This window comes from Collinsella aerofaciens, from assembly GCF_009876115.1.
GTDB classification, from domain to species: domain Bacteria; phylum Actinomycetota; class Coriobacteriia; order Coriobacteriales; family Coriobacteriaceae; genus Collinsella; species Collinsella aerofaciens_N.
This window is the reverse complement of the sequence record NZ_WWSY01000013.1, coordinates 1-51,825: the sequence shown is the minus strand read 5'-3', so window position 1 is coordinate 51,825 and position 51,825 is coordinate 1. Positions and strand designations below refer to the sequence as shown.

The window sequence follows — 51,825 nt, the reverse complement described above, 5'->3', positions numbered from 1 at the left end:
GAGGTCGCCGCGGACGGGTTGATATAGGGAGAGGGCCTGACCCCATATCGTTGGGGCCAGGCCCGATTTTGCCTCTTGACAATGTCCTGCTCATATTAAAAGGAACGTCCCCAAGTGCCGGCACGAGATAAAGAAAGACAGTGCTGCGGGAAAACGATCCGCAGCACTGTCTTTCTTTATGCAAAGACGATTAGATTGTCCCTGTGGATCGCGGGCTTTTCGGCCAGGTCTGCCAGCAGGCGGTTGCTGGCGATTTGGTCCTGGCGGCGGCCGGCAGCAAGCTCCAACACGTCCGAATCGGCCTCGGCGATACCACGGGCGACGACCATACCGCTCGGGTCGCACACATCGAGCACGTCACCCTCGGCAAACTCGCCATCGACCTCACGAATACCCACCGCAAGCAGGGACGACCCGTGGCCGACCAGCGCTTTCGCGGCACCGTCATCAACCGTCACCGAGCCGTGGGCCTTGTCGCCCAGCGCGATCCACAGCTTGCGGGGCGCAATGTCCAGACGCTCAGCCGGCGGATCGAACAGCGTGCCCACGCTCTCGCCGCGGGCGAGGCGCACGAGCGCATCGGGCTCCTCGCCCGAGCAAATCACGCTCTGAATGCCAGCCGTCATCAAAATGCGGCTCGCGCGAATCTTGGTGATCATGCCGCCCGTACCCACCGAGGTCGAAGAATCGCCCGCCGAGGCGATGATCTTGGCATCGATCTTATGCACGACCGGGACAAACTCGGCCGTCGGGTCCTCGTGCGGATTGGCGGTGTAGAGGCCGTCGATGTCGGACAGCGTCACGCACAGGTCGGCGGAAACCAGGCAGCTCACAAGCGCCGCCAGCGTGTCGTTGTCGCCGAACTTGATCTCGTCGACGGTAACGGTGTCGTTCTCGTTGACGACCGGCACCACGCCCAGCTCCACCAGACGCAGCAGGGCGTCGCGCGCGTGCAGATAGGACGTGCGACGCGCCGTGTCGTGACGTGTGAGCAGCACGAGCGAGGTGAGCAGATCACGTGCATGGAACTCCTCGTCGTAGGCCGACGAGATGATGCACTGACCGGCCGAGGCGCAGGCCTGCAGGCTCGGCAGGTCACCAACCGGCTTGCGGTCGAAGCCCAGCACGGGATAGCCACAGGCGATGGCGCCCGAACTCACCACGACCAGACGCCAGCCGAGCTTGCGCAGGACAGCAGCCTGATCGGCAAGCCCGCCGATAAAGGCGCGGTTGACCTTGCCATCGGCGCCCACCACCGTGGACGAACCGATCTTAACCACCATCGTCTTATAAGAAGTCGTCATACGTCAAACCAATCGAATGCTGAGCGAGCGAACGGGTGAGCGAGAATATAATCCGCTTTCCTCCGTCGCATGCAGATCATTTTGCCCAGGGGAAAGCCGATGCCGCGGCCATGTTCTTGCGCACGAGCTCGTCGCGCACCTGGGCCAGGCCCTGTTCCATACCCACCACGTAGGTCTGCGGATACAGGAAGCGCTTAAAAGCCGCGTCCAGATGGTCGAGTGCCCAAGCACAGCGCTCGCGCGCATCCTCGATGCTCTCACGCGGAGTCACCGCACTGCCATCGCGCACGATCGGCACCAGCAGCTCGCGATACTCAAGCTCCGACACATCGGTTACCAGGGCAGCATCGTTCACGGCCACGAGGGTATTGCCACGCGCGGCGCCCTCCCCCGCCAGATGGTCCTCGTCATAGATCATGTCACAGACCGGGCCGCCAAAGCCATCGTAATAGCGGCGCACACGCTGCACGCCCGGAATCGTGCGCTTGTAGGGCTGCTCGGAGAGCTTCACCACCGGCGTCCACGGGTCCGCATCGCTCGCACGACGGGCGGAAAGCTTGTACACGCCGCCCAGCGCCGGCTGATCGTAGCAGGTCGCGAGCTTGGTGCCCACGCCAAAGCTGTCGATGGGTGCGCCCTGGTCGAGCAGCGACTGAATCGTGTACTCGTCCAGGTCGTTGGACACCGAGATCCCCACATAAGGCAGGCCCTCGGCATCGAAACGACCGCGGACATACTTGGAGAGCTTGGCCAGGTCGCCCGAGTCAATGCGAATAGCCGACAAGCGCTCGCCCGCCGCCTCCATCTCCTTGGCAACCGTAATGGCGTGCTCGCAGCCCTCGCGCACATCATAGGTGTCGATGAGCAGCGTGCAATTCTTGGGGCTCGACTTGGCAAAGGCGCGGAAGGCCTCGAGCTCGGAGTCAAAGCTCATCACCCAGCTGTGCGCGTGCGTGCCAAAGACGGGGATGCCGTAACGGCGCCCGGCAAGTACGTTAGACGTGGACGAGCAGCCGGCCACATAGCTTGCGCGGGCGACGGCCAGACCACCATCGGGACCCTGGGCGCGGCGCAGGCCAAACTCGGCGACGGGACGGCCGTCCGCCGCCAACACCACGCGCGCCGTCTTGGTGGCGACGAGCGTCTGGAAGCCGACGATGTTGAGCAGCGCCGTCTCGAGCAGCTGGCACTCCAGCGCTGGACCGGTGACGCGCACCATGGGCTCGCGCGGAAAAACAAGCTCGCCCTCGGGCACGGCGTCAATGTTCACGTGCGCGCGGAAGTTGCGCAGGTAGTCGAGGAATGCGGGCTTAAACATCGCACCGCCGGCGGGAGCCTGAAGCGAGGCTAGGTACTCGATGTCCTCGGACGTAAAGCGCAGATTCTCGACAAGCTCGGGAAGCTCGGCGGTGCCACACATGACGGCGTACGCGCTGCCAAACGGATGGTCACGGTAAAACGCCGTAAAACAACCTTGCTCATTGGCTTTGCCGCTCTCCCACAGGCCCTGGGCCATAGTGAGCTCGTACAGATCGGTGAGCATTGCGATGTCGGTGGGATGCGAGATGTCGGTCAAAGCCATGGGGCGACCTTTCGGATGCGTTGTACAGAGGTTGAGGGTTGGACAGGGCGGAATACGCGAGCGGGGCGCCGGGTGCGGTTCGGTTAGTGCAGCCCCATGCTGCCCGTGATCGTGTAGCCCATAAAGACGATAAACCCAATCAGGGCGAGCGCGATGATGAGCTTTTGAGCCGGCGGCATGCCGGGGATATCGTCCTCGTCCACAGGCTCTTTAGAGGTGACCATGCGCTGGGCAAACGTCATCTCGTCACGGCTCGGCTTGGAGGCGGCGGGCTTGGGACGAGCGGCTTTTTTAGGCTGAGATTTGGGCGCGGTCGGCGCCGGCTCGGATGCGGCCTTGGCAGCGGCCTCCTCGGCCTTCGCACGCTCGGCGCGCAGGGCGGCCAGCTCCTCACGCTCGCGACGAGCCTTTTCCTGCTCCTCGCGGCGGGCCTTCTCGGCGCGGAGCTTTTCCAACTCGGCGCGCTCCTCGTCAGACAATGGTTGGGACTCAAGCTCGGCCATAGTACAGCCCTTTCTTTTTAAAAAAAGCCGCCGACACAATGTCAGCGGCTTATCAAATCCAAGGGTGGAGACGAAGGGAGTCGAACCCTCGGCCTCTGCCATGCGACGGCAGCGCTCTCCCAACTGAGCTACGTCCCCAGGACAAGTTGATATTTTACCTACGGCTCGCCAACTGTCAACGCCCAATACCCAGTCTTTTTGGGACGGGGCCATTTTGACTAATTTTCGAGCAGGCAATCCTCTCGATGATTTTTTAATCCCCGTCCCAGAAAAATCATCCGCGTGCGTACTACTTTGCGCTGGTGAGGACACCGGTGGTGTCAAACGCCGGGGTGAAGCTCTCGTCTACCGCACCGCCCTCTTGCCAGAACATCGTCGTAAAGCCCAGGTCGTCGGCATGGTCGAGCACCCGCTCGTACTCCTCGCGCGTCACGGCACGCGCCAGGTCGCCGCCCTGCTCGCGCATGAGCGCATTGGGCGTGTACTGGTTCATGACCGAGATCGGCACATCGCCCACCGTCTGCCACACCAGGTCCAGCACGCGACACGAATCGTCCGCATGCCCCGGCAGCACCAGGTGACGCACGATCATGCCGCGCTTCATGAGCCCGTCCTCGTCCACCAGCTCTCCCCCGCGGCGCTCGATCTCGCGTGCCATTTGCGCTAAGCCCGACACGGCCACGCGCGGGTAGTCCTTAATGTGGGAAAGCGACTGCGCAAGCCCCGCATCGGCATATTTAAAGTCGGTAAGCCACACATCGACCAGATCGCCGAGCGCAGCCACGGCACTCGCGCGCTCATAACCGCTCGTGTTGTAGACGATTGGGATGACCAGCCCGCGCGCCCGTGCCGCGGCAATCGCGGCCGGCAACAGGTGCGCGTAGTGTGTCGCCGTCACCAAGTTAATATTGTTCGCACCCTGGTCCTGCAGCTCCAACATAATCTCGACCAAGCGCTCGGGCGAAATCTCAAGTCCAAAATTGCCCGTCGAGATCTCGTGGTTCTGGCAATAGACGCATTTGAGCGAGCAGCCACTAAAGAAGATCGTGCCCGAGCCGGCCTCGCCCGAGATAGGCGGCTCCTCCCACATATGAAGCGCCGCGCGGGCCACCTTAAGTGTGTCGTTAGCACCGCATACGCCGGACGCACCCTCACCGCGCGCCGCACCGCAACGGCGCGGACACAAATGGCAGGCGGGCGAAAAAAGTTCGGTCAACGACGTCGGCATAAAAAACATGCTCCAAAACAACGATTCAGCAGCTCAAGCGCAAAAGGACCAACCGCACAGACGGCTCGAGCCCAAGGCGCCGTAATCGTCCGACACGATTTTTGTAATGTCAAGACTGGAATCCACAAAGTGCCGCTTTATGATGTAGGTATTCCGCCCCCCGCGGAGCAACTGGGTGAACCGTCGCGTTTATTTAGGGAGCCCACACAGTCGTACCTAGTACAGGTATCCTTCGTTGTTAAGGACGCTGGAACAGTCGATGAGGGCACCCACCTGTTTTAGGTGGGTTCATTTTCGTAACGTGGGGGGTGGTTTTCTTTTGCCGAAACTCGCCATTGCAAATCCCGCCCAGATCCCCAAAAGGCACCAGGCAGAGCCCCACTATCACTCGAATATCTGGTAAGCGCGTGATTATCGCCCCGTGCAATTCTTCACACCCTCCTTGGTCGAGTATCATGGGTCAGCTATACCCTTTGCGGCATGGCATCCTTTGACCTTTTCCTTCGACGCTTGGCGGTTTATCGATCCATGGCTTCCTCCACGAGCTTCATACCGTACCTTTGCGTGGCGGTCGCGGCTTTTATCACGACCTTCCTTGCGGTGCCCCTGGTCAAGCGCCTGGCAATCAAGCTCGACGCCGTCGACTATCCTTCCAAGCGCCGTATCAACACTAAGCCCATCCCGCGCATGGGCGGCACGGCGGTCTTTTTGGGCCTCGTCGTCGCCTGCACCGTGCAGATCCTAGGCACCTGGTACCTGGGTTGGCCGCCCGTTTTGGTGCCCCACCCCCGTCTGCACATCAGCTACCCCATACTTGCGCTTTCTTTTACCGTCATCTTTGCGACCGGCGCGATCGACGACGTCTTCCAGCTCAAGCCCAAGCAAAAGCTGGCCGGCCAGGTCCTCGCCGCGCTCATCGCCTGCGTGGGCGGCCTAAAAATCGGCGTCATCGTCAACCCGTTTGCCCCCGGCGAGATTATGCTCGGCTGGCTCGCCTACCCCATCACCGTAGTCTACCTGGTGGCGTTCACCAATATCATCAACCTCATCGACGGCCTTGACGGCCTGGCGACGGGTATCTGCGGCATCGCATCGTTCACGATGTTCTCGATGGCCGTTCTCTCGGGCCGCATCGATGCCGCCGCGCTCTCCATCGCGTTGTTTGGCGCCTGCTTGGCCTTTTTGCGCTACAACTTCAACCCCGCGAGTATCTTCTTGGGCGACTCGGGTTCACTGCTGCTGGGCTTTGCGCTGGGCTCCATCTCGCTGCTCAACGTGAGCCGCACCGCCGCGCTCACCTCGCTCATCATCCCGCTCATCGTGGCCGGCGTGCCCATCATCGACACGTTTAGCGCCATCGTGCGCCGCAAGCGCGCCCACATTAGCATTGGGCAGGCCGACAAGGGCCACATCCACCACCGCCTCATTCAAGAGGGCTACAACCAAAAGCAGGCCGTACTGCTCATCTACGCGTGGTGCATTATGCTTTCGGCCGGCGCCGCCGCCATCAATCAAGTCGAGGTCCCCATGCGCGTGCTCATCTTTACCGTGCTCGCCATTGGCTCCGCGGCCTTTGCCAAGCACCTGCACCTGTTTGAGCCCGTACTGCGCCACCATTACAACAAGCGCACGCACGAGGACGAGCTGGTAACCCCCGACGACCCCGCTTTTAAGCAAGAGGAGCAGGCAGCCGAGGAACGTAAGGAAGAGCGCCACCGCAAGCTCTAGGGTAAGCTGCCGAGGATGTGCCCAGGCACCGTTGGCCAAGCGCAGCCGCGCCGCACCCAGCGCGCAAGCCGCCCCTCTCCCGCCCCTCGCGTACTTACGCCCTGGCCCTCCAATAAACGCGTTATCATCTTGACCCATGAACATACGTTAGGAGCAATCATGCCAAACGAGAACAGCTACGAAGTCGCACTGCAAAAGAGCAACGCCATTCGCGAGGGCCTGGCCAAGACGCCCGAGAAGTTCACCATGCTTACCGGCGACCGCCCCACCGGCCGTCTGCACCTGGGCCACTACTTTGGCACCCTCAAGGGCCGCGTTGAGTTGCAGAACATGGGCGCCAAGACCAACGTGCTCATCGCCGACTACCAGGTCATCACCGACCGCGACACCACCGAGCACATCCAGGACAACGTGTACAACATGGTCATGGATTACCTTGCCTGCGGTATCGACCCCGACAAGACCATGATCTACGCGCACTCCGCCGTGCCCGCCGCCAACCAGCTCATGCTGCCGTTCCTGTCGCTGGTGTCCGAGGCCGAGCTAGCGCGCAACCCCACCGTTAAGGCCGAGATGGAGGCCTCGGGTCACGAGCTCACCGGCCTTCTGCTCACCTACCCGGTGCACCAGGCCTGCGACATCCTGTTCTGCAAGGGCAACGTGGTGCCCGTCGGTCGCGACCAGCTGCCGCACATCGAGCTCACCCGCACCATCGCCCGCCGCTTTAACAACCGCTACGGCAAGGTATTCCCCGAGGTCGACGCACTGCTGTCCGAGACCCCGCTGCTGCCCGGCCTGGACGGCCGCAAGATGAGCAAGAGCTACGGCAACGCCATCAACATCTCGATGACCGCCGAGGAGACGGCCAAGCGCATCAAGAAGAGCCAGACCGACTCCGAGCGCATGATCACGTTCGACCCCGAGAACCGCCCCGGCGTGTCCGGCCTGCTTTCGACGGCCGCCATCTGCACCGGCCGTTCCGAGGTCGAGATTGCCGAGGAGATTGGCATGGGCGGCTCCGGCCAGCTCAAGAAGTACGTGACCGAGGCCGTCAACGAGTACTTCGCGCCGATCCGAGAGCGTCGCCAGCGCTATGAGAACGATCTGGACTATGTGAAGGACGTGCTGCACGAGGGCAACCGTCGTGCCAACGAGATTGCCGAGCAGACCCTGGCTGAGGTTCGGGACGCCATGGGCATGGTGTACTAGACCGATCTGCTGGCTAGAACTTTCGATTGCTTTAGGGCGGGCGCTACGGCGTCCGCCTTTTTTGTTGCCTGACCGGTTCGGCTCTGCCCATTGCACTCTCCCGACAAACAGGAACGGGCCCGCTGGCAGTCAGTTGCCAGCGGGCCCGTTCCCGAAGTACACCGTTGAATCGCACAGAGGGGAGGAATGCGAATCAAACTCAACAGGGCAGGCTTTTTCATCGCCTATTGCCTGCTCCGTTGCTGAATACAATATAGTTCACCGTGGTTTACTTTCTAACGGCAACATACGCCGCCACACCTTCTCCATAAGTTAGCCCCGGTAAACCTACCAAATAGGGACAGCGTTCCACCACGATGGGGACAGGCACCTTTGTGGTGGTTTTGGCCACGGCAGAGCTGTTAGAGTCCGGCAGGCCAGCGACAGGCGCTCAGATCGACGTGCATGGGATCGGTAAACGTCACGCCCTCCCCCATTAAGAGTTCACGCTGAGCATCGGGGCCGCCAAAGGCAAAGCCCTCACAGATACGGCCGTCGGCAAACACCACACGATGACAGGGAATTTGGCCAGGACGCGGGTTGCTATGCAGCGCATAGCCCACATAGCGCGCGCTTCGTGGGCGACCGGCGAGCAGAGCCACCTGACCGTAGGTGGCGACCATCCCCTCGGGAATCTGCTCGACTACCTCGTACACCCGCTCAAAAAAGCCCTCAGACGCCATCGCTCGCTCCCTTCCACCCGGAAAAGCATAAACCACCACAAAGGTTCACAGGCACCTTTGTGGTGGTTTTGATCGGAAAGCTAGTTGGCTGGCTGGAAGAAGGCTACGGCCACGGCACCGGGGCCTACGTGGGTGCCGATGGTGGCGCCGATGGTGTGGACGGGCAGCTCGCCCTCGGTGTGGCCAGCCCACAGTGCCGCGCTGTCCTCGATATACTTCTTGAGCACCGCATCCGAGAGGCCCGTATAGCCCAGCGCCAGCGGCATGGAAAAGTCGATGCCGCCTGCCTTTTCGACCTTTTGGTTCAGCAGGTTGCGGCCGTTCTTGGAACCGCGCGCCTTGCCCAACTGCACGATCAGTCCGTCCTCGGCAGCCACAACGGGCTTTACGTTGAGCAGCGTACCCACGGCGCCGGCCGCAGCAGACAGACGACCGCCGCGCACCAGGTACTCAAGCGTCTCGAGTAGGCCGATGACGACCACACGGTCGCGGACTGCCTCGACGGCCGCCGCGATCTGGGCCGCACTACGGCCCTCGTCCACCAAGCGCAGGGCATACTCGACCAGCACGCGCTCGCCAAGCGTCACGTTATTGCTGTCTACCACGAACACGTCGCCGCCCGGCGCCTCGGCAAGTGCGGTACGGGCACTCTGATTGGTGCCCGAAAGCTTGGCGCCCACGGTAATAATCACTGCCTCGTCGCCGGCCTCACGCGCCTCGGCAATCGCCTGCGAAAACGCGTACGGGTTAACCTGGCCGGTCTTGGGCAGCTCATCGCGCTCCACGAGCATCTCGTAAAAGCGCTGGTGATCGATGTCGACGCCATCCATATACACATCGGTGCCAAAGGTGACGGACAGCGGCAGAACACGCAGAGCGGGGTGCTCCGCCGGCGACATATCGCTTGCGGAATCGGTAATAATACGGACGGACATAACAAATCCTTTCTTGCGCAGGTCTCGTGCAGGGAATTTAGACAGCAATGCCCCGGCACGGCATGCGCGCTCAAACGGGACGATGCAGTTGTTAATGGGAAGCAAATGCCTTGGCGGCCTTAGATCTCGCGCAGAGTGTTGAGAATCGTACGCAGCGACGCATACATCTGCTCGCGCTGCTCCACGCCCATGGCCTTGCCGGTGGTGTCGAGCACTTCGTGGATGATGCGGTCGGCCTCGTTCATGCTCTCGCCACCCAGCGTGGTCAGGCGAACCGGGGCGCGGTACTTGACGGCAGCGTCGCCCGAGTCATCAACCTCGACAAAGCCGCCCTCTTCCAGGTGTGCCAACGTGCGCGAAACGGCAGCGCGCGTCACGCCGGCCACGCGAGCCAGGTCGGCGCCGGTCATGCCGTCCTTGCTGCGCTCCAGGTAGTACAGGCACATAACGTCGGAGCCCTTGAGGCCCAGCCTTGCGCCCTCGGACGTCTTGATACGCTGAATCTCCTTGTAGAGCCCGCTAATCAGTCCGACAAAATCCTCAAAACGTGTCTCGTCGTTCTGCTGCATGGGAGACGACCGCCTTTCGCTTGCATGATGCTAACGGGTAAACATCTTAGCCGCACTCAGCGACTGCCGCCTCCACGCGACCCATTTGTTAACCCATCAACATAAAAACCACCACAAAGGGGACAGGCACCTTTGTGGTGGTTTGGGGCATCAATAGGTTCTAGGCGCCGCTACAGTTCCACGCAAGGATTGTCGCGGGTCACAAGCGTCTTAATGACAACCGTCGCTCCCAGATAGCGCTCAAGCAGCTCGGCTAAGCGATCGATCGCAGCCTGGCAATCCCCCATCCGCTCGGGCTCCACGCACTCAATCGCCAGGAACGCGTCGGCCGAATCATCGGACAGCGCCGTGCGAACGCCGTCGCGCCAGTTCCAGCAGCGGCACACGGCGCCTGCATCGTCGATGTAGGCGAGCTCGCCGGGCAGCGTCGGATCGTCCGCCTCCTCGCCAAGCGGCAAGAACGCATCGCCACCGTCGGTCACCTTCAGGCGAAGGTCCCCCTCGATCGCATGCAGATCCTCGCCTCCCACGGGCAGCGCGTAGGTCAGCGACACCGTGTTGTAAATATCCACCGCGGGCGTAATGTGGCCCACCGGCTTGCCTTTGAGCACGCGTTTGAGCAAGTTCTCGATCGAGCAGCGCGCGCCTTTCTTGGTCTTGAACAGACGATAGGCCTCGCGCCATGCCTTGACCGGTGCGTTCTCGCTGATAGTGTCGCTGGTCAGATGACGCTCCGCATCGATATTGGCGCGGTCGAGCAACGCCGCAATCGCATCCACGTCCTCTTGAGGAATCTGAGCCGTGGGCTTCATGCCCTCCACGACCACAACACCGACCGCTGCCTGCGGAAACAGCTCCCAGAATGAATCCTCGGCAATAAAGCTCTTCATACGCTCTCCCTTCATTGTGCGCGCCCGAGTGAGGGCGCCTAAACAAAAAGCGCCCTTACAACGGCCACCTTCAAAGTCCTACGGTGCCGTCACAAGAACGCTTGCGCTGTCCCCATCCGGAGAAGGGGACGATATGTCAGGCGTATTGTAACCCGAGTCATCCACGCGAGCAAAACCACCACAAAGGTGCCTGTCCCCTTTGTGGTGGATATGGACTCACGGCGAAGCTAGTGGCGGAGTCCCAGCAGGCCGCGGCCGCGATGACGGGCGTCGGCGTGTACTTGAGCGTGCGGACCGGCGGCTTTGACGGACTCGGGCAGGTGCGAGTACTTCTTCTCGAAGTTCTCCTCGAACATCACCGCCAGGTTGTGCGCGGCCTCGTCATAGCGCGCGGTGCTCTGCCAGTATTGGCGCGGCACCAGGATGCCATCGGGCACGCCGTGGCACGTCGTGGGAATGTCGACGTTAAAGATGTCGTCGTGCACGAACTCGCTGTCCTCGATGGTGCCGTCGAGGGCGCGCGCGACCAGCGAGCGCGTGTAGGCCAGCTCGATGCGATGGCCCACGCCGTAGCCGCCGCCAATCCAGCCGGTGTTGACCAGGTACACGCGCGTGCGGCCGTCGGCAATGCGCTCGCCAAGCATCTTGGCGTAAACCATGGGGTCGAGCGGCATAAACGGCTCGCCGAACAGCGAAGAGAACGTGGGCGTGGGCTCGGTGACGCCGACCTCGGTGCCAGGGATCTTGGCGGTGAAGCCCGTCACAAAGTGATACATGGCGGCGTCGGCCGTCAGGCGCGAGATGGGCGGCAGCACGCCAAAGGCATCGCAGGTCAAAAACAGCACGACGCTCGGGGTAGTGCCCATGCCCTTGGTCCACGCGTTGGGGATATGCTCGACGGGATATGCCACACGCGTGTTGTGCGTGATCGAAATATCATCGTAATTAGGCTTGCGGCCCTCGTCGAGCACCACGTTTTCGCAGATGGCGCCAAAGCGAACGGCATTGAAGATCTCGGGCTCGTGGAACGCATCCAAGCCCTCGCACTTGGCGTAGCAGCCGCCCTCGATGTTGAAGATACCCATGTCGGACCAGCCGTGCTCGTCGTCGCCGATCAGCAGGCGCGTGGGGTTGGCCGAAAGCGTGGTCTTGCCGGTGCCCGACAGGCCAAAGAACACCGCGGTCTCGTGCGTGACGGGGTCCATACTGGCCGAGCAATGCATGGGCAGCACGTCGTCCTCGACGGGCAGCAGGTAATTCATGACGCTGAAGATGGACTTTTTGATCTCGCCGGAGTAGCCGGTACCCGCGACCAAAATCACGCGCTCCTGGAAGTTGATGACCACGGCGGCGCTGGAGTTGAGGCCCTTGATGGCGGGATCGCACTGGTAGCCCGGCGCGGCGAGCACGCAGAAGTCCGGCTCGCCGGTGCGCGCGATTTCGCGGGCGAGCGGGCGGGCGAGCATCTGCTTAATGAAGAGTGCCTGGCTGGCGCGCTCGCAGGCGACGAGCAGTCGGCGCGTGTGGTTGCGGTCGGCGCCGGCCATGCCGCGGGTGACGAACACGTCGCGCTCGTTGAGGTAGTCGACGATGCCGGCCTTGATGGTCTCGTAGCTCTCGATCGAAAGCGGGCGGTTGACGGCGCCCCAGGCGATCTTGCCGTGCACGTCGGGCGTGTCGGCGATAAAGCGGTCGTTGGGCGAACGTCCGGTACGCTCCCCCGTCTCGATCACCAGCGCGCCGTTGGAGGCCATGCGGCCTTCGTTGCGGCGGATGGCATGCTCGACGAGCTCGGCTGCCGGCAGGTCAACCAGCAGGCGGGGCTGATTCTCGGCGGGGTCTTCGACCAGCGTAATGCCAAAGTTGGACAGAACTTCTGCAGGGGTAACACCAGGCATGGGGCCTCCTTTAAAAACGCGGCACGTGGACGCAGCGCGCACTTTACTCACGTAAAGCCCGTTGTACCCGATATGCAAAAACGTTTTTGCGGCAAGGGCGAAGCGCCCGCCCAACGGTCAAAAATCGCACGCAAGCGGCCTAGTCGTTAGGGACACTCTTGAACAGGCAACAACCAAGGAGCGACCCCGGATGCCGGCACTTAGGGACGTTCCCAAAGTGCCGGCACATAAGGAACGTCCCCAAATGCCGTCTACTGAATGGCGCCGCCGAAATTATCGAACAACCTGTTCAAAAACACGAACGAACACCGTCGCGTCTATACTAGAGCGTAGCAATAGAAAGGACTCCGCTTTGAGCATCACGCCCATCGATAGCATTCGCCGCGCCATCGCCCGCCGCAATGGCGTCGCCGACCCCACCGTATCGGACGGGGCGCACGGGCAGGGCGGACGCATCGAGAACGGCCTGTTCCCCGCATCGCACACCGCCGAGGAGCTCGCACGAATCCAAGAGCTAAGCCAGCGTAACGCCGGCGGTCCCGACAGCAGCCAGGCCACACGCCGTCGCCGCGAGCGCGATCGCCAGCCCGGCCCCATCCACCGCATGGTCAATGCCTGGTGGAACCGCCTGCTCGGAGCCGTCTACGGCGGCGGCTTCTCCACGCAAGAAGCCGAGTACGAAGATCACGCCACCCGTCGCGACTACCTTTGGAATACCCTGGGCACCGCCGTGTGGGGCATGGTGTTTCCGTTGCTCACCATCGTGTCCACACAGCTCGTGGGCGCCGAGGAGGCTGGCAAATTCTCCATCGCCTTTGTCACCGGCACGCTCATCATGATCGCGTGCAACTACGGCGTGCGCAATTTCCAGGTCTCGGACATCGACGAAAAGACGTCCTTTGCCTCTTACCAGCTCAACCGCTGGATCTGCGGAGCGCTCGCGCTGGCATGCGGCCTGGTATACAGCAGCGCCCGCGGCTACGATGCGCAGATGGCCACAATCGGCCTGGGCGTCTACCTGTATAAGGTGATCGACGGCATTGCCGACGTGTACGAGGGACGCCTGCAGCAGGCCGACAAACTCTACCTGGCCGGCATGAGCCAAACGCTACGATCCGTCGGCGTCATCGCGGTCTTTAGCGTGGCACTGTTCCTCACGCGCAGCATGCCCATCGCCGCCATGGCCATGGGCATCGCCGCGATTACCTCGCTCGTGCTGGTCACCGCCCCGCTCGCCCTGCTCGAAACCGAAAAATCACGCCGTATGAGTCTGCGCGAGGCTGGTCACCTGTTTATCCAGTGCGCCCCGCTCTTTGGTGCGCTGTTCCTGTTCAACCTCATCGAGAGCATGCCCAAGTTCGTGATGGAAGGCACACTGGCCTACAAATACCAGCTGTACTTTAATGCACTGTTCTTTCCAGCGCAGGCTATTTTGTTGAGCATTGGATTTATCTATAAACCGCAGCTCCTACGTCTGTCGAGCATTTGGGCGAATCCGCGCAAGCGTCGCCGCTTTGACTTGATTATTGTTGCCGTTATGGCACTGATCGTGGTCATTACCGGAGCGTGCGCCGCATTTATGGCAGGCCCCGGCATCCCCATCATGAGCTTTATGTACGGCCTCAACTTTGAGCGCTACCGCACGCTGGCACTGCTAATGGTTGTCGCCGGCGGCGTCACCGCGGCAATCGACTTTATCTACGCCATCATCACGGTGTTGCGCCACGCCGGCGATGTCACCAAGATCTACCTGATCTGCTTCGCCGTAAGCGTGGCGCTGCCGGTGATCCTGATTAAGCTGCTGGGTCTGATGGGCGCCGTGGTGAGCTACCTAGCCATCATGGCCCTACTCCTGGTGCTGCTGATAATCGAGTACGCCCACATCCGCCAGCGCATCGAGCGCGACCGCAACCCCTACGGCGCCTAATTAGCTGCCCCGGTCACCGGAATTTGCGATGGAATCGCCCCGGCTGGGGTCTCGTTGAAGACAATATGCATTACGTAAAACTAAGTGAGTAGATTTTTACCGAATCCCTGACCACACCGACAGAGCACAAGTCTGTGACCTGCGGTTTTATTGAGGCAAATATGTTGGGTGCTCGGCATTTCCAAAAAAGTCTACTCACTTAGCCAGCGGGCAGCCAAATGATTATTTAATCCCCGTCCCAGAGAAATCAATTAGCGGGCAGAAGGGCAAGAGTAGTCAAAAAAGCCCCGTCCCAAATTAGCTACCACTTGCACCGATTATTCGCCCGGGTTGATGTTCGCGTAGAACTCCGCCCCATCATCGAGCCGCAGGATGCCCACGCGACCGAACTCGGAGCCGGTGGCGGCGGCGCAGTCGATGTCGATGCGATCGGGCACGCCGGCGGTATCCTCGCCACCCAGGCGCACAATCTGCCCGCGGCCCGACTCCTCATCGAGCCCCGCCAGGCCGCCAACCTCGCAATAGCGCCCAAGCGACACCGTGGGCGTGTGGCCGCTCACCACGACCGGGCCCTCGCCCTCGGCAGAAAGCAGTCCCGTCGGCGCATCCCAATAGCCGTGACGAATCCACAGCAGGTCATCGGACGACTGCACGGCGAGCATTTGCCGCAGCAGCTCGCTATCGGCATCGACCGCTCCCCTGCCGTCACCGCAATCGACACCATGCTCAAGCAAAAACGCGCGCGCCGCCTCGGTCTGGATGCCGGCATGCACCAGCAGGTACGGGCGCTCCTCGGTCTCGGCCACCGCGTAGAGCGGCAGCGCGGCCATCCATCGCACGAGCTCCTCGTATGCCTCAAATTCCATGTCGTTGAGCTGCTCGCTCGTCGTCCAGCCACCGTTGATATCCCAGGTCTCGGCATCGAGCGGGTCCTGGCCAATGATGGCATCGAGCATGATCTGCTCGTGATTGCCCTTGAGCACGTGGGCGTTGGGCAGCGAGCGCACGAGCTTAATAACGCCGACCGGATCGGGCCCGCGATCGATCATGTCGCCCAGCACGTACAGCGTGTCGTCGGACGTCAACGAGATCTTAGACAGGGCCTCGTCAAGCGCACGCACGTGCCCGTGAGCATCAGATGTCACATAGATCGCCATGGTACGCCTCTCCTTGCATTGCGGTCTAAGCCCGGCGCCGCAACTAAAACTTCAAGTTGAACTTAAACGTTACCCATTGTACTCCGTTGCAATAAAGCTGGAAAGGGTTTCCGAGCAGAGGCAAAGACGGCAGCCGTCTATGACGATATCGCGCACGCCCGTAATCCGCCCCCATAAACCCACCACCTTTGGGTACAAATAACCGCAGACAACTGACCGTGCCACGCCAACCACCCAGGAGCGGACACTATCCATGAACCAGATACTTCTCTTTATCGGCCTCGTCATCATTTTGTGCCTGACCATCAAACCCGTCGGCAAAAAACTCCCCTTCCCCACCCTCCTCATCTTTATTGCGCTCGGCATGCTGCTCGGCGTCAACGGTCCGGCGCACATCGACTTTAGCGACTACGCGCTCACCGAAACCGTCTGCAGCACGGCGCTGCTGTTCATCATGTTCTACGGCGGCTTTAACACCAACATCGACCGTGCCAAACCCGTCGCCGCGCCCGCTGTGCTGCTGAGCACGCTCGGCGTTATCACCACCGCCGGCATCACTGGCGTGTTCGCACACTTCGCACTGGGCTTCGACTGGATCGGCGGCCTGCTGCTGGGCTCGGTCGTGGCGTCGACCGACGCGGCGAGCGTCTTTAGCGTGCTGCGCGAGCACAACCTGTCGCTAAAGGGCGGCACCGACTCGCTGCTCGAGGTCGAATCGGGCTCCAACGACCCCGTCGCCTACATGCTCACCGCGGTACTCGCCACCCTCGCGGCGGGTGGCAACATCGACATTCCCGTGCTGCTGGCCAAGCAGATCATCCTGGGCGTGGGGCTGGGCCTTGCCATCGGCTGGATATCCAGCCGCCTGATTGAGCGCGCACACGCAACGGCCGAGGGCGCGCAGACTATCTTTTTGTTCGCCGTGGCGATCGTCGCCTACGCACTGCCGAGCTACCTGGGCGGCAACGGCTTTTTGGCCGTATACCTGGCAGGCATTGTGCTGGGCGCGAGCGACATCACCGGCAAGGTCGAGATGGCGCACTTCTTTGACACCCTTACCGAGATGGCCGAGATGACGATCTTCTTCTTGCTCGGCCTGCTCGTAACGCCCGCACGCCTGCCGCAGATGCTGCTGCCGGGCCTGGCGCTCATGGCGTTTATGCTCTTCGTGAGCCGCCCCATCGCCGTCGGTCTGCTGCTGGTGCCCTTTAAGACGAACCCTCGCCAGGTTGCACTCGTAAGCTGGGCGGGCTTGCGCGGCGCGGCTTCGGTCGTCTTTGGCCTCTTTGCCGTGGTAGCCGGCGTTCCCGGCGGTCACGACCTGTTTGACCTGGTATTTGTGATTGCCGTATCGAGCATTGTGGTGCAGGGTTCGCTACTGCCGGCGGTGGCGAAGAAACTCGATATGATCGATGCGGCCGGCGACGTACGCCGCACCTTTAACGACTACCGCGACGAGGGCGGCATGTCGTTTGTAAAGCTCAAGGTGGGCGCTGGACATCCGTTTGCCGGACGCTCGCTCGCCGATATTGGCAGCGCGACGGACATGCTCGTGGTCTTGGTGCTGCGCGACGGGGCGCACCCGGTACTGCCCAACGGCGATACCGTCATCGAGGAAGGCGACCTTCTGGTGATGGCAGCCCCAACGTTCGAAGAGCGTGCCGAGGTTACGCTGCGCGAGGTCACCGTGACGCCCCACGGTCGCCTGGCCGGTCAGCGCCTGCGCGATGTGCCGCAAGGCAAGCATCCGTTTATTGTAGTGATGCTCAAGCGCGACGGCCAAACGATCATTCCCGATGGCAACACCCTCATATACGCCGGCGACGAAGCCGTCATCGCCACGCTGGCGTCGTAGCGGCCACAGGGCAGCTAATTTGGGACGGCCTTCTTTCTAACTTCTTTTAGTAAGCCTTTTTTAAACGCAGTACTACCACCAAAAAACTTCTGGTCAGTATTAGTCTGCTTATTTGCCTGATATTTCAGACTCGTGAACTCAATGGTACAGACATAGTCCGCGGCCTGAGCCAAATAGTAATCCGATGAAGTTGTCGGCTTATAGATAACTGCATTTTTAGCCAAAGCGTAATCGATTGCCTTGTGAAGCGCACTCGAAACCGAACCCTGTCCTCCGTCGTAGTAAATCTTTACAGCATCAAACTGCTGAAACCAACTCAAATTGTCGAATATGAAATCGATGATTTCACGCCGCATCGCATCAGCAATCTGTTTAAGAGTTCGGTACCGATGCGTCTTGAATACAAACACCTTGTACGAGATGGGCAAATGTCGAAACATAACTCGAAATAGTGAGAACAGCCTTTTTCTCTCGCTGATGCCCAAGTCCTTGAACTGATCTTTTCCATTCATGAGAGGAGAAGCATGGAACGGAAGAAGCGGCAATCCGCTTTCGGCTACCGCCCTTTCATATTTCTCTATTCCCTCAGCGATGGGAATATCTTGTTCATGAAAAACAAAGGCCACAAGATAGTATCTTTCACGAAGATCATCGCTTCCAGATTCATCAATAAAGATACTCAGCTCTCGCATGGGCAATCCTTAATAAAAAAGCCGGGGAAAACGTCCCCGGCACTTGGAAGCCCTCTCTTAAGAGATGACCACCTAGTTTATACCATGAAGTTTGACGTATGTTCAAGCATGAGTATAAAATACAAACATATGTTCGTCAATACCAAAGATGGCCATCATTCAGCGTCATCGTCGACGGCAAAGTCGCGGAGGTCGAGGCCTTCGCGTTCGGCTCGGGCTAGGAGCTCTTGGGGCGACTCGTCCTCGATATCCACTACGTTGAGCATAGCGGCCGGAAAGCCCACGCCCGCCGCACTCCCCGCGCGGTCGAGCAGGCTCTCGCGCAGCTGATCTACATCGACTTCGATTTTCATGGTGAAACCTCCCGCCAAACCAGGCCCTTACTCGTCAGCGCCGAGCGCATCCACGGCAGCGACAAAAGCCTCAACCTGTTTGTCGTCCATCTGCGTAGCCAAACGGCCCACGGGTTCATCGTAGGCGAACTGTACCTTATCGATAAAGCAATCCCAAGCACGCACGTCCACGCGCACGGCGGCCTCGCAATACTGGCTGAGCTTTTTGAGTCCATACCAAAACGCATTCACATGGCGCGCAGGATCCTCGTCCAGCACACCATCGTAGCGCCGTCCGTTAAACTCACGCATGCGCGCCACGGCAACCTCGAGCGAGTCGCCGCCGTCGACCGAAGCCTCGTCCACAAGCTCGGGAATCGCAACTTCGCGCCGAACATTGTGCCTGGCAGCACCGTCATACTCGCCCACCAACACGTCTTCGTCAAACCGATCATCGTAGTCGAAATAGCTACTGCCGCGGCAAATCCCATGCGGCGAACCGGCACCAAAGGCACAGAACAACCCGCCGTCGGTAACAACGCGCCTATAGGCCTCAAACGACTTCTTAACCTGAGCGAGCAACTCGGCAAGCTCCCCGGCATCGCACCCCGTCTCGCACGTAATGCAAACAAGCCCCGGCAACGATACCGGCTCCACCGTGCTCCCTGCAACGCGGGCAGCGCGTTCGGCCCGATACGCTTGGGCTGCCAAGCGCGCTCGCTGCGCAGCACCGCGCACATTAGTAAGCTCGCGCTCCAGCGCCACATCGCCAGCCACATCGCTCGCAAACGCGTCAGCACCCTGCGGCCCGGTCGCACTCAGCTCGGACTCAAACGTCGCCGTAATCATGCCGGCAAGGTCCGTTGTATCGGCGGTGCAACGCAGCTGCTCCAGCTGCGTGCATAGCAGATCGGCATCCAAGGGTGCGGCATCCACAACGCGCGCGTCACTCAGACGCGCCGCGCCCTGCAACACCAAAGCCCCCGCAGCATCGTATGCCGCACGAACCCTGTCCGCCGTATTGGCACGCAGCTTTACCTCGATAAACGCAAGCGTCTGCTCCAAGCGGGCCAACAGTTCGGCCTTGTCCTCCATACGCAAAAAGGCAGCATAGCGGCGCTCCATCTGCAGCGGGCCCACAACACCCGCCTGCTTGCGAGCGCGCGCAAGGGCCGCGCCCTCGACACGGCGAACATACCCGTCAACAGCCTGCACGGCAGAGTCGCGCGCAGCGTGCTCGGCAGCCTCGACGCCCCTAAGCACACCCAGCAGCTCGCGGGAGCGCGCCTTGCGCACCAACTCCCCACGATCGTACTGCTCAAGCGCCGTCTGACGCTTGGCCACCGATTCAAAGCCAAACAGCTCGTCGAGCAGCTCGCCAACAGAACGCTCGCCCGCCATGGCAAGGCCTCCTTACCCGAACACGCCAATACGCTCGCGGGCCCACGCGCACGCAAGCCCGCTCGCCCGCACTTCTACAGATCCAGCGCCTTCTTTGCGGCGTCGACCGGGTCGCCATCCATGTAGAACACCGGGCTCAACCCCGAGATAATCTCGGAGGAAACGCTCTGTAGGCCCGCGATGGCGCTCAGCGGCAAAATCACGCGCTTGGCGCCGGCGTTTTTGGCCACGCGCATAATGTCCTCGAGCCCACGGATCTCGTCCATAGAACCCGACATGCGCAAGATTCCAGGAATCGCCAGCGCGGGCATCACCGGGCGGTTGCAGGCCGCGGAGCACAGGCCCACAAACTCGGCGAGCGAAACTTCTTCGGACAGGCCCTTGCTCTGCAAGTCGTTGTAGAACAGCAGGTAGTCCTTGGAGCCAATGTGCATGCCCGGCGCCACGCGGTTCGCCAGGTTCACAAAGTTGTCGAACGCGGCCTCCAGCGTATCGCGCACCGGCTTGTTAAAGGCCACGCCCTCGTGCTTAAACTTGCACTCGCCGGCAACGGCCTTGTTCTCCAGCTTGTACACGGCGACCTCGCCGCCCTGCGATCTGCCCACGCCAAACACGTGACCGGACAGCAGCGGCCCGTCGGGAATCAGCGTGTCCTCGCTCTGCTCGGGCACGCGCACCACATGCACGTCCTGCGGGTTGTCGGCATCCATATAGCCCAGGTTGACGTCGATAAACTCGACGCCCGCCATAATCTTGAGCTGCTCCTTTACGCGGCGACGGCCCTCGATGGCATAGTCCAGCAGCCAGCGCACGTCGTCCTTGTCCATGGCCTCGTCGGGGAACAGCAGCTTGGCCAGGCCGCTAAAGGTCTTGCGCACGGCGATCTCGTCGCGCTTGTTAAAGTCGCTGTTAAAGCGGAAATACCGGTCGATATGGTGCGTAAAGTCCTTGCGGCGCATCTCCTTGCAAAACTCCGACAGGCAGTCGGTGATCAGGCCGTAATGCCCGGTCAGCAGACTCGAGCGCATCTTGGGAATCTCCCAGCCCGGCAGGTAATAATGGATACGGTCGAAAAAAGCCGAATCGTTGTTAAACTCCGGCGGGAACGGATCAAACAGGTGCGTGGTCTTAAGGACGTTTTGCACAGTGTCGTTGATGTTGCCCTCAAAGACCATGGAGGCATCGGCGTTGATCTGGTCGCGGCCGCGCGCGTAGCTGCCGCTCGCCATATAGTCCTTCATGATCTGCACGGCATTGGTGTCCTTAAAGCGCATGCCGGCGACCTCGTCGAACGTCACGCAGTCCCAGTGACCCACCAAGCCCACACGGTCGGCGCGCATGGAGTTCATGCGGCCGAACAGGTTGGCCGTAGTGGTCTGGCCGCCCGAAAGCAAGATGGCGTAAGGCGAGACCTCTTTGTAGATATGGCTCTTGCCGGTGCCGCGGGGACCCAGCTCGCACAGATTGTAGTTGCGCTCGATCAGCGGCACCATGCGCTCGATAAAGTGCAGGCGCTCCTTCTCGGAAAGCTCGCTGGGCTCATAGCCAGCCGAGCGCAGCAGCATGTTGAGCCACTCGTCGCGCGTAAAGTACTGGCGCTCGTCGACCATGGCATCCAGGTCTAGATTGGGCATCTGGATGGGCGTGAGCGACGCCACACTAAACGGAGAGTCCTCGGGTCCGCGCTTTTTGCGCTTGGCCTTGGAGCGGCGCGGCGCATCGTCGCCAAAGACCTCCATGCCAAACTCGTCTTCCTCATCCAAGGGGTGACGATACTCGATGCTCATAATGCACCAAATGCCGCCTTGCAGAATCTTGGAATAGTCGCGCACGTACTCGGCCGGCATCACAAACGGCTCGATGGTCAGATTGGCAAACGACGCCACGTAAATGTCTTTGTACTCGTCGAGCTTGGCCGTCACCTTATCGATGATGGTAAAGCGGCCCAGTTCGCGGATCTTGGACTTAATGCGCTCGGACTCGTCGGGACGCACGTAGTTATCGGTGAGGATCCTGCGGATGCGCTCCAAACCCTCTGCCACGGCATCCTCGTCGTCAGTTGAGCAGTACACGCCTAGCAGGTACTCCAGCACAAAGGTGGGCACGTTGGCGCCGCGCTTCATAAGGGCCGTCAGGTCCTTGCGCACGATCTTGCCAGCAAAGTGCTCGAGCAGTTTGCCGTCCAGCCCATCCATGTCGTAGCCGTCGCCCTCGGGGTCCTCGGCCACGGCCTGGTCATAGCCATCGGTCGAGGATTCACCCTCGGCGGGCGCGGCAGCTTCAACGGGCGCGGCGGTCTCAGCCTCCGCAGCAGGCACGGCCACCCCTGTAGGCACCGCAGCCTGCTCGGGCACATCCGCATCAATCGAGGGAACTTCCCACAGATCGTCATCATGGCTATCAAACATAGGGCACACTCCTAAAAACCAAAGTCAGCAACAGGGGCAAACGAAACAGCGATGGTGTACGTCTCGCGCCAAACAATCTTGCCCGTCTCGCGCTCGCGGCAGACCAGATAGTACGGACCCTTGGCCGAGAATCCATCCGCTGCATGCAACGCAAACTTGGCATGCACCACGCGCTCCTGCGAGTTAACAGAAGTCTTGTTGGCATGCGCCTTGACCGTATCGCTCACCTCGTTGCCACTTGCATCGGTAAACACCAGCTCGTACTCGCACGGCAAGACCTTACCTTGGGCAGGCTCTTCCTGGATCAAGTTGACCGAGAAGAGCGAGTTGGTCACTCGGCGTCCCTCGCTTAGCACGCGCAGCGTCGCCGCGCGCGTGTCGACAAAGTCCTTGGAACCCGAGCGCGCACGCCAAAAACCGATAACGGGCACGCAGAGCTCCTGCAGGCTCATGCCGCCGTGGACGTAGTTGTTAGTGCCGCCGGGACGCTTGAAGTGCACGTTCTCGCGCGGGGCAAACCCCTCAAAACCGGCACCCAAACGTCCCATGTTAACATTAACAAACACCCCACGCACCTCGTACGAAAGCTCGCCCACGGCCTCGTTGGGCGCCACCAGATGACGTTTGCCGTACATGACGGGAGCGTCAAGGACGGGAAGGTCCGGCTTGCCGAGCATCTGGCACTCGCTGAGCTCCCGACGCGTGTAGATAAAGCCGTGGTCCGCCGTTATAACAACACGCGCGCCCGGGGCGTCGGTGCACACGCGACGCGCCAACGCAGCAAGTTCCTCCACGGTGTCCGCACAGGCATCGAAGATGTCATCCTGCGTAGCGGCCTTCTCGCCCGTAGCATCGATCTTGTTGTGGTAGAGATAAACGAGCTTGGAGTCCTTGAGCAGCGCCTTGCGCTCGGTTCCCGCCATGTTGAGGTATGCGCTCGAGCGCAAAGCGCGGGCCGTAGACTCAACGTGGGCAAGCACGGCCTCGCGCTGCGGAGTCGTTGCGGTGGGCATGCCGTCAGCCAACACAAGCGAGCCATCCGCTGCAAGTTCAAGCGCTTGGTGCGGCAGCAGCGCGGGCATGCCCACCTCGGTGATGGAGGGAAAGACCGCCTGCATGCTAGAAACCCTGACGTTGCCGCCGCGCTCGCGCTCGAGAAGCGCCGCGACATCACGGGCCACCTCATAGCGCAGCGCGTCGCTTACGATAACGACCGTCGTCTTGGCAGAGCCCACAAAGGTGGGCAGCACATGCCAGTAGAACTCATCCTGCCGTGCAGGGCCATCGATGTAGCCGCAATCGGCCCACTCCCCTTGCGCAGCGACCGCCCAGCAGGCATTGGCATCCGCCAAGAACCAGTTACTGTAGAGATTCTCCGCCCAGTCCGCCACAGCGCGGGCAGGTTCCTCGAGCGCATCGCACTCGACGGAGCGCACCCGCAGATACGCGGTGCACATGTGGCGATAGGCAGCGTCCATGGCATACCAATCGGACGTGTAGGCATCCCACACCTGCTGGGGTTGCGCCAGATGGAACCCACCCGCGTGTGTCTGCCTAAAAGAGCACATATCGGCCACGGCAGCAAGTAGGTCAAAGTAGCTCTCAACACGACGGTACCAGCTTAGGTCGCAACGGCGCGCAGCAAATGCGCGCGCACTCTCAACACGGTCCGCGCCCTGAGCAAACGAGCTGAACAACTGTGAGAGCACAGCCTCGTTGACGCACGGGAACACGTCAAGCGAGACCAACGCATCGATTGGCAGGGTCTCGAACCGCGCAAAGAGTCCACGGGCATCCTCTACCAAACGGCAGATCTCAAATAGGTCCTCGCTCGATGCCTGGGCATCGGCGGCCTGGTCCCACGTACGCACCGCCTCAAGACAATAGGGGCCGTAGGCGGGAGCCACATAGCTTTCGAGTCCCTTGAGCGCCCCCTCGGGAAGCGCGGTGGATGCCGCCGTAAGGAGCACATGGGATGCAAGCATAAGCAGTGAGTCGCGCTCGTACAGCGGCCCATCAAACCCATAGCAGCGCAGCATAAAGGCAGAGAGGACGTCGCGCAAGCTGTACTTATCCACCAGCGCAGCCAGCGCCTCGGGGCCCTCGTGCAGCAGTGTGGCCATGCAGCCGCGCAGCACAAACGCGGGCCGCGCGTCGCCCGGCTCCTTGCCGCCAAAGATCACCGTAAGGATTCCAAGCTCGATATCGGATACGCCCGCGGCATGCGGAACACACGCGGCAAACTTAGCGCAGCGGGTCTTGGCATCAAAGAACGTCTTGTGCTCGCGCAGACTCTCACGCACGGCGTCGACATTCTCGATACCCAGCTGATCGGCCAAAAGCGAAAGATAGTCAGCCTGGAACTGATCGGCATACAGCTCAACATCGGCAAGCCAATCACCCTCAAGCCTGCCGCGCGGGCAACGGCGATACAACAAGATATCGTTCGCAAGGTCATCGCGGTTGATGAGCTTCTTAACGGCAAACATGCGGCCCTCGCAGGCTTCAACAAACCGCACCGGGCGCTCAAAGTCACCGTGGGCGGGCATAACGCCATCATCGGCCCCCGCGCCGTCGAAACCCTCGGCGGCCAATCGCTCAAACTCAGGAGCAAACTCACCGTCCGCATCGTGCCAAACCACAACACGGCGCGGCGCGCATGGGGACAACGGCTGCAAAAAACGCAGCTTGAGCTGTTCTTCTACATCGATCTTGGGCATGAATATCCTTACCGTATTTGCAGTTACTTAATCTTTGCCAGCACATCCTGAAACTTGGCGTAGTTGACCTTAACGCCATCATCCAGGTCGATCTTAATCATCTGGTCTGCCAAGTGGTGCAGCTTCTCCTCGTAGCCAATGGTCTCTTTGAGCTGGTCATTGAGCTTTTTCACGCGCTTATCCAAGCGCACGCGCTCGCCGCGCTCGGCACTGGCAAGGGCATCGTTGGCATAGCCGATCTGGGCACGGTAACGCTCCTGCTGCTCATGCACATAGTCGGTGCGGATGCGAGCCAACAGGTCGGGCTGATAGCGATGCATGTAAACAAGGCACTTGAAGCCGTTCTTTTTGCCGCTGTCGAACAGCCAGTAGATAGGGCGCTTCTTGTAGGTCTGACAGTGGTCCTTAAAGAAGTCCTTCAAAAAGTAGGTGCGGATGACCTCACGCGAGGTGCCCTTGCCGCCGAGCACCTCGGCAATAAAGGCCAGGTTCTGCTCGAGCGTCTCCTCGCCGTACACGGTACGCACAAAGTCAATAAAATAGCGCACGATGTCGTCGTCAAAGTACTCGTCATCGGTAATGGGCAACACGTTGTCGCCATCGGGCATAAAGGTCACGTGGTCAGGGTTGGGCATCTTTGCCAGATAGTCGTCGACCGTGGCGCCCTGATCGGCCAGGACCAGCCCGTCCACATCCAGCGAATAGCGGCCAAACATACAGCCCACGGCATAGCTTATGAGCGAGCTGATCTCGTCGCGCTTGGTACGCACGTATTTGTTGCCCTTATAGCTCTCGGGAATCTCGTCGGCGGTATCGAAGATGCGCGCCACCGAAACGTACTTATCCTCGACCTCGATGGGCACTTCGCCCTCCATGTTGTAGATCTTGGCAAAGATTCGGTTGAGCTCTTCCTCGTTAGCGCGAAGCTGCTCAAACCGCTCGTTGACCTCAGCCTTGCGGGCCTCGTATTTATCTTGAAGTAAAGTGGCCATAACTACAGACCTTTCAATTTATCAATACAGTAGAAGTTGGAAAACCCGAGCCCATTCCATCAATCAATAAACACCAAGACTCGTGAGCTGAAAAACAGCGAAAGCCTTCCGATGCTCGACCGATATCTTCAGGACAAGTCTGGCTATCAATAAATCCCATAAGTGAGAGACGACAACTACAATAAAGTCAATAAAAGATGGGACAGAAAAACGAATGCCATGATTAATGACAGGACAGTCAGGCCAGTTGATATTTTCAATCGCTTCCACATGTTGTTATGTTTCAAAAGGTAAGCCCGATAGGTAATGTTTAGGGAAGAGCAGTAGGACTTAAGCAAGTCCCGTTCCCTAATTTGCCCGCCCTCGTCGCAAGCCTCTTTGTAAGTAGTCGAATACCTATCAAATTGTTCAGAAGGAGATGCGAGTGCAATATTGCTCCTTAAAAATATTGCACTGACAGCTATAACAAGAGCACAGCCAAGAAGACCAAGAAGAATCAAATAGACAAACAGTATTTGCCTCGTTGAAATCCCATAAACTTCCTCAAGACCTTGAATATTTGAAATATAGTCGAGAGGTGCCAGGTACGCAACGGACAGAATCGTGATGGTAACCATGAGGTTATCAACGTAGCGATTTAAGCTATCCCCCCTCTCTTTTTCAAATTCAAGTGAGGAAAGAATAATGTCTCTCAAGTAATCGCTAATCTGCCCCTCCTTGGAGAGAGCGCTTTTATCGACGTCATGTCGCTTGTTCTTTTTGCCCATGAAAGTCACCTTTACTACTTGGTTTTTCGATCAGGTAAACCCGCCGGTTTTTCATAAGTAAATTGCGTTAACCTTGTTATGGGTCCAGGAATCGTGACCGGCTTCTTTGCTCCCGCCCCTTCATCTTTTCTTTTCTTGTCATCTTTCTTTTTTTCAGACATATTTAATTTCAATCCAATCTATCCAATGACGTTCTTTTGTTAAAGATAGGTGAGTCCTAACAAGACAGCTAAATTAAAGGATGACGCTTGAAATCCCAAGAAGTTTCAAACGAGTCATAGTCAGCCTTTGAAATTGAGCGAGAGTCTTCAACGAGTGAACAAACAGTCGGTTCGGCGGCCTTATCTTGGATGATCGGTAACTGACCGATTTGGCCTACCTCAAAGTTTAGAGTCGGCGACATAAACGCCAAATCAATTTCGGCAATGGAACAGTTGCAGAAAGCCTGGATGTATCGAAGCTCATTCGGCTCCGCAAAAAGACATGCTCCAGCTACCTCAAAAAGCATCCCTCGAGGTGCAAACCTAAAGGAGGCGAGGCTGGAAGAAATTTTAGACCAGGAAACTGCGGGCTTGAAATAGTCGTTCTGGTTCTTGATCACAAAATCAGGTGTAGAGAGATAGGTATACTTGGACAGAATTGCTTCCTTCATCTCCCGACCGTCATCAAACCAATTAACCACCTCATCGTAGTCACCCCACCACTTTCGATAGGAGCCGCCCCGAATAATCGGAAACCAACGGGAACCACTTTGCTTTGCCTCGGGCCTGCCACTGCAATCTCGCGATGTGTTGGAAGGCACCACTTCCCACCATTTCCTCAAAAAGCGGCCATTATCGCTCGTCGCCAAGCCCTGTCGCGGAGTAGCAATGGCATCGAGCCTCTTTCCTTTTGTGAACGATTCAACAAGAGCATCGCTGGCCCAGTAGGCTATGGGGGTGCCGGGGATTTGTTTGAAGGTGTCGGCGTTGCGGCGGTAGAACCAGCCACAGTCGGGGTTTTGGATGGCCTCCAGCGCCTTGGGAGCCTGAACCGCGGGGCCAGTAAAATCGGCAAGACGAACGTATCCGCCTTTATAACCATCGATATGCGAATTGTGATAGGTAAACGTGCAGATGGGCACGGTTGCCCCTGCAAAGCCAGAATACTCGAGCTGAATGAGCGTGGTTAGGGTCTTGTCATCGATAAGCCTATTTCGAAGCTTCTCGTAGCTACCGATAAACATCCAAACAAATGGAGTCATCATTCCGACTTCGCCGTGCTCGCCAGCAAAGTCCATAATGCGCACGATGAACGAAGAGAACAGGTCACTCTTCACGTCGGGATAATTTCTCTTGACCCACTTGCTCATGAATGGATTAAAGCTGCTGCTGCCCATATACGGAGGATTCGCAACGGTGCAGGTAAAACGACGGGACAGCTTCTCGCAGATGGCGGCAGCGCTTTCGAGCTTAGTTTTGGCCGTAGCGGCAAAAAGGTCATCGGAACAACTCGCGACGGCAGCCTTGAGCTCGTCGATCTCGTCCTCTGAAGGATTGAGCAGCGAACCGATCTCGCCCAAATGGCTCAGCTCCTCGGCGAGCTTCTTGTTGCCCGGGAGCTCGTCCTCTCCCAGCGGGATGCTCGAGAGCGCGGTAACGTCGGCGCGCACGGCGCGCTTGAAAAAGCGACGATCGTGCTCGCGGGCGCACATGGCAAGCGCCAGTTCCGCGATCTGCGCTGCACGGGGATCGATCTCCATGCCAGCGAGGTTTTTAGTAAGAATGAGCTCGGGAATTTCGCGCTCACGATAGCCGCGCTCCTCGTACATATGGAAGAGCAATTCGAACGCATAGACCAGGATATGGCCCGAGCCGCATGCGGGGTCACAGAGGGTTATCTCCTCGGGGCTCGAGATGCGTATGAAGTCCTCGTGCTCAGCATCGGGCTCGATGTAATATTCCATGCGCTCGCGCAGCGAACTCCCCGGGTTATTGAGCATCCACAGACGGCCGAGCGAGTTCTCGACCATGTAACGCACGATCCACTCGGGGGTGAAGAGCTGCGTGGCGGGCGCGATGTCCGCCGCCGCTGCCTTGCGCTTGGACTTGAAGAACTCGTCTTTAACGTCAGCGTTGTAGTACTGATACATCCAGCCCAGAACGGTCACGCCCTTGCGCCAGTCCTCGTCAGTGAGGACGGCATTGAGCTTGCCCACCACGCCGTCGGACATCATGAGGCCCTGGGGCAACAGCAGCTCCATGGCTCCGCCCACGCGTTCAAAGACGCCCGGTAGGCAATCGGCAAGCTCCTCGCACTGAGCAACAAACAGGTAGCGCCACAGCGGTTCATCCAAGCCCGCCATCTTGAGCTCGGCTATGCGATCGGCATCGGCCGTCGCTATCTCCACGTCCAGTGCGTTCTCCACGGCCTCGCTACCATGGCTGCCGTCCGCACGACTTAGTATGCGCATGCGGCTGGGAAGCCATCCGCGTGCATCCATAAAGCGAATGGCCACGATGCGGTTGAACCAGGTGTAGGCCGCACGGTCGCGCAGCACCTCGTGACCCACCTCTGCCTGCATGCGCAGCAGTTCGTCGCGTTGCTCAATCTCAGCCGGACTTAGGGGCAGGCCGCTAACGGTCTCGGACCCAACGGGCGCGGGTGCAGGTTCGGTGATGCCGTAGCGCACCATCTGCGCCTCCACGCCTTTGATGAGCTCCGTACGGGCCCAGGTGCAGAAGCTCTTAAGAGCAGAATCGTTCATGGTTGATGAGCCTTTCTAAACGCCATAAGCCACCGGTGCGCGCTTTGGCACCGGTGGCTCCGCGGGTTAGTTGATACGGATCTCGTCGTTTGCAGCGAGCGCCTGCATAAGGCGGGAGCGCAGGTCGTCCACGTAGCGCTCCACGTCCCCTGCGGACAAGAGACGACTCGGCTTGGCCAGATCGGCGCGGCGCACAGTCTTGATCTTGCGCTGGGGCACGGGTGCAGGCGTGGGCGCTGACGACGCAACGGCCTTGTTGGAGATCTTCTTGACCACCTCACCCGTACTCGTGACCTCGGTGGTGCGGCGCTCGTTGTCCATACGCATGCGGGCCGCATCCACAACGTCGTACATCCCGTTGGTTGCTGCGCTGAGCCAGTTGGCCCAGTTAGTCGCGGCAACACTCAGCTCGTTGAGGCTTTGAGCACTGTGGGCACGGTTTTTGAACGACTCGTATTTGGCGCCGGCGTCTGCTATGGCATCCTTGGCTTGATTGACAAAGCCCTTTTGACTCTCAGCCTGTGCCTGCAGGTCTTGCAGATCGCTCTCGATTCGGCACAAAAACTCATTGCGGCGGATGCCCAGCAGCTTTTTCATGTCGTCCTCGACGGGATCCATAAGCGGCTGCAGGTCTTTAATGCGGCCGTAGGGCTTGGGATCTTTGAGAACCTCACGCACCTTTGCCACATTCTCAACCGCGCTGGGAATGTCATCGGAGGCATACTCGATACCCTCGGTGCGGCTCAAGAAATCCTTGGCGTGGTCAAACGCTGTTCGCTGGTTGGACTCGAAGAACTCAACCACCTTATCAAAGTCTTCCTTGGCATCGAGCAAACGCTCCTCATGCTTGGTGAACGTGGTCAAGAACGCCTCGGCCTCGTTCTGGTCCTTAAGGACGTCGGCCACCTCCGAGCGCATCTTCTCGCACTCGTCCTCACCGGGATACGGGTAGGCCGGCTTGATGCCCGTGTAGTAGTCGCGTGCCATGGCGAGGCACGCCTCGCGCAAGCCCTCAAGGCGCTCTTTGAGCTCGGCCACGAGCTTATCCTCGTTGGAGGGCACGGTCTTGAGATCAAACAGATCACGCATGAGCTCGCCCGTGGCGCGCAGCAACCGGTCGCTCATGCGCACGCGCAAGCGCACCTGGGCCTTATCGGCATCCTTGCGCAGGAGCGCCACCATGCGGCTATCGTTAGCTTGAACCGTCTGGCCGCCAAACAGCACCTGCGCGCGCTGCTCCACCACAAGCTGCGCCACCACATTTGCGATGTCGACCTCGCGCCAGCCAAAGGGCCTTTGCTGGTACTGGCGCTGGATATCGCCCATAGCGGTATCCAGATGGCGCTGGTGCTGCACTTTGAGGTAGTCCTCAACCTCCTTGAGCGCACGCGTGTTACCCGCGTTCATGCCAGCGAGCCCCGCTTGAACGTTGCCCGCCAGAGTGGAGCGGATATCGGAATCGCTCGTGACCGGCGCGCCGATATAGCCGGCCTTTTCAAAGACCACATCGCACAGCTGCGCCAGCACCTGCTCAAAGACCTGGGCGGGTTTGGCAGCACGGATCTCAATCATGCGCCCGTTGACGGCGCATCGTGCATGGAGCACCGCCTCAGCCAAAAGGGCGTCAGCCTCTTTCTCGTTAAAGTCCTTCTCGCGCATTTTGGCCTCGACGATCTGGCGGGTACTCGGCGGTAGCTCCTGCAGGTTGCGCGTCTGGGCGTACATGCGAATCTTAGCGGCGTTGACGAGTGGGGCCCAATAATCCACCTCGTCGCTCAAGGCCACGATGGCCTTATCCACGGATTTCAATGCCAGCTCGGCATCGTCCGCACGGCCCAGATTGCTGGCCATGGTCACCACGGATAGTTCCATGCCGCCCATGTTGGATCCATGAATCGAGCCATCCACGTAGCGGTCAAAGGGGAAGTCGTTGGTCCCGCGGTTGAGTTTGCGCGCAGTGTAGATGCTTTCGAACAGGCGCTTCTTGATGTACTCAATCACCTTCGCGTTATCGATCGGGGTGCGTGCGATCTCCTGCGCTATCTCCTGCTCCTTGTCGGTGAGGAAGCTATAGGTATCGCCCTGGCGTGCCACGTAGCTCTCGCGCTCCAAGCGGGCGAGAGATTCCTTGACGCGGTCCTTAAGGGCGCGCTTGTCCACGTCCAGGCTATCGATCATAAGGATGGAGATGTTCTCGACCGTGGCCTTGACGTAGCCGATGTAGCGGATCAAGTACAGGAGCTTGAGCACCTGGACGTCGTAGGGTTCAAGGCCCTCCGCGTTCTCGGCCGCACGGACCGCGCGGTCAACCACCTGGCTGATGCCGTGCTCAAGATCTTTGGAGATAGTGTCGAAGAAGCGCCAGAACGGCACGAGCGCACCGGTCTGGTCATGCTGGATGGCCTGAGCGCTCTCCTGAAACGCGCTCAGCATGGAGCGCTCGCCCGTGGACATATGCTTGGCCTTAACACCATGCTTGCGTACCTCGGTCATCACGTCGGGCAGAAGCTTAAACTGGTAGCCCACAAACGGGTAGCTGGCCACAAAATCCTTGGAGTTGGCGAAGCCGGCAAGGTCGGAGCGCGAGCCCCCCTCAAAGGTAAAGTTGTTTTTGAGAACGGCGGCGTCTTGCTCGTAGACCTGTGCAAGCATATCGGCCGCCGGCGCGGTCTTCTCGAGCACACGGCGTTGGATGACCTCGTCCACGCTGGAGCTGGAGAGCGAAAGGCGGGTATTGAAGCGGCCTTGGATCTTTGAAAAGTCGTTGCCCACGGGCAGGCTCAGGTTGTCGATGGCCTCCTGGCTCGTGACCATCACCCACACGCGGCCACCGCAGGCGGCACCCAGCTCCTCGACGATGGTCTGAAGGCTCAGCATAAGGCTTGGGTCCTGGTCGTTTGTAATAAACTGACCCACCTCATCGACCATAAAGAGCAAACGGAAGTTGCCACCGTGGGCCGCTGCCTGAGCGTCCACGTAATCCTTGACCTTTTTGGCAAAGACATCGGGGGCCAAAACCTCGTCCTCAGAACCCTCGAGCCAGTTCCATGCGGCCTTTTCGCTCATGCCGAGCACGCTCTGCAGCACCTCGACGACGTCGTCCTCAAAGTAGCTGTAGGTGTCGCGGGCCTGGAGCCAGGACTCGCCGTTGACGCGCTCAAAGGCCTCGCGGAACTCCTGGGTCTTGCCCAGGGAATCGATGTAGTCCTCGAGCTTTGCAAGCTTGAGGTCCTCGCCGTAGAAGCTGCGCGCCTCGTAGAACATGCGCTCAAAGCCGCGAAGCAGCGCCGTGGGAGCCGTATCGCCCTGCTTCCACTGGCCCGCCTTGCTATCGATGTTAAAGAGGATGGCCTGCGTGGGCACCGAGCAGGCGCGCTCCATGGCAGCCGCGACCATGGGGTCGACGATTTTGCCGTCAAAGTAGCGGATGGCGCTCTTGCCGCCGATCTGGCGATTCTCGAGCAGGTAGCTCAGCATCTTGAGGAAGTGCGATTTACCGGAACCGAAGAAACCACTGATCCACACGCCGATCTTGTCGGTGCGTGCATCGATGGCATCGCCGTAGGCCTTGAAGAACGTGGCAAAGTGCCTCTGCAACTCGCGCGTCACCACGTACTCGTCAAGCTCCTGGCGGATGGACCCATCTTTTGAATCCTGGACCTTGACCACGCCGTTGATGGAGCGGTTGATGTCTTTTGCAAAGAGGTCGCGAATGATCGTGTTGTCCATGGGTGCTCCTTTGGGTTTGGGAACGTTATGGCAAAGGGTTGTTACCGGCGGCAGGGACTTGCCTGCGGGGAGCCGTGCTTACGAGATATCGATGGCGCGGTAGTAGTTGTCGGCCGGCAGACGGTTAAAGAGCTGGAAAGAAGAGCCGTTGAAACTGCCCGGATAGGCGGCGACCACAGGCACCTCATCAAAATCCGCAAGCATGCAATGGAGAAGCGTGTGCATGCGAAAGAATGGGAAGACCTCGCCCGCGCCGGTGAGGAGAACGACGTCTCCAGGCGCGTGCGGCTCGGTCTGCTCAAGGATGTACGCGGCGACTTTCTCGGGCGAGGCGAACTTGGCCACGTCCTCGAGCACGCGCTGGGTACCGCGGCGCTCCTCTTGGTGCGGGATAGCCTTGAGGACACGGCGCTTTTCGAGAATTGCCAGCACGGCGTCGTAAAGGTTCACGACCTTGAGCGTGCACGGAAGCTTGTCGGCCTCGGCATCGCGTGAAAGGGTGTCAAATAATGCACGCGCCTCAAACTCCAGCGCGGGGTCATAGCAAAAAGTGTGGAAGCCGATCTCATTGCCTATGCCCTTGTTGGCCAAAAAGTCCTCGCTGCACAGGCACTCGCGCAGAAGCTGCGCACGGCGCTCAAATTCCTGACAGGCGCGCTCGAAGCGGGCATGCGCCGCCACGACGCTCTTGCGGGAATGGATGCCGATATTGGTGGTGAGATCGGTCGCCGGGGTGATAACAGGGTCGACGGCGCTTTTGACGGGAGCCACGCTACATCACCGCCCTGCCGGTAAGGGCCGCGATAAGCGACTGCTCGCCCAGCTGAACCAAGGCTCGCTCGACATCGGAATCGAGGAAGAGTGGTGACAGGCGCTCGGACTCCGGGCCCTGGCCCTCGCCGATAAGGCCGGCATGGCGGAGCGTCTGGCGGAGCGAGCCCTTAATGCGCTTGACCGTGGCCTCAGTCCAGCGGGCCGCGTCCGGATACTCCGTGGTAAAGCGTGTCATAAAGGCGTTGAGGTCAACCGCCGTAAAGGCATAATCGAAGTTTTGTAGGCGCTCCCCTACCTCGACGAGCACGAGCTCGCGCACGATGTCGTAGCGGCAGATCATGCTGTAGAAGATGGCCTGGTCCGCCTGCGTGGGGGCGCCGGATGCCATGAGGCTGGTTAGGGATGACGCAGCCTCGACGGCGGTATTGGGGTCGATGCAGCGCGCGGCGCATACGGCGTCCGTGGGCACCATGGCGTCGAGGCGGCGAAGGCACACGGCTACGCGGTTGGCGACCATGCGCTCCGTGGGATATTGAAAGAGGTTCTCGCTCTTTACGCGTACAATGACCTGCTCGTCGCTTGCGCCCTGCATACGAAGGGCAGCGACGATGCGCATCTCATGCGGGAGGAATTGCTCGCGGGTGAGCACCCCCCCCCCCGAACGCTTTTTGTGGTTACATCCACAGTACACGCTCCAAGGGTGTCAAAGGCTGTCACAAGTACGCCGCAACCCGGCAGGCAGGCGCGGCGCACATGACAATAATCATACCTGTTGGTAAAAAAGTTACCACGCCCAGAGTTTCAAATGTTGAGCAACAAAATTTAATCCGGTTAACGGTCATTTTCGCAGCTTAGAAACTTTAACGAGGTCGCCCCAAATCACACATGCCAGACAACCGCGCTTACGAATGCAGGCACGCACACGCCCAACGCCACCCTCCGCTACACTCAACATAGAGTTCTACATATGATCCTATGTAAGGAGTTTCATATGCCTGTCGTAAAGCCTATTTCTGATCAGACGCGCGCGCTAACTACCATTCAGGAACGCGAAGATCGCATTCAACGTACCATCGCTCATGGTTATGACGACCTCACCAACGGTCGTGTGCGCCCCTGGAAACAAGCGAAGGCCGAGGCGGATCGGATGCGAGCCTCGAGATAAGCCCTCCCCCATGTAACCATCCTGTAAATCATAGCGGCGCACTCGAGTTTTACCGTGATACGGTCGCGCCCGGCGCTCCACTGTGCTAAAGTATCCCGAACGTTCAAATGACTACGAGGGGAACTAGAAGATGGCACGTGTGCACAACTTCTCAGCTGGCCCGGCCGCGCTGCCTACAAGCGTGCTCGCCGAGATCGCCGACGAGATGATGGACTACCGCGGTTGCGGCATGTCCGTGCTCGAGATGAGCCATCGATCTAGCATGTACCAGCAGATCATCGACGACGCCGAGGCAACCCTGCGCCGTCTGCTGAGCATCCCCGACAACTACCGTGTCCTGTTTTTGCAGGGCGGCGCCACGCTGCAGTTTGCGGGCATCCCCATGAACCTCATGCGCCGCGGCCGCGCCGGCTACGTCGTGACCGGCAACTTTGCCAACAAAGCGTACAAGGAGGCCGCCAAGTACGGCGAGGCCGTGCTGCTCGCGAGCTCCGAGGACACCAACTTCGACCGCATTCCCAACATGGCCGACATCAGCGCGCGCATTGCCGCCGAGGCCACGGGCGACGGGCTCGACTACGTCTACATCTGCCAGAACAACACTATCTTTGGCACCATGTACCACGAGCTGCCCGATTGCGGCGACGTGCCGCTGGTCGCCGATGTCTCGAGCTGCTTTCTGTCGCAGCCGCTCGACGTTGAGCGCTACGGGCTCATTTACGCCGGCGCGCAGAAAAACGCCGGCGCCGCGGGCGTGACCGTGGTCATCGTGCGCGACGATCTGATCGCCGACGGCCCGGCCTTTGCGCAGACGCCGCAGTACCTGGACCTTAAGACCCAGGCCGCCAAAGGCTCCATGCTCAACACGCCCAACACCTTTGGCATTTACGTGTGCGGCAAGGTGTTTCGTTGGGTCGAGAAGACCGGCGGACTTGCCGCCATGGCCGAGCGCAACTGGGCCAAGGCCAACCTGCTCTATGACCTGCTCGAGCACAGCGAGCTGTTCCATGGCACCGCGCAGGCCGGCAGCCGCTCCATCGCCAACGTCACCTTCCGCACCGACGACGCCAGGCTCGACACGGCCTTTGTCGCAGGCGCGGCCGAGCACCAGATTCAAAACGTCAAGGGCCATCGCCTCGTCGGCGGCATGCGCGCCAGCGTGTACAACGCCGTCACCATGGAGGACGTGCAGGCACTGGCCTCGTATATGAAGGACTTCGAAGCGCAGCATAGTTTGAGTCCGCGATCTAACTAGCCCGCAACGAGCGGGCCGACCAGCCACTTCAAACCACTTGTTATAAACAAATCCGCTAAGGAGTTTTTCATGCGCAAGATTAAGACCATCGACGACATTACCAAGGACGGCAAAGTCGAGTTTGGCGAGGGCTACGAGTTTGTGGACACCGCCGAGGAGGCCGACGCTATCCTGATGCGCTCCACCGACCTGCACGGCTACGAGCTGCCCGAGGGCATCCGCGCCATCGCCCGCTGCGGCGCCGGCGTCAACAACATCCCCGTCGAGGAGTACGCCAAGAAGGGCGTCGTCGTCTTTAACTCCCCCGGCGCCAACAGCAACGCCGTCAAGGAGCTCGTCCTGGGCATGCTGGTGCTCTCGAGCCGCGGCGTGGTGCAGTCGATGAACTGGGTACGCGACAACGCCGACGATCCCAAGATTCAGGTCGATGCCGAGAAGGCCAAGAAGGCCTTTGTGGGCCGCGAGCTCAAGGGCAAGCGCATCGGCGTCATCGGCCTGGGCAACGTAGGCTCCAAGGTCGCCAACGCCTGTGTCGACCTGGGCATGGACGTTTACGGCTACGATCCGTTCATTTCCGTCGAGCACGCGTGGGTGCTGAGCCGCGAGGTGCAGCGCGTGGGCACGCTCGAGGATCTGTGCCGCGGCTGCGACTACCTCACCGTGCACGTGCCCAGCAAGGCAGACACCATCGGCATGATCAGCACCGAGCAGATTAACCTGCTGGCGCCCGACGCCGTGCTCATCAACTACGCGCGCGAAACCATCATTGACGAGGACGCCGTCGACGCTGCCCTGCGCGAGGGCAAGCTCAGCTGGTTTAGCTGTGACTTTGCCACGCCCAAGACCGTCAAGATGCCCAACACGTTTATCACCACGCATTCGGGTGCCGGCACCGGCGAGGCCGAGGCCAACTGCGCCGACATGGCCATCAGCGAGCTCAAGGATTACCTGGAAAACGGCAACATCGCGCACAGCGTCAACTACCCCGCCTGCAGCATGGGCAAGGCGCGCGCCGCAAGCCGCATTGCCTGCCTGCATGCCAACGTGCCCAACATGATCGGCCAGATCACGGCCATTCTCGCCAAGGACAACGCCAACGTGCAGCGCATGACCAACGAGTCCGCTGGCGAGAACGCCTACACCATGTTCGACACCGATGAGCACCTGGACGGCAGCACGATCGAGGCACTCAAGCATATTCCGTCGATGTATCGTGTGCGCGTGATTAAATAGCGCCGGCGCCAATCCTGCCAGACAGACCACGAAGCCCATTCGGCCCCCGTTTTCACGAAACGGGGGCCGATTTTGTTGCTCCGGACGACTTTAAAATGATACCCATAACAAGTTTTTTCAGATAATCGATAGTGAGGCTCAAGTCGCTAAGCACACCCGCTTTGATAAACAGCTTTATCAGGGACTTTAGTAGGTAAAAATCGATCTCTATGTGCCGAATGTAAGTTGACTGTCCATTTTCCGAAACAACTTATTCTAGATAGCATTTTTAAGGCCCCTCCAAGGCGAAATATAAGTCTTTTTGTGACCAAAACTCTAGTCCGCGCGACCGTTTTCCACCCGCGCGGCTACATTCCTGCCCAATCGATAAAAATCTCCTCACGAAGCCGCCGTTCGAGCTCCTGCTGTCGCGGCGTCTTGTCTTTCAGCGGCACATCGAGATAGGACATGATGAGCTCCATCACCACGCGGAAGGCATCGGAGTCGGCCAGCTGACCATAGGTCATCAGAATGACGGGATATCCCATCGCTTGCAGCGCCGTCGTTCGATCGGAGTCCGAAATCTTGGATTCAATGGATCCGTGAATGGCTTTACCCTGGCATTCAACCAGACACTCTCGGCTGCCGTCCTTATTTGCCAGCAGGATATCGGCATAGCGCCTATCAAGCCCCGAAATCAGGCGGGCGCTGCGCGTCATACGAATCTCAACGTTATTGGTAAGGCTCAGCCCTTCGCCGCCGCGCAACCTCGTAAGGCCAAACAGCATCGAAGCCTGGACCTCGAGCGGCGATGCTGCCACCCCCGTAATGCATTTCGCGGCTCGTATGAACGATTTAGCGCCGCGGAGCCCCCGGACCTTATCGACGAACTCTGTAAGCTCAGAGAGCTCGATCAAGGGAGGTCGTTTCCACAAGTCCGTTGGATTCCCCGAGACATCCTTTACGTTTTCCCAGCCCGACCGTGCGTCACCCCACCGGCCCCCGTATGCCTGCTCAAGTGCCGACTTTACCTGAGGCGCAATCTTGCACACGGCAAAGGTGTCGCACATCTCATACATGCACATGATTAGACGCTCGTTTGAGACCGAGGAAGCCAGGGTCAGCAGGGTAAAGAGTGGGGACGCAACATCGAGGCCAAACTCCGTCTGCCGCACGGAATCAAACGGCCTCTCCCCGTTCCAAACATGCCTGACAATGCGATCGCCCTTACGTCCGCAGCTGCCCTGCGCCAACACGTGTAACGGGGTGCCCAGGAAATGCGTGACGAGCGGATGCTCACATAGGTGCTCCCTGCGCGGATCGTCCGCAGAATCGGGCAGGTCCGGCATTATTGCCAAGACCTGTGGAGGTATCCGGTGATACCGAAAGGCAGATATGTCGCACAGCATGTCGTCCATGAAGGGTACGTACCCGCTGCGTCGCTTGTGAACCCGCCCGGACGGCAAACGCGCTGGCTCGGCCTGCGAACGGTAAATACTGCCACGCCCACGTCGCGGATCTCTCAGGAGGCTTACAATCGGTTTGGAAAGCAAACTGATTGTGAGGTTGCATATGGTTGATGAGGATTTTGCCTGGCGGCTTGCGCAGGAGCTTGTGCGGATCGACAGCTCAGACCCGGGCGCGTATGAGGATGAAATTGAGCGCTTCATTAAGAGGCTCATTGAGCAGCAGCTGGCACAACTTGATAGTTCTGCGCTCGATGCCGTGCAGATTGAGGAGCTCGAAGTGCTGCCCGGGCGCCGCAACCTTAAAGTCACCGTGCCGGGCCAAAGCGACGAGCCGCGGCTGATCTATATCTGCCACATGGATACCGTCACCTTGGGCGATGGCTGGGACGCAGACATCGAACCGCTTGGGGCGGTTGTGCGCGACGATAAACTCTATGGCCGCGGTGCCTGCGATATGAAGGGTGGCCTGGCCTGCGCCATTGCCGCACTGGTCCATACGCTCGAGCGCGTGGCGGCGGATGGCGCGCTGCCACGCCGCGGCTTTTCGCTCATCTGCTCGGTCGACGAGGAAGACTTCATGCGCGGCTCAGAGGCCGCGATCGATGCTGGCTGGGTCAGCTCGCGCGAATGGGTGCTGGACACCGAGCCCACCGACGGACAGATCCAGGTGGCGCACAAGGGGCGTACGTGGTTCGAGATTGAAATGGCTGGCGTGACGGCGCATGCGAGCCAGCCTTGGAAGGGCGCGGATGGCGTCGCCGCCATGGCCGAGGTCGTGTGTTCGCTTCGTCGCGCGTTTGCGGCGCTGCCCGCGCACGATGAGCTGGGGCCTTCGACCATCACGTTTGGCCAAATCGAGGGCGGATATCGCCCCTACGTCGTACCCGACCGCGCCAAAGTCTGGGTCGACATGCGCCTGACCCCGCCGACCGATACGGCCGCCGCAATCAATATGGTCGAGCATGCCATCGCCGTCGCCGAAGCCGCCGTTCCCGGTTGCCATGGCAGCTACACCGTGACGGGCGACCGCCCCGCCATCGAGCGCGACCCGAACTCTCCCCTTCTAGCAGCGCTCAAGCGTGCCGCCGATGACGTAACGGACGCGGACACGACCGTCGGCTTCTTTACCGGCTACACCGATACCGCCGTCATTGCCGGCAAGACAGGCAACCGCAATTGTATGAGCTACGGCCCCGGCTCGTTGGCGCTCGCACACAAGCCCGACGAGTATGTGCCCCATGCCGATATCGTTCGCTGCCAAAACGTGCTCATCGCGCTTGCCGATAACACGCTCTGGGACGCAAGCGGCCAAGTTGGGGCATAATAAGCCGCGAACAAACCGACTCGCGCGTTAGGACCGCCCATGAAAGCACTTCCGTTTCCCTGCATCCGCCCGGCTCAGGACCGTGTGCTCGAGGCGCTGCCTGCGATGGGCGGTATCCTGAGCGGCAACGACGCCCTGCGCGGCGCCATTGCTGACGGCCTAATGCTCAAGGATCCAGGCGCGGCGTATTACGTGTACGAATGCTCGGGCGAGCCGGGTCGCGCGACGGGTGTCGTGGCGATTTGCCCGGTTAACGTACTGACGGGTAGCGACGAGGCTGCCGCCGAGAGCGTCGACGCACTCGCCGCCGCGCGCGCGATCGCCGAGCTTAAGGTGCAGCCGCGCCCCGTGTCGCTCGCCTACGAGGCGTCGCCCGTCATGGATATCATTTTGAGCGCTGCCAAAGAGGGCGCATCGCTCTACGCCGTCACCGATCCCGCGGGCGTCACACATCGCGTGTGGGAGGTCAAGCGCGAGGACGCCGTTGCCGCCATCCGTGCCATGCTCGATCAGGCGCCCGACCCGGTGTTCGCCGGTGACTCCGCCTATGTCGCCGCACTGGCTGGGGCATCGCAGATTCTGGCCGACGAGGCCCGCGCTGCCGGCGCCTACTCTGGCAAAGAGCCGTTCAACTTTGCTGTAGCCGTGCTGTTCCCCGCCGCGCAGGTCAGCGGCAGCGCGCCGCAGGTTCCGACGGGTCTGCTCACTCACCAGGTCTCACGGTTCTAGCGAACTCAAACGCTAAGCTGGAAAACCCAGCATCCAAACAAACAAGGGGCGGAGATGCAGCAAACGCATGCACCTCCGCCCTTTTCGCATCAAACAATTACGCCGGTAAACCGGGCCGCAACGTCAGCGTTATCCACGCTGCGGACCTGCCGCCGCCACGAGCGGCTCTAGCCCCAGCTCGCGCGCGTAGTCTTCCTGCGTAAAGACTTCGACCAGTTCAAACGTATCGGCCGCATCGTCAAACGCAAAATGCAGCACTGAGCAGTTGCCCGGCACGCGTTCGCGCTCGTCGGCCGCCGCGCCCCGCACGTGGTCCAAAAACTCCTTGATAGCTGAGCCATGACTTACCGCGAGCACGCACGTATGGTCCGGACGCCGCATAAGATCGGTCAGCGTCGCCACCATGCGCGTGCGCACCTGGATCTGGCCCTCGCCGCCAAACTGCCGATAGAAGTCGCGCCACGGGCGCTCGGGCATAAGCATCACGCGCTCGGCCTCAAAGTCGCCAAAGAACCACTCACGCAGGCCGTCCAGGCGCTCGTACGCCAAGCCCGGCCACAAGTTGGCGATAGTCTGCTCGGTGCGATGAAGCGTAGAGGTGTAGGCATGATCGGGCTCAATGCCGCGCGCACGTAAAAACATGCCGGCGCGCGCCGCCTGGTCGCAACCCAACTGCGTAAGCGGCGAGTCACTCCACCCCTGAATGATACGCTTAAGGTTGAATATCGTCTGTCCATGACGGACCAGATACAGATCTTTATTCATAGGGGTCCTTTCGTTCGTTACCAACCCAAGAGCGAAAACGCCCCGTCGCAATAGCCAAAATGAAGCACGGCACCGTTGTCGGGTAGCTCTCCCCCGCCAGTCACATACTCAAGAAACTCCTGGCAGGCTGAGCCGTGGGAAACCGCCAGCACGCAGTCGTGCTGCGGCCGGGCCATAATACGGGACAGCGCCGCGACCATGCGCGACTGAAGCTGCACTTCCGACTCGCCGCCAAAGGCCACCGGATAATCGCCCCAGGGCTGCGGCGGCATCTCGCGATTTGATGTGCCCTCCAGCGAGCCAAAATGCCACTCACGCAGGTCATCGACCAGCTCAATGGAACGGCCCTCGCCAACGATAAGCTCGGCCGTATGCCGCGCCCGGCCCAACGGCGAGGAATACACATGATCAAAGGCCACGCCACGCGCCGCAAACGCCGTACGCGCCGTCAGCGCCTGCTCGCGCCCGCGCGCCGTAAGCGGCGAATCGTGCCAGCCCTGCAAAATGCTCTGCACATTGAGCTCAGTCTGCCCATGCCGCACCAAATACAGATCTGCCACACGCTCTCCCCTCGTACCACCACAAAGGGGACAGGCACCTTTGTGGTGGTTTACCGTCTGATCACGCCGCGGTGACGCTCAGCTACACCAGCACGTCGGCGAGCGGGCGCTTGGGTACGTGGTGCACCTGCGCATCGTCACGCCAGTAATTAATTGAGCCGTCGGGGTTGGAATCGATCGCATCGATCATCTGCGTCTCGGCCGGCACGCCAAAAGCCATGATCAGCTTGAGCTCATACTTGTCGTTATCGAGCCCCATAGCATCGATCGCGTGGGGCGTAAAGGCCTTGAACATGCAGGCTGCCACCTCGGGCGTGGCGCTGCGAGCGGCGAGCATCATCGTCTGCGCGGCAATGCCCGTGTCGACCTCGGTGATGGGCGCGGCGGGCTTACCCGGAACAGCGCGCTCGGCAAGAATCGCGATGTAGCCGGTCGGACGCTCGCCCTCGGCAGGACCCGACCAATCCTTAAGCGCGCCGGCCCATGCAAGCTCATCAAATACACGCGCGCAATCCTCGGCACCGCTCACCACATGAAAACGCAGACGCTGAGCATTGGCGCCGCAGGGAGCCAGGTGCGCCAGTTCCGCCAGCTCGAGCAAAAACTCGCGCGGCACGCGCATGGACTCGTCAAAACGGCGGCACGTACGGGCGCGGCGGACCAGCGCGTCAAACGTGTCCAGGCCAAGCTTTTCGCAACCTTGCTTTGCCATCGATTCGACACTCGACGGTGCCTCGGGAACTGCTTCGTTCATAGGGACCCCCAATACAAGCCAATTGTCCTTAGGAAAATCTAACCTAAAACGTAGGCAATAACGAACAGGGCTGCAATGTTCTACACCTGTTGAATAGAAAATCGCGACGTGGGGAACAACGGAAACAATTCGGGGCCTTTGGGTTACGTTTCGCCCTCCCCGACCCATACGTCAGCGCCCTTAGGGGATACTGGTTGTAACGATCAAGGCTTACGCCGCACGGAAAGGAGACATTATGGGCATCTTTAAGAACGATGACCAAAAATCGAGCCAGTTTGGATTTGACGAGAAAAGCATGGCAGGCAAAGCCGTCAAGGCCGTGCGCTGGATCTACGCCATCACGGGCGTCGTGGCGCTCATTGCTGGTATCGCGCTGCTTTTTGCACCCGCCAAGTCCCTCGTCTTTTTGACGACCGTCCTGGGCTTCTACTTTGTGATTACGGCAGTCATCAGGCTGTTCACTGCCATTTTTGAGCCGCTGCTGCCCACCGGCTGGCGCGTGACGAGCATCATCTCCAACCTACTCATTATCTTGGGCGGCGTCATAATCCTGCGCAACCAGGCCTTCTCGACCGCGACGCTCACCACGATGGTGGTTATCGTGGCCGGCTTTGGCTGGATTGTCGAAGGTGTCATGTCCATTCTGGAGTCCGAGCTTTCGTCCAACCGCGCCCTCGCCATCCTGAGCGGCGCACTTTCCATCATCGCCGGCATGTTCGTGTTTATCTATCCGCTGTGGTCGGCCAAGATGCTCGTCATCTTTAGCGGCGCCGCGCTGCTGGTGTTTGGCGTAACGCTGATTGTTCGCGCTATTCAATTTGGCAAACTGGTGCGCTAGATGCCACGAACGCTCTTTATTGATGCAGACGCCTGCCCGGTCGCGCGCGAGTCGATTGACTGCGCGCGGCGGGCGGGCGTCGCCGTTATTATCGCCGGCAACAGCACGCAAAACCTGGAACGGCACATTCGCCGCGACGACCCGCGCGATGCCGAGCACGCGCGACGCGGCTTTTGGGTCACGACGCTCGACGTGAGCGTGGGCGCCGACAGCGCCGACTTTGCCATTGTCGAACGCCTGCAGGCGGGCGACGTGGTCGTGACGCAGGACATTGGCTTGGCGAGCATGGTGCTCGGGCGCGATGCCGCCGCTATCGGTGTGCGCGGGCGCGTCTACGACAAAGCAACCATCGACATGCAGCTGTTTATTCGCCACGAGGAAAAGAAGGTGCGCCGCGCCGGCGGACGCACTCGCGGGCCGGCGGCATTTACCAGCGAAGACCGCGCCCGCTTTAAACGCAACCTCACCGAGCTGCTGCGCTAACCAAGGTAGATTTTTGGGACATGTCCGGAAATCTACCTTTTTGTTTTGGCGATTGACGCGCATCCAACGCCCAAGTCATGGCGGTAGATTTTACGGTATACCCCAGTTTTTACGGCCTATCCCAAACATCTACTTAGAGGCCAAAGGCGGAAAGGATGAGACCCCAGCCCGCGCCGATGACGTACATCATAATCAGGAACACGGCATTTTCGCGGGCGCTGCGGTTGGTGCGGAACAGCACCAGATAACCCACGCCGGCGGAAATGAGCGTGCCGGCGAGCATCGGGGCCAGCTGCAGCGCGCCTTCCAGGTACAGTTGCGTGATGACGACGCTGGCCGAGCAGTTGGGGATCAGGCCGACGAGTGCCGAGCCCAGGACCGCAAGCGTCTCGTTGCCGCGCAGGAACTGCTCGATTGCGGACTCGCCGAACGTCTCGAGCACGGCAACCAGAATCAGCGTCACCAGGAAAATGAATACCGATACCTGCACGGTGTGGGAGATGGCGCTGCGGATAATCGACAGGACAGGCGTCCCTTCGTGGGAATGGGAGTGACCGTGACCATCATGGTGTTCATATTCGCCCTCATGACCGTGATCGTGGCCATGTCCGTGTTCGTGCTCGTCCTCGTCTTCATCACAACCGCAATGGTCGCGCTCGCACAGCTCGTGGATGTGGTCGGCGCTCACACCCGCCTCGGCCACCTCGTCGATGATGTCACAGCCAGTGTGGTCGTCGTGCGCGCAATTCACGTGGGCCGGGTTGGCCGCGGTTCCCAGCACGGTACGGCGAATCGCCGCGTGCGCGCGGGCGTTACGGCGCAGGCCGCGAATGGCAGCGTCCACGATAAAACCCGTGACCAGTGCGATCAGCGCTTTCGAAGCCAAAAGCATCGCCATAGTCTGCACGGGAACCTGCTCGGCAAGCAACAGCGGCAGCATCTCATCGGAGGTCGAAAGGAACACCGCCACCAACGTGCCCAAGGTCACGACACGGCCGGCGTACAGCGTTGCTGCCATGGCCGAAAATCCGCACTGCGGCACCATGCCCAGCAGCGAGCCAACCACGGGACCCGCAGCGCCGGCGCGCTTGATAGCGCCGTTGACGCGGTCGCCCGCAACGTGCTCAAGTGTCTCGAGAGCAAGATACGTCACCAACAAAAACGGCACCAGCGACAGCGTGTCCTTGCCGGCGTCGAGCAGAATATCAATCAGTAAATCCATGACGGATGGAACCTTTCGTGTCTTTCGGCAGCATTGTAAAAGTCCTAGCGGTCAACTAGGGTATTGTAGTTGTCCCGGGCGCGGTGCCAATAGTTGCCTATGGTAAACTATCATCTCGCCATAACTCAGTAACCTCGAGCCGCACAACGCGGCCCGTCCAAGGAGTAGCATATGAACGTATCGCAAGCACTCGAATACGAGCGCCAGCCGTTTATCCCCATGTTTATCTACGGCGACCACGGCGCCATGGAGTCCGAGCGCCAGAAGGGCGAGGAGGCCCTCAAGGTGCTCGAGACCGAGTACTTTACCGCCGAGGGCGACCCCGGCTTCGACTTTGCCACCGTGCGCGACCTGGCCGACCGCAACCGCGACCTGTGCGACCAGATTGGCGAGGCGCGTCTGCGCAACGTGACGCCCGCGACGCTCTCGCGCGGCCTGTCCGATGCCGACACCTGCGCCGCCATCGGCAAGATGCAAAAGCGCACCGCCGCGTCCGTTATGCGCGAAATCCGCGGCGACCGCGACGCGCTCGGCGTGGCCTACGCCCGCAAGCCCATCCAGGGCACCGTGCTCGGTATCGACATCGAGACCACCGGACGTGCACCCGAGCGCGGCTATATCATCAACGTGGGCTGGGAGATCATGGAGCTCACCAGCGACGCCGTCCCGCATGACGCCGAGGCACACTACTGCGGCCTGCCCGACATCTACCGCGGCGAGGATGTGCCGTTGTCGAATATCCACCACATCACCTGGGACGACATCGACGGCAAAAAGCCGTTCCGCGAGAACAAAGAGCTGCAAAAGCAGCTGCTCAAGCTTATGAAGAAGTACCCGTACATGGCACACAACGCCGCCTTTGAGGACAGCTGGTTCAAGATCCACCTGGACGGCTACGCCGAGGCACGCCGCGCCGGCAAGATCATCGTCATCGACTCGCGCCAGATCTGCCGCAGCCTGGACGCCGACGTGCGCTCGCTCCCCCGCGAGTCCGCCCCCGCCGCGCTCGAGAACTGGGCACGCCGTCGCGGCACCCTCGCGCCCGACGCCAACGAGCAGCATCTGGGTCTGGACGACACCGACCTCATGCTCCGCACGGTACAGGCCGAGTTCAACCTCAAGAACCTATTCGCGAAATAGCAACGCCTGCGACAAACACTACTTGCTCACGAGCGGCCTCGCAGCGGGAAACACCGCAGCGGGGCCGCCCTATGTTCCACAGATAGATCTGCCATCACAAATTCTGAACCCTCATTTTGAACGATTTCGGCCAATTCCCGACACGTAATTCGTTGTCGGATGGTGATGCATCGATATCAAATGTGCAGCAATTGAGTTTTTATATGCTATAGCTAAGCTGCGATAACATTGATTTTAGGCATGCCAACCCATAATTGCGTCAAGCTTTTGGACAGCATTTGGTTAGGCCCCTAAAACGACTTTCCCACTCAGCGCCATCAGCACGGCATTAGCTGACACGATATATACCATGAGTATCGTATTGTCACATACCACTGCAAAAGCGGTCTACCAGGCCGCGCATTCGGCGTCTACGAAAGACACCGAGCCCTGTAACCCTGCCGCGATTTACGGATCATGTCCCACCGGAACGCTCCTTGACGCAGCCGCAGAATGGCTCACCAAACACGATGTTTCCCTTGACGCAAATGATTGCCTCGAAGTAATGGTGTTTGATCGCAGGAATGCGCGCTATGCAATGAACTGTCAATGCCACGTTTCGTCAAAACGATTCTCGAGCTCACGCTTTATAGAGCTCAAAGATGGCATCTTCATTGTTGGCGTTGAGCTTTGCGCACTTCAGGCCGCCACCTATCTCCCTTTTCGCGAACTGGTGGAGTACTACTTTGAATTGTGCGGCGCTTACTCCCTTGGAACCGGCTCTTCCACCTCGTATAACGAGCGTTTCGCGCTCACCTCGACCGAAAGGTTAAAACAGTTCTTTAATTCCATTACCAGATGCGACGGTCTGGCCCTTGCCCGAAAGGCGATTCAATGTGTGCGCGACGGATGCCGGTCTCCTATGGAAACGGCCTTTGTCATGATGCTAACGCTGCCTAAAAGCGAAGGAGGGCTTGGTATTAAGGGAATTGAGACCGATTGCGAGGTGCAGGTCACCGCTGCCGCAAAGAATCTCACGAGACGCAAAAAGTTCTTTATGGATGCGTATCTAAAGAAATCTCGCACAGACATTGAATACAACGGGTTTTATCATGACGCGGAAGAAGACCGCGCCATCGATGAGGAGCGCAAGAATGCGCTTGCGTCCATGGGATACGGAATCATCACCGTCAGTCGTTATTCCTTTATGCATGCCAGCGCTTTCGTTAGGGTCATGGAGGCGATCCAACGGAAAGAGAGCATACGCCCCTCGCGTCTGCCAAAAGACTTTCAAATCATGCAAGAGGACCTGAGACAGTTTGTGCTCAGAAGGTTTATAGAAGAGAAAAAGCGAATTCAGAAGCAGCTTCGCCAGGATTCCGAAGATCGTCAACAAATCGACCTCGAAAAAGCAACACTCGAAGGTATCACGCTGGATGACCCGACAATAAATGAAGTTCGGCAATCGATGACATGCAGACTGTCGAATCCGACAGCCCATCATTTGCCCAAATAAGCAGCCTCGCGCCCGAGGGCAGAATCTTCGGGGCCGGAAGCTAGACCGGCTAACAAGGTGGGTACCCTAGCGATGTGCAAAATTGCGAGTATTCAGCAGGGTCGGCCCTCCAGCACCCACAAGTTAATCCAAATGAGAAACAAAAACGCTATCGAACGGGAACGTTAGGCAACATTTGAGGAAGACCTTGCCTGTTTACCGCCCTTGGATAACTCTTGAGCGGCTTTATTTGGCCTGGAATAGATTAACGGACCCCCTATAGTTGCAGAATACTCCAATTTTTGCACGGCGCGGGGGCACCCACCCCGGCATCGGCTATCAAAACCGCTCAGTCCGGAATCTCGTCCACTATTCCCCATCATTTTGTGCGACGAATTACCTGAACGTCATTGACATATGAACATGCGCTCATATAATCGGAAGTAAGCTATATGAGCGCATGTTCATATGAAAGGATATTGCAATGAGCATCCGCGGCGACGAAACGAAACCCGACATCGAGGCCACCGAGCCCGTGATCCCCACCACCTGCTCGCCCGAGGACCTTCCCGACGAGGAGCTTCTCTACGACCTTGCCGACCTGTTCAAGGTCTTCAGCGACACCACGCGCATCAAGATTCTCTATGCCCTCATGGGCCGCGAGCTCTGCGTGGCCGACATCGCCGAGACGACCGCAACCTCGCAGTCGGCAGTATCGCACCAGCTGCGCACGCTTAAGCAGTCGCACCTGGTCAAGTTCCGCCGCGACGGCCGCAACATTCTCTACTCGCTCGCCGACGATCACGTCTACACCATGCTTAACCAGGGCATGAGCCATATCTGCGAATAGCAATCAACCACGGTACCAGCGCGGCCTGCACCCAAGCCGCAAAAACAGGGAAAGGAACCCACCATGAAAAAGCAGTTCAAGCTCGACGAGATCGATTGCGCCAACTGCGCGCGTGAACTTCAGGACGAGCTGGCTAAGCTCGATGGCGTCAAGTCCGTTTCGGTCAACTTTATGACCCAGAAGCTAACGCTCGAGGCCGACGACGCCGAGTTCGACGAGGTCCTGGACCGCGTCGTTGAGTTCACCGCCGACGCCGAGCCGGACTGCGAAATCATTCTCTAACCCGCGCATACGTTGACCTGTAAGGCCGCGCTTGCCGCGGCCTTTGCTCGCGAAATTATATGAGCAAGTGTTCATACACTCAAATGGGAGGTTTGAATCATGGCAGCCGCCGATCCCAAAAAGAAAAAGAAGAAGCGCAAGAAGAAAGAGTCCCTTGAGCACAAGCGCAACCGCATCCTGGTAGCACTGGGCATTTTTGTCGTTGTCTATGCCCTCGACGAGCTCGGTGCCCTCACCGCCGCATTTGGGGAGCCGGGCAACATCTATGCCAGCTTCGCACTGTTCCTGGTGCCGTTTTTGATTTCTGGCTACGACGTGCTCCAAAAGGCGTTCAACAACATCCGTCGCGGCAAGGCTTTCGACGAGAGCTTCCTCATGGCCGTCGCGACCATCGGCGCGTTTGCCATGGTGCTCTTCCCCGATACCGATCCGCACATGGCCGAAGGCGCAGCCGTCATGTTGTTCTACCAGGTCGGCGAGCTGTTCCAAGCCTACGCCGTGGGCAAGAGCCGCAAGTCGATCAGCACCATGATGGACATTGCGCCCGATTATGCCAACGTTGAGCAGGCCGATGGCACGTTCGAGCAGGTCTTTCCCGATGACATCGCCGTCGGCACCGTGATCGTGGTCAAGCCCGGCGAGCGCGTGCCTATCGACGGCGTCATCGTCGAGGGCGAAACCCAGCTCGACACCGCCGCGCTCACGGGCGAGTCAGTCCCCCGCCCCGCCAAGTCCGGCGACGATATCATCAGCGGCTGCATCAACATGACGGGCCTCATCCACATGCGCACCACCAAGCCGTTTGGCGAGTCCACCGTCGCGCGCGTCCTGGAGCTCGTGGAGAATGCCAGCGAAAAGAAGGCGCGCACCGAGAACTTCATCACGCGCTTCGCCCGCGTCTACACCCCCGCCGTCACCGGCGCTGCCGCGGTGCTCGCGCTCGGCGGCGGCCTGGTCACCGGTGCCTGGTCCGACTGGATTCTGCGCGGTCTGACCTTCCTGGTCGTCAGCTGCCCGTGCGCCCTCGTGATCAGCGTACCGTTGAGCTTCTTTGGCGGCATCGGCGGCGCGTCCAAGCTGGGCGTTCTCATCAAGGGCTCCAACTACCTCGAGGCGCTCGCCGACGTGGACACCGTCGTCTTCGACAAAACCGGCACGCTCACCAACGGCACGTTCTCAGTCGTCGCGGTGCACCCCGAGGCTGGCTATACCGAGCAGTCGCTGCTCGAAGTCGCCGCCCTCGCCGAGTCGTTCTCCGATCACCCTATCGCGCAGTCGGTGCGCGCCGCCTACCAGGGCGAGCTCGACCCCAAGCGCGTGACAGATTCCGCTAATAATGCGGGCCACGGCGTGACGGCGATCATCGACGGCAAGAATGTCGTCGTCGGCAACGCCAAGATGCTCGCCGCGGGCGGCGTTGAAGCACCGGACTGTGAGGTTGTCGGCACGATCCTCCACGTGCTGGTCGATGGCATCTATGTCGGCCACATCGTGATTGCCGACACCGTAAAGGCCGATGCCGAACAGACGATCCGTGACCTGCACACCGCTGGCATCAAGCGCACCGTCATGCTCACGGGCGACCGCGAGGAAGTGGCTGCGTCCGTTGCCGAACAGTTGGGGCTCGACGAGTTCCACGCGCAGCTGCTGCCAGGCGACAAGGTCGAGCGTGTTGAAGCGCTGCTCGCGGCCGAAAGCGGCAAGGGCAAGCTCGCCTTTGTAGGCGACGGTATCAACGACGCACCCGTGCTTACGCGCGCCGATGTTGGCATTGCCATGGGCGCTATGGGTTCCGACGCTGCAATCGAGGCCGCCGACGTCGTGCTCATGGATGACAAGCCGTCCAACATCGCCCGCGCTATTCGCGTGGCGCGCAAGACCATGACGATTGTTTGGCAGAACATCATCTTTGCGCTGGGCATTAAGCTGCTGATTCTAGTGCTTGCGGCACTGGGCATCGCCAACATGTGGCTTGCCGTGTTCGGCGACGTAGGCGTGGCGATCATCGCCATCCTGAACGCCATGCGCGCGATGGGTGTCAAGAACCTGTAGCGTTCGTGGGCTGTCCGGCCGGGGCCGGGCTTGGTTTTGAAAACGTCCTCGCGCATGAGGCCCGTCTTTCCTGCTCCTGCGGAGCAACGGAAAGGCGGGCCCCGCGCTGACGCTCCTATTTGGCAAGGTGTTTTTTAGAATCCATTTTGCGCTCGGCCTCGAAGGCCCGCCTGTCCCAATCGA

General features: G+C 59.8%; 43 protein-coding genes and 1 tRNA gene. 16 read left to right on the top strand and 28 right to left on the bottom strand.

Going from position 1 to position 51,825, the window contains the following annotated elements:
• Positions 1-176: 176 nt before the first annotated feature.
• The 5 genes from proB to GT571_RS07525 all read right to left on the bottom strand — a co-directional run bounded on the left by proB (position 177) and on the right by GT571_RS07525 (position 4,617).
• Positions 177-1,304, bottom strand: coding sequence for a glutamate 5-kinase (proB, locus tag GT571_RS07545; RefSeq protein WP_161156424.1), 1,128 nt, complete (start codon positions 1,302-1,304; stop codon positions 177-179).
• A gap of 76 nt (positions 1,305-1,380) precedes the next feature.
• Positions 1,381-2,886 (bottom strand): nicotinate phosphoribosyltransferase, encoded by a 1,506-nt coding sequence (locus GT571_RS07540; RefSeq protein ID WP_161156422.1) that lies wholly within the window; start codon positions 2,884-2,886, stop codon positions 1,381-1,383.
• A gap of 83 nt (positions 2,887-2,969) precedes the next feature.
• The gene (locus tag GT571_RS07535) at positions 2,970-3,389 is read right to left on the bottom strand and encodes a hypothetical protein (RefSeq protein ID WP_161156420.1); all 420 of its coding nucleotides are present in this window, start codon (positions 3,387-3,389) and stop codon (positions 2,970-2,972) included.
• Between the two features lie 65 nt (positions 3,390-3,454).
• Positions 3,455-3,527: transfer RNA gene (locus GT571_RS07530), tRNA-Ala, on the bottom strand.
• A 151-nt stretch (positions 3,528-3,678) separates the two neighbouring features.
• The gene (locus GT571_RS07525; protein WP_161156418.1) at positions 3,679-4,617 is read right to left on the bottom strand and encodes a radical SAM protein; all 939 of its coding nucleotides are present in this window, start codon (positions 4,615-4,617) and stop codon (positions 3,679-3,681) included.
• 528 nt (positions 4,618-5,145) lie between these two features.
• Between GT571_RS07525 and GT571_RS07520 the strand changes: the two genes are divergently transcribed.
• Together GT571_RS07520 and trpS are read left to right on the top strand one after the other, a co-directional pair.
• Positions 5,146-6,345, top strand: a complete 1,200-nt coding sequence (locus GT571_RS07520) for a glycosyltransferase family 4 protein (RefSeq protein WP_161156416.1) — start codon at positions 5,146-5,148, stop codon at positions 6,343-6,345.
• Positions 6,346-6,504: 159 nt separating this feature from the next.
• Positions 6,505-7,554 carry a tryptophan--tRNA ligase gene (gene trpS, locus GT571_RS07515; protein ID WP_118079659.1) on the top strand — a complete coding sequence of 350 codons (1,050 nt, stop codon included), beginning with the start codon at positions 6,505-6,507 and terminating at the stop codon, positions 7,552-7,554.
• Positions 7,555-7,955: 401 nt separating this feature from the next.
• On the opposite strand, the gene GT571_RS07510 is transcribed toward trpS, so the two are convergent.
• The 5 genes from GT571_RS07510 to pckA all read right to left on the bottom strand — a co-directional run bounded on the left by GT571_RS07510 (position 7,956) and on the right by pckA (position 12,568).
• Positions 7,956-8,276, bottom strand: coding sequence for an MGMT family protein (locus GT571_RS07510; RefSeq protein ID WP_161156414.1), 321 nt, complete (start codon positions 8,274-8,276; stop codon positions 7,956-7,958).
• Positions 8,277-8,356: 80 nt separating this feature from the next.
• Positions 8,357-9,211, bottom strand: a complete 855-nt coding sequence (locus GT571_RS07505) for a DegV family protein (RefSeq protein ID WP_161156412.1) — start codon at positions 9,209-9,211, stop codon at positions 8,357-8,359.
• A gap of 119 nt (positions 9,212-9,330) precedes the next feature.
• A complete protein-coding gene (locus GT571_RS07500; protein ID WP_161156410.1) occupies positions 9,331-9,780 on the bottom strand; it encodes a MarR family winged helix-turn-helix transcriptional regulator in 450 nt (149 codons plus the stop codon).
• A 170-nt stretch (positions 9,781-9,950) separates the two neighbouring features.
• Positions 9,951-10,670, bottom strand: coding sequence for a B3/B4 domain-containing protein (locus GT571_RS07495; RefSeq protein ID WP_138374922.1), 720 nt, complete (start codon positions 10,668-10,670; stop codon positions 9,951-9,953).
• A 227-nt stretch (positions 10,671-10,897) separates the two neighbouring features.
• Entirely contained in the window at positions 10,898-12,568 is a 1,671-nt protein-coding gene (gene pckA, locus GT571_RS07490; RefSeq protein ID WP_192934672.1) for a phosphoenolpyruvate carboxykinase (ATP), read from the bottom strand.
• Positions 12,569-12,920: 352 nt separating this feature from the next.
• Here pckA and GT571_RS07485 point away from each other — a divergent pair, with 352 nt between their 5' ends.
• Positions 12,921-14,495 (top strand): lipopolysaccharide biosynthesis protein, encoded by a 1,575-nt coding sequence (locus GT571_RS07485; protein WP_240136136.1) that lies wholly within the window; start codon positions 12,921-12,923, stop codon positions 14,493-14,495.
• Positions 14,496-14,812: 317 nt separating this feature from the next.
• Here GT571_RS07485 and GT571_RS07480 read toward each other — a convergent pair whose 3' ends face one another.
• Positions 14,813-15,652, bottom strand: a complete 840-nt coding sequence (locus tag GT571_RS07480) for a metallophosphoesterase family protein (protein ID WP_055252016.1) — start codon at positions 15,650-15,652, stop codon at positions 14,813-14,815.
• A gap of 253 nt (positions 15,653-15,905) precedes the next feature.
• Here GT571_RS07480 and GT571_RS07475 point away from each other — a divergent pair, with 253 nt between their 5' ends.
• Positions 15,906-17,507 carry a potassium/proton antiporter gene (locus GT571_RS07475; protein ID WP_161156408.1) on the top strand — a complete coding sequence of 534 codons (1,602 nt, stop codon included), beginning with the start codon at positions 15,906-15,908 and terminating at the stop codon, positions 17,505-17,507.
• 14 nt (positions 17,508-17,521) lie between these two features.
• Here the strand turns inward: GT571_RS07475 and GT571_RS07470 are convergent, their stop codons facing one another.
• The 12 genes from GT571_RS07470 to GT571_RS07415 all read right to left on the bottom strand — a co-directional run bounded on the left by GT571_RS07470 (position 17,522) and on the right by GT571_RS07415 (position 34,717).
• Complete coding sequence (locus GT571_RS07470; protein WP_117776136.1) at positions 17,522-18,199, bottom strand: DUF3800 domain-containing protein; 678 nt, start codon at positions 18,197-18,199, stop codon at positions 17,522-17,524.
• Between the two features lie 155 nt (positions 18,200-18,354).
• The gene (locus GT571_RS07465; RefSeq protein WP_161156406.1) at positions 18,355-18,552 is read right to left on the bottom strand and encodes a hypothetical protein; all 198 of its coding nucleotides are present in this window, start codon (positions 18,550-18,552) and stop codon (positions 18,355-18,357) included.
• Positions 18,553-18,579: 27 nt separating this feature from the next.
• Positions 18,580-19,932 (bottom strand): hypothetical protein, encoded by a 1,353-nt coding sequence (locus GT571_RS07460; protein ID WP_161156404.1) that lies wholly within the window; start codon positions 19,930-19,932, stop codon positions 18,580-18,582.
• 74 nt (positions 19,933-20,006) lie between these two features.
• A complete protein-coding gene (gene brxL / locus GT571_RS07455) occupies positions 20,007-22,340 on the bottom strand; it encodes a protease Lon-related BREX system protein BrxL (protein ID WP_192934671.1) in 2,334 nt (777 codons plus the stop codon).
• Between the two features lie 11 nt (positions 22,341-22,351).
• The gene (pglZ, locus tag GT571_RS07450) at positions 22,352-25,060 is read right to left on the bottom strand and encodes a BREX-1 system phosphatase PglZ type A (RefSeq protein WP_055252027.1); all 2,709 of its coding nucleotides are present in this window, start codon (positions 25,058-25,060) and stop codon (positions 22,352-22,354) included.
• A 23-nt stretch (positions 25,061-25,083) separates the two neighbouring features.
• Complete coding sequence (locus GT571_RS07445; protein WP_055252028.1) at positions 25,084-26,052, bottom strand: BREX-1 system adenine-specific DNA-methyltransferase PglX; 969 nt, start codon at positions 26,050-26,052, stop codon at positions 25,084-25,086.
• 176 nt (positions 26,053-26,228) lie between these two features.
• Complete coding sequence (locus GT571_RS07440) at positions 26,229-26,819, bottom strand: hypothetical protein (RefSeq protein ID WP_055252031.1); 591 nt, start codon at positions 26,817-26,819, stop codon at positions 26,229-26,231.
• A 14-nt stretch (positions 26,820-26,833) separates the two neighbouring features.
• The gene (locus GT571_RS07435; protein ID WP_156333782.1) at positions 26,834-26,980 is read right to left on the bottom strand and encodes a hypothetical protein; all 147 of its coding nucleotides are present in this window, start codon (positions 26,978-26,980) and stop codon (positions 26,834-26,836) included.
• A gap of 68 nt (positions 26,981-27,048) precedes the next feature.
• Positions 27,049-29,565 (bottom strand): BREX-1 system adenine-specific DNA-methyltransferase PglX, encoded by a 2,517-nt coding sequence (gene pglX, locus GT571_RS07430; RefSeq protein WP_055252033.1) that lies wholly within the window; start codon positions 29,563-29,565, stop codon positions 27,049-27,051.
• A gap of 66 nt (positions 29,566-29,631) precedes the next feature.
• Positions 29,632-33,294 carry a BREX system P-loop protein BrxC gene (gene brxC / locus GT571_RS07425; protein WP_161156402.1) on the bottom strand — a complete coding sequence of 1,221 codons (3,663 nt, stop codon included), beginning with the start codon at positions 33,292-33,294 and terminating at the stop codon, positions 29,632-29,634.
• 78 nt (positions 33,295-33,372) lie between these two features.
• On the bottom strand, positions 33,373-34,065 hold the full coding sequence (locus tag GT571_RS07420; protein ID WP_161156400.1) for a BREX protein BrxB domain-containing protein: 693 nt from the start codon (positions 34,063-34,065) through the stop codon (positions 33,373-33,375).
• Position 34,066: 1 nt separating this feature from the next.
• Positions 34,067-34,717 carry a BrxA family protein gene (locus GT571_RS07415; protein ID WP_161156398.1) on the bottom strand — a complete coding sequence of 217 codons (651 nt, stop codon included), beginning with the start codon at positions 34,715-34,717 and terminating at the stop codon, positions 34,067-34,069.
• 342 nt (positions 34,718-35,059) lie between these two features.
• Here GT571_RS07415 and GT571_RS10010 point away from each other — a divergent pair, with 342 nt between their 5' ends.
• The 3 genes from GT571_RS10010 to GT571_RS07405 all read left to right on the top strand — a co-directional run bounded on the left by GT571_RS10010 (position 35,060) and on the right by GT571_RS07405 (position 37,721).
• Positions 35,060-35,233 (top strand): hypothetical protein, encoded by a 174-nt coding sequence (locus GT571_RS10010; RefSeq protein ID WP_204987213.1) that lies wholly within the window; start codon positions 35,060-35,062, stop codon positions 35,231-35,233.
• 130 nt (positions 35,234-35,363) lie between these two features.
• Complete coding sequence (gene serC / locus GT571_RS07410) at positions 35,364-36,488, top strand: 3-phosphoserine/phosphohydroxythreonine transaminase (protein WP_161156396.1); 1,125 nt, start codon at positions 35,364-35,366, stop codon at positions 36,486-36,488.
• Positions 36,489-36,557: 69 nt separating this feature from the next.
• The gene (locus GT571_RS07405) at positions 36,558-37,721 is read left to right on the top strand and encodes a phosphoglycerate dehydrogenase (protein ID WP_161156394.1); all 1,164 of its coding nucleotides are present in this window, start codon (positions 36,558-36,560) and stop codon (positions 37,719-37,721) included.
• 347 nt (positions 37,722-38,068) lie between these two features.
• On the opposite strand, the gene GT571_RS07400 is transcribed toward GT571_RS07405, so the two are convergent.
• Entirely contained in the window at positions 38,069-38,617 is a 549-nt protein-coding gene (locus GT571_RS07400; RefSeq protein ID WP_147330808.1) for a hypothetical protein, read from the bottom strand.
• Positions 38,618-39,272: 655 nt separating this feature from the next.
• On the opposite strand from GT571_RS07400, the gene GT571_RS07395 reads away from it, so the two are divergent.
• Positions 39,273-40,493, top strand: a complete 1,221-nt coding sequence (locus tag GT571_RS07395) for a M20 family metallopeptidase (protein WP_161156390.1) — start codon at positions 39,273-39,275, stop codon at positions 40,491-40,493.
• 39 nt (positions 40,494-40,532) lie between these two features.
• Positions 40,533-41,222 (top strand): DUF1015 family protein, encoded by a 690-nt coding sequence (locus GT571_RS07390; protein WP_117563978.1) that lies wholly within the window; start codon positions 40,533-40,535, stop codon positions 41,220-41,222.
• A gap of 129 nt (positions 41,223-41,351) precedes the next feature.
• On the opposite strand, the gene GT571_RS07385 is transcribed toward GT571_RS07390, so the two are convergent.
• The 3 genes from GT571_RS07385 to GT571_RS07375 all read right to left on the bottom strand — a co-directional run bounded on the left by GT571_RS07385 (position 41,352) and on the right by GT571_RS07375 (position 43,301).
• Positions 41,352-41,987, bottom strand: coding sequence for a histidine phosphatase family protein (locus tag GT571_RS07385; protein ID WP_117772998.1), 636 nt, complete (start codon positions 41,985-41,987; stop codon positions 41,352-41,354).
• A 17-nt stretch (positions 41,988-42,004) separates the two neighbouring features.
• Positions 42,005-42,547 (bottom strand): histidine phosphatase family protein, encoded by a 543-nt coding sequence (locus GT571_RS07380; protein ID WP_055252053.1) that lies wholly within the window; start codon positions 42,545-42,547, stop codon positions 42,005-42,007.
• Positions 42,548-42,629: 82 nt separating this feature from the next.
• The gene (locus GT571_RS07375; protein WP_158563751.1) at positions 42,630-43,301 is read right to left on the bottom strand and encodes a nitroreductase family protein; all 672 of its coding nucleotides are present in this window, start codon (positions 43,299-43,301) and stop codon (positions 42,630-42,632) included.
• A 235-nt stretch (positions 43,302-43,536) separates the two neighbouring features.
• On the opposite strand from GT571_RS07375, the gene GT571_RS07370 reads away from it, so the two are divergent.
• Both GT571_RS07370 and GT571_RS07365 read left to right on the top strand, forming a co-directional pair.
• Positions 43,537-44,139, top strand: coding sequence for an HdeD family acid-resistance protein (locus GT571_RS07370; protein ID WP_161156388.1), 603 nt, complete (start codon positions 43,537-43,539; stop codon positions 44,137-44,139).
• Complete coding sequence (locus GT571_RS07365) at positions 44,140-44,622, top strand: YaiI/YqxD family protein (RefSeq protein ID WP_161156386.1); 483 nt, start codon at positions 44,140-44,142, stop codon at positions 44,620-44,622. It begins immediately after the preceding gene.
• 133 nt (positions 44,623-44,755) lie between these two features.
• Here the strand turns inward: GT571_RS07365 and GT571_RS07360 are convergent, their stop codons facing one another.
• Positions 44,756-45,844, bottom strand: coding sequence for a putative manganese transporter (locus tag GT571_RS07360; protein WP_161156384.1), 1,089 nt, complete (start codon positions 45,842-45,844; stop codon positions 44,756-44,758).
• Positions 45,845-46,015: 171 nt separating this feature from the next.
• On the opposite strand from GT571_RS07360, the gene GT571_RS07355 reads away from it, so the two are divergent.
• The 5 genes from GT571_RS07355 to GT571_RS07335 all read left to right on the top strand — a co-directional run bounded on the left by GT571_RS07355 (position 46,016) and on the right by GT571_RS07335 (position 51,642).
• Positions 46,016-46,984, top strand: coding sequence for a 3'-5' exonuclease (locus GT571_RS07355; RefSeq protein WP_055252061.1), 969 nt, complete (start codon positions 46,016-46,018; stop codon positions 46,982-46,984).
• Between the two features lie 349 nt (positions 46,985-47,333).
• Entirely contained in the window at positions 47,334-48,479 is a 1,146-nt protein-coding gene (locus GT571_RS07350) for a hypothetical protein (RefSeq protein WP_161156382.1), read from the top strand.
• Between the two features lie 463 nt (positions 48,480-48,942).
• The gene (locus GT571_RS07345) at positions 48,943-49,308 is read left to right on the top strand and encodes an ArsR/SmtB family transcription factor (RefSeq protein WP_161156380.1); all 366 of its coding nucleotides are present in this window, start codon (positions 48,943-48,945) and stop codon (positions 49,306-49,308) included.
• 63 nt (positions 49,309-49,371) lie between these two features.
• The gene (locus GT571_RS07340) at positions 49,372-49,590 is read left to right on the top strand and encodes a cation transporter (RefSeq protein WP_006235433.1); all 219 of its coding nucleotides are present in this window, start codon (positions 49,372-49,374) and stop codon (positions 49,588-49,590) included.
• Between the two features lie 99 nt (positions 49,591-49,689).
• Entirely contained in the window at positions 49,690-51,642 is a 1,953-nt protein-coding gene (locus GT571_RS07335) for a heavy metal translocating P-type ATPase (protein WP_192934670.1), read from the top strand.
• The last annotated feature ends 183 nt before the right edge of the window (positions 51,643-51,825 follow it).

Coding starts and splice junctions, on each gene's coding strand:
- proB (WP_161156424.1), bottom strand. CDS start 1,304: ATGACGACTTCTTATAAGACGATGGTGGTTAAGATCGGTTCGTCCACG.
- GT571_RS07540 (WP_161156422.1), bottom strand. CDS start 2,886: ATGGCTTTGACCGACATCTCGCATCCCACCGACATCGCAATGCTCACC.
- GT571_RS07535 (WP_161156420.1), bottom strand. CDS start 3,389: ATGGCCGAGCTTGAGTCCCAACCATTGTCTGACGAGGAGCGCGCCGAG.
- GT571_RS07525 (WP_161156418.1), bottom strand. CDS start 4,617: ATGCCGACGTCGTTGACCGAACTTTTTTCGCCCGCCTGCCATTTGTGT.
- GT571_RS07520 (WP_161156416.1), top strand. CDS start 5,146: ATGGCTTCCTCCACGAGCTTCATACCGTACCTTTGCGTGGCGGTCGCG.
- trpS (WP_118079659.1), top strand. CDS start 6,505: ATGCCAAACGAGAACAGCTACGAAGTCGCACTGCAAAAGAGCAACGCC.
- GT571_RS07510 (WP_161156414.1), bottom strand. CDS start 8,276: ATGGCGTCTGAGGGCTTTTTTGAGCGGGTGTACGAGGTAGTCGAGCAG.
- GT571_RS07505 (WP_161156412.1), bottom strand. CDS start 9,211: ATGTCCGTCCGTATTATTACCGATTCCGCAAGCGATATGTCGCCGGCG.
- GT571_RS07500 (WP_161156410.1), bottom strand. CDS start 9,780: ATGCAGCAGAACGACGAGACACGTTTTGAGGATTTTGTCGGACTGATT.
- GT571_RS07495 (WP_138374922.1), bottom strand. CDS start 10,670: ATGAAGAGCTTTATTGCCGAGGATTCATTCTGGGAGCTGTTTCCGCAG.
- pckA (WP_192934672.1), bottom strand. CDS start 12,568: ATGCCTGGTGTTACCCCTGCAGAAGTTCTGTCCAACTTTGGCATTACG.
- GT571_RS07480 (WP_055252016.1), bottom strand. CDS start 15,652: ATGGCGATCTATGTGACATCTGATGCTCACGGGCACGTGCGTGCGCTT.
- GT571_RS07475 (WP_161156408.1), top strand. CDS start 15,906: ATGAACCAGATACTTCTCTTTATCGGCCTCGTCATCATTTTGTGCCTG.
- GT571_RS07470 (WP_117776136.1), bottom strand. CDS start 18,199: ATGCGAGAGCTGAGTATCTTTATTGATGAATCTGGAAGCGATGATCTT.
- GT571_RS07465 (WP_161156406.1), bottom strand. CDS start 18,552: ATGAAAATCGAAGTCGATGTAGATCAGCTGCGCGAGAGCCTGCTCGAC.
- GT571_RS07460 (WP_161156404.1), bottom strand. CDS start 19,932: ATGGCGGGCGAGCGTTCTGTTGGCGAGCTGCTCGACGAGCTGTTTGGC.
- brxL (WP_192934671.1), bottom strand. CDS start 22,340: ATGTTTGATAGCCATGATGACGATCTGTGGGAAGTTCCCTCGATTGAT.
- pglZ (WP_055252027.1), bottom strand. CDS start 25,060: ATGCCCAAGATCGATGTAGAAGAACAGCTCAAGCTGCGTTTTTTGCAG.
- GT571_RS07445 (WP_055252028.1), bottom strand. CDS start 26,052: ATGGCCACTTTACTTCAAGATAAATACGAGGCCCGCAAGGCTGAGGTC.
- GT571_RS07440 (WP_055252031.1), bottom strand. CDS start 26,819: ATGGGCAAAAAGAACAAGCGACATGACGTCGATAAAAGCGCTCTCTCC.
- GT571_RS07435 (WP_156333782.1), bottom strand. CDS start 26,980: ATGTCTGAAAAAAAGAAAGATGACAAGAAAAGAAAAGATGAAGGGGCG.
- pglX (WP_055252033.1), bottom strand. CDS start 29,565: ATGAACGATTCTGCTCTTAAGAGCTTCTGCACCTGGGCCCGTACGGAG.
- brxC (WP_161156402.1), bottom strand. CDS start 33,294: ATGGACAACACGATCATTCGCGACCTCTTTGCAAAAGACATCAACCGC.
- GT571_RS10010 (WP_204987213.1), top strand. CDS start 35,060: ATGCCTGTCGTAAAGCCTATTTCTGATCAGACGCGCGCGCTAACTACC.
- serC (WP_161156396.1), top strand. CDS start 35,364: ATGGCACGTGTGCACAACTTCTCAGCTGGCCCGGCCGCGCTGCCTACA.
- GT571_RS07405 (WP_161156394.1), top strand. CDS start 36,558: ATGCGCAAGATTAAGACCATCGACGACATTACCAAGGACGGCAAAGTC.
- GT571_RS07395 (WP_161156390.1), top strand. CDS start 39,273: ATGGTTGATGAGGATTTTGCCTGGCGGCTTGCGCAGGAGCTTGTGCGG.
- GT571_RS07390 (WP_117563978.1), top strand. CDS start 40,533: ATGAAAGCACTTCCGTTTCCCTGCATCCGCCCGGCTCAGGACCGTGTG.
- GT571_RS07385 (WP_117772998.1), bottom strand. CDS start 41,987: ATGAATAAAGATCTGTATCTGGTCCGTCATGGACAGACGATATTCAAC.
- GT571_RS07375 (WP_158563751.1), bottom strand. CDS start 43,301: ATGAACGAAGCAGTTCCCGAGGCACCGTCGAGTGTCGAATCGATGGCA.
- GT571_RS07370 (WP_161156388.1), top strand. CDS start 43,537: ATGGGCATCTTTAAGAACGATGACCAAAAATCGAGCCAGTTTGGATTT.
- GT571_RS07365 (WP_161156386.1), top strand. CDS start 44,140: ATGCCACGAACGCTCTTTATTGATGCAGACGCCTGCCCGGTCGCGCGC.
- GT571_RS07360 (WP_161156384.1), bottom strand. CDS start 45,844: ATGGATTTACTGATTGATATTCTGCTCGACGCCGGCAAGGACACGCTG.
- GT571_RS07355 (WP_055252061.1), top strand. CDS start 46,016: ATGAACGTATCGCAAGCACTCGAATACGAGCGCCAGCCGTTTATCCCC.
- GT571_RS07350 (WP_161156382.1), top strand. CDS start 47,334: ATGAGTATCGTATTGTCACATACCACTGCAAAAGCGGTCTACCAGGCC.
- GT571_RS07345 (WP_161156380.1), top strand. CDS start 48,943: ATGAGCATCCGCGGCGACGAAACGAAACCCGACATCGAGGCCACCGAG.
- GT571_RS07340 (WP_006235433.1), top strand. CDS start 49,372: ATGAAAAAGCAGTTCAAGCTCGACGAGATCGATTGCGCCAACTGCGCG.
- GT571_RS07335 (WP_192934670.1), top strand. CDS start 49,690: ATGGCAGCCGCCGATCCCAAAAAGAAAAAGAAGAAGCGCAAGAAGAAA.